At 56.3% G+C, this 57671-nt stretch carries 55 protein-coding genes and 1 rRNA gene (1 of these 56 running past the window's edge); 33 read left to right on the top strand and 23 right to left on the bottom strand.

Annotation, left to right across the window (positions count from 1 at the left end; all coding sequences use genetic code 11):
* A protein-coding gene (gene fliD / locus QLG07_RS08910) for a flagellar filament capping protein FliD (RefSeq protein ID WP_282469045.1) crosses the window boundary here: on the bottom strand, positions 1–1457 show its 5' portion. The gene continues 13 nt to the left of window position 1, outside the view; only the first 1457 of its 1470 coding nucleotides appear in the window; the start codon lies at positions 1455–1457; the stop codon falls past the left edge of the window.
* Between the two features lie 340 nt (positions 1458–1797).
* Here fliD and QLG07_RS08905 point away from each other — a divergent pair, with 340 nt between their 5' ends.
* From QLG07_RS08905 to QLG07_RS08890, 4 genes are all read left to right on the top strand, one after another.
* A complete protein-coding gene (locus tag QLG07_RS08905; RefSeq protein ID WP_282469044.1) occupies positions 1798–3282 on the top strand; it encodes a flagellin in 1485 nt (494 codons plus the stop codon).
* Positions 3283–3741: 459 nt separating this feature from the next.
* Entirely contained in the window at positions 3742–4572 is an 831-nt protein-coding gene (locus QLG07_RS08900) for a winged helix-turn-helix domain-containing protein (RefSeq protein ID WP_282469043.1), read from the top strand.
* Positions 4544–5062, top strand: coding sequence for a hypothetical protein (locus QLG07_RS08895; RefSeq protein ID WP_282469042.1), 519 nt, complete (start codon positions 4544–4546; stop codon positions 5060–5062). Before QLG07_RS08900 ends, QLG07_RS08895 begins: the two co-directional genes overlap by 29 nt.
* 110 nt (positions 5063–5172) lie before the next feature.
* Positions 5173–5757 carry an acyltransferase gene (locus QLG07_RS08890; RefSeq protein WP_282469041.1) on the top strand — a complete coding sequence of 195 codons (585 nt, stop codon included), beginning with the start codon at positions 5173–5175 and terminating at the stop codon, positions 5755–5757.
* Between the two features lie 16 nt (positions 5758–5773).
* Here QLG07_RS08890 and QLG07_RS08885 read toward each other — a convergent pair whose 3' ends face one another.
* The 15 genes from QLG07_RS08885 to fliF all read right to left on the bottom strand — a co-directional run bounded on the left by QLG07_RS08885 (position 5774) and on the right by fliF (position 20960).
* The gene (locus tag QLG07_RS08885) at positions 5774–6907 is read right to left on the bottom strand and encodes a DegT/DnrJ/EryC1/StrS family aminotransferase (protein ID WP_282469040.1); all 1134 of its coding nucleotides are present in this window, start codon (positions 6905–6907) and stop codon (positions 5774–5776) included.
* Positions 6894–10280 (bottom strand): bifunctional class I SAM-dependent methyltransferase/glycosyltransferase, encoded by a 3387-nt coding sequence (locus QLG07_RS08880; RefSeq protein ID WP_282469039.1) that lies wholly within the window; start codon positions 10278–10280, stop codon positions 6894–6896. Before QLG07_RS08880 ends, QLG07_RS08885 begins: the two co-directional genes overlap by 14 nt.
* Positions 10281–10428: 148 nt before the next feature.
* A complete protein-coding gene (fliR, locus tag QLG07_RS08875; protein ID WP_099753777.1) occupies positions 10429–11208 on the bottom strand; it encodes a flagellar biosynthetic protein FliR in 780 nt (259 codons plus the stop codon).
* Positions 11208–11477, bottom strand: a complete 270-nt coding sequence (gene fliQ, locus QLG07_RS08870; RefSeq protein WP_099753776.1) for a flagellar biosynthesis protein FliQ — start codon at positions 11475–11477, stop codon at positions 11208–11210. The genes fliR and fliQ overlap by 1 nt, the downstream gene beginning before the upstream one ends.
* 10 nt (positions 11478–11487) lie before the next feature.
* The gene (gene fliP / locus QLG07_RS08865) at positions 11488–12234 is read right to left on the bottom strand and encodes a flagellar type III secretion system pore protein FliP (protein ID WP_282469038.1); all 747 of its coding nucleotides are present in this window, start codon (positions 12232–12234) and stop codon (positions 11488–11490) included.
* The gene (gene fliO / locus QLG07_RS08860; protein WP_282469037.1) at positions 12231–12623 is read right to left on the bottom strand and encodes a flagellar biosynthetic protein FliO; all 393 of its coding nucleotides are present in this window, start codon (positions 12621–12623) and stop codon (positions 12231–12233) included. Before fliO ends, fliP begins: the two co-directional genes overlap by 4 nt.
* Positions 12623–12997, bottom strand: a complete 375-nt coding sequence (gene fliN / locus QLG07_RS08855; RefSeq protein ID WP_187499134.1) for a flagellar motor switch protein FliN — start codon at positions 12995–12997, stop codon at positions 12623–12625. Before fliN ends, fliO begins: the two co-directional genes overlap by 1 nt.
* 7 nt (positions 12998–13004) lie before the next feature.
* Entirely contained in the window at positions 13005–13997 is a 993-nt protein-coding gene (gene fliM, locus QLG07_RS08850; protein WP_180276730.1) for a flagellar motor switch protein FliM, read from the bottom strand.
* Between the two features lie 5 nt (positions 13998–14002).
* A complete protein-coding gene (fliL, locus tag QLG07_RS08845; RefSeq protein WP_282469036.1) occupies positions 14003–14503 on the bottom strand; it encodes a flagellar basal body-associated protein FliL in 501 nt (166 codons plus the stop codon).
* Positions 14504–14630: 127 nt separating this feature from the next.
* The gene (locus QLG07_RS08840; RefSeq protein WP_282469035.1) at positions 14631–15758 is read right to left on the bottom strand and encodes a flagellar hook-length control protein FliK; all 1128 of its coding nucleotides are present in this window, start codon (positions 15756–15758) and stop codon (positions 14631–14633) included.
* Positions 15755–16186 carry a flagellar export protein FliJ gene (gene fliJ / locus QLG07_RS08835; protein WP_282469137.1) on the bottom strand — a complete coding sequence of 144 codons (432 nt, stop codon included), beginning with the start codon at positions 16184–16186 and terminating at the stop codon, positions 15755–15757. The genes QLG07_RS08840 and fliJ overlap by 4 nt, the downstream gene beginning before the upstream one ends.
* 14 nt (positions 16187–16200) lie before the next feature.
* Positions 16201–17580, bottom strand: coding sequence for a flagellar protein export ATPase FliI (fliI, locus tag QLG07_RS08830; RefSeq protein ID WP_187498475.1), 1380 nt, complete (start codon positions 17578–17580; stop codon positions 16201–16203).
* Entirely contained in the window at positions 17577–18287 is a 711-nt protein-coding gene (locus tag QLG07_RS08825) for a flagellar assembly protein FliH (RefSeq protein ID WP_282469034.1), read from the bottom strand. Before QLG07_RS08825 ends, fliI begins: the two co-directional genes overlap by 4 nt.
* Positions 18274–19260: a flagellar motor switch protein FliG gene (gene fliG / locus QLG07_RS08820; protein ID WP_282469033.1), complete on the bottom strand. Its 987-nt coding sequence runs from the start codon at positions 19258–19260 to the stop codon at positions 18274–18276. Before fliG ends, QLG07_RS08825 begins: the two co-directional genes overlap by 14 nt.
* The gene (fliF, locus tag QLG07_RS08815; RefSeq protein ID WP_282469032.1) at positions 19257–20960 is read right to left on the bottom strand and encodes a flagellar basal-body MS-ring/collar protein FliF; all 1704 of its coding nucleotides are present in this window, start codon (positions 20958–20960) and stop codon (positions 19257–19259) included. The genes fliG and fliF overlap by 4 nt, the downstream gene beginning before the upstream one ends.
* 269 nt (positions 20961–21229) lie before the next feature.
* Between fliF and fliE the strand changes: the two genes are divergently transcribed.
* From fliE to QLG07_RS08775, 8 genes are read left to right on the top strand one after another with little or no spacing between them, the layout of a single operon-like run.
* Positions 21230–21562, top strand: a complete 333-nt coding sequence (gene fliE, locus QLG07_RS08810) for a flagellar hook-basal body complex protein FliE (RefSeq protein ID WP_191150412.1) — start codon at positions 21230–21232, stop codon at positions 21560–21562.
* 19 nt (positions 21563–21581) lie between these two features.
* Entirely contained in the window at positions 21582–22436 is an 855-nt protein-coding gene (locus tag QLG07_RS08805; protein ID WP_282469031.1) for a CheR family methyltransferase, read from the top strand.
* Positions 22433–23488 (top strand): chemotaxis response regulator protein-glutamate methylesterase, encoded by a 1056-nt coding sequence (locus QLG07_RS08800; protein ID WP_282469030.1) that lies wholly within the window; start codon positions 22433–22435, stop codon positions 23486–23488. Before QLG07_RS08805 ends, QLG07_RS08800 begins: the two co-directional genes overlap by 4 nt.
* Positions 23489–23535: 47 nt before the next feature.
* Positions 23536–23922 (top strand): chemotaxis response regulator CheY, encoded by a 387-nt coding sequence (cheY, locus tag QLG07_RS08795; RefSeq protein WP_099753763.1) that lies wholly within the window; start codon positions 23536–23538, stop codon positions 23920–23922.
* A 5-nt stretch (positions 23923–23927) separates the two neighbouring features.
* Positions 23928–24566, top strand: a complete 639-nt coding sequence (cheZ, locus tag QLG07_RS08790) for a protein phosphatase CheZ (protein WP_282469029.1) — start codon at positions 23928–23930, stop codon at positions 24564–24566.
* Positions 24567–24584: 18 nt separating this feature from the next.
* A complete protein-coding gene (flhB, locus tag QLG07_RS08785) occupies positions 24585–25730 on the top strand; it encodes a flagellar biosynthesis protein FlhB (protein WP_282469028.1) in 1146 nt (381 codons plus the stop codon).
* Positions 25730–27832 (top strand): flagellar biosynthesis protein FlhA, encoded by a 2103-nt coding sequence (gene flhA, locus QLG07_RS08780; protein ID WP_099753761.1) that lies wholly within the window; start codon positions 25730–25732, stop codon positions 27830–27832. Before flhB ends, flhA begins: the two co-directional genes overlap by 1 nt.
* On the top strand, positions 27832–28248 hold the full coding sequence (locus QLG07_RS08775) for a flagellar protein FlhE (RefSeq protein WP_282469027.1): 417 nt from the start codon (positions 27832–27834) through the stop codon (positions 28246–28248). Before flhA ends, QLG07_RS08775 begins: the two co-directional genes overlap by 1 nt.
* A gap of 41 nt (positions 28249–28289) precedes the next feature.
* Here the strand turns inward: QLG07_RS08775 and QLG07_RS08770 are convergent, their stop codons facing one another.
* Entirely contained in the window at positions 28290–28811 is a 522-nt protein-coding gene (locus QLG07_RS08770; protein WP_282469026.1) for an N-acetyltransferase, read from the bottom strand.
* Positions 28799–29086, bottom strand: coding sequence for a DUF1778 domain-containing protein (locus QLG07_RS08765; RefSeq protein ID WP_282469136.1), 288 nt, complete (start codon positions 29084–29086; stop codon positions 28799–28801). Before QLG07_RS08765 ends, QLG07_RS08770 begins: the two co-directional genes overlap by 13 nt.
* A 502-nt stretch (positions 29087–29588) precedes the next feature.
* Between QLG07_RS08765 and QLG07_RS08760 the strand changes: the two genes are divergently transcribed.
* From QLG07_RS08760 to speG, 5 genes are all read left to right on the top strand, one after another.
* Complete coding sequence (locus QLG07_RS08760) at positions 29589–30614, top strand: hypothetical protein (protein WP_282469025.1); 1026 nt, start codon at positions 29589–29591, stop codon at positions 30612–30614.
* A 2-nt stretch (positions 30615–30616) separates the two neighbouring features.
* Positions 30617–31753, top strand: coding sequence for a BamA/TamA family outer membrane protein (locus tag QLG07_RS08755; RefSeq protein WP_282469024.1), 1137 nt, complete (start codon positions 30617–30619; stop codon positions 31751–31753).
* Entirely contained in the window at positions 31750–32904 is a 1155-nt protein-coding gene (locus QLG07_RS08750; protein ID WP_282469023.1) for a DUF4056 domain-containing protein, read from the top strand. The genes QLG07_RS08755 and QLG07_RS08750 overlap by 4 nt, the downstream gene beginning before the upstream one ends.
* A 413-nt stretch (positions 32905–33317) precedes the next feature.
* A complete protein-coding gene (locus QLG07_RS08745) occupies positions 33318–34178 on the top strand; it encodes a nucleoside-specific channel-forming protein Tsx (RefSeq protein ID WP_187497425.1) in 861 nt (286 codons plus the stop codon).
* Positions 34179–34505: 327 nt separating this feature from the next.
* Positions 34506–35072: a spermidine N1-acetyltransferase gene (gene speG, locus QLG07_RS08740; protein WP_048915044.1), complete on the top strand. Its 567-nt coding sequence runs from the start codon at positions 34506–34508 to the stop codon at positions 35070–35072.
* A gap of 41 nt (positions 35073–35113) precedes the next feature.
* On the opposite strand, the gene QLG07_RS08735 is transcribed toward speG, so the two are convergent.
* Together QLG07_RS08735 and QLG07_RS08730 are read right to left on the bottom strand one after the other, a co-directional pair.
* On the bottom strand, positions 35114–35533 hold the full coding sequence (locus QLG07_RS08735) for a hypothetical protein (protein WP_048915043.1): 420 nt from the start codon (positions 35531–35533) through the stop codon (positions 35114–35116).
* Between the two features lie 107 nt (positions 35534–35640).
* The gene (locus QLG07_RS08730) at positions 35641–35976 is read right to left on the bottom strand and encodes a DUF2002 family protein (protein WP_048915042.1); all 336 of its coding nucleotides are present in this window, start codon (positions 35974–35976) and stop codon (positions 35641–35643) included.
* A 150-nt stretch (positions 35977–36126) separates the two neighbouring features.
* Between QLG07_RS08730 and QLG07_RS08725 the strand changes: the two genes are divergently transcribed.
* The 11 genes from QLG07_RS08725 (at position 36127) to emrB (ending at position 48745) form a co-directional block, all read left to right on the top strand.
* A complete protein-coding gene (locus QLG07_RS08725; RefSeq protein WP_282469022.1) occupies positions 36127–36450 on the top strand; it encodes a DUF883 family protein in 324 nt (107 codons plus the stop codon).
* A gap of 290 nt (positions 36451–36740) precedes the next feature.
* Positions 36741–36983 carry a glutaredoxin-like protein NrdH gene (nrdH, locus tag QLG07_RS08720; RefSeq protein ID WP_282469021.1) on the top strand — a complete coding sequence of 81 codons (243 nt, stop codon included), beginning with the start codon at positions 36741–36743 and terminating at the stop codon, positions 36981–36983.
* A 4-nt stretch (positions 36984–36987) separates the two neighbouring features.
* On the top strand, positions 36988–37398 hold the full coding sequence (gene nrdI, locus QLG07_RS08715) for a class Ib ribonucleoside-diphosphate reductase assembly flavoprotein NrdI (protein ID WP_133622919.1): 411 nt from the start codon (positions 36988–36990) through the stop codon (positions 37396–37398).
* On the top strand, positions 37395–39521 hold the full coding sequence (nrdE, locus tag QLG07_RS08710; RefSeq protein WP_282469135.1) for a class 1b ribonucleoside-diphosphate reductase subunit alpha: 2127 nt from the start codon (positions 37395–37397) through the stop codon (positions 39519–39521). Before nrdI ends, nrdE begins: the two co-directional genes overlap by 4 nt.
* A gap of 103 nt (positions 39522–39624) precedes the next feature.
* Positions 39625–40584: a class 1b ribonucleoside-diphosphate reductase subunit beta gene (gene nrdF, locus QLG07_RS08705; RefSeq protein ID WP_048915037.1), complete on the top strand. Its 960-nt coding sequence runs from the start codon at positions 39625–39627 to the stop codon at positions 40582–40584.
* Between the two features lie 395 nt (positions 40585–40979).
* A complete protein-coding gene (proV, locus tag QLG07_RS08700) occupies positions 40980–42176 on the top strand; it encodes a glycine betaine/L-proline ABC transporter ATP-binding protein ProV (protein WP_048915036.1) in 1197 nt (398 codons plus the stop codon).
* Complete coding sequence (gene proW, locus QLG07_RS08695; protein ID WP_282469020.1) at positions 42173–43369, top strand: glycine betaine/L-proline ABC transporter permease ProW; 1197 nt, start codon at positions 42173–42175, stop codon at positions 43367–43369. The genes proV and proW overlap by 4 nt, the downstream gene beginning before the upstream one ends.
* 68 nt (positions 43370–43437) lie before the next feature.
* Complete coding sequence (proX, locus tag QLG07_RS08690; RefSeq protein ID WP_282469019.1) at positions 43438–44433, top strand: glycine betaine/L-proline ABC transporter substrate-binding protein ProX; 996 nt, start codon at positions 43438–43440, stop codon at positions 44431–44433.
* 894 nt (positions 44434–45327) lie between these two features.
* Positions 45328–45858 carry a transcriptional repressor MprA gene (gene mprA, locus QLG07_RS08685; RefSeq protein WP_048915033.1) on the top strand — a complete coding sequence of 177 codons (531 nt, stop codon included), beginning with the start codon at positions 45328–45330 and terminating at the stop codon, positions 45856–45858.
* Between the two features lie 161 nt (positions 45859–46019).
* Positions 46020–47192: a multidrug efflux MFS transporter periplasmic adaptor subunit EmrA gene (gene emrA / locus QLG07_RS08680; RefSeq protein WP_048915032.1), complete on the top strand. Its 1173-nt coding sequence runs from the start codon at positions 46020–46022 to the stop codon at positions 47190–47192.
* A gap of 17 nt (positions 47193–47209) precedes the next feature.
* Positions 47210–48745, top strand: coding sequence for a multidrug efflux MFS transporter permease subunit EmrB (gene emrB, locus QLG07_RS08675; protein WP_048915031.1), 1536 nt, complete (start codon positions 47210–47212; stop codon positions 48743–48745).
* A 59-nt stretch (positions 48746–48804) separates the two neighbouring features.
* Here the strand turns inward: emrB and QLG07_RS08670 are convergent, their stop codons facing one another.
* The gene (locus tag QLG07_RS08670; protein ID WP_099753747.1) at positions 48805–49842 is read right to left on the bottom strand and encodes a tRNA/rRNA methyltransferase; all 1038 of its coding nucleotides are present in this window, start codon (positions 49840–49842) and stop codon (positions 48805–48807) included.
* A 247-nt stretch (positions 49843–50089) separates the two neighbouring features.
* On the opposite strand from QLG07_RS08670, the gene trxC reads away from it, so the two are divergent.
* The 5 genes from trxC to QLG07_RS08640 all read left to right on the top strand — a co-directional run bounded on the left by trxC (position 50090) and on the right by QLG07_RS08640 (position 55861).
* Complete coding sequence (gene trxC, locus QLG07_RS08665) at positions 50090–50509, top strand: thioredoxin TrxC (protein WP_048915029.1); 420 nt, start codon at positions 50090–50092, stop codon at positions 50507–50509.
* 63 nt (positions 50510–50572) lie between these two features.
* Positions 50573–51286 (top strand): tRNA-uridine aminocarboxypropyltransferase, encoded by a 714-nt coding sequence (locus QLG07_RS08660; RefSeq protein ID WP_282469018.1) that lies wholly within the window; start codon positions 50573–50575, stop codon positions 51284–51286.
* Between the two features lie 70 nt (positions 51287–51356).
* Positions 51357–54026, top strand: a complete 2670-nt coding sequence (locus tag QLG07_RS08655) for a bifunctional acetate--CoA ligase family protein/GNAT family N-acetyltransferase (protein WP_282469017.1) — start codon at positions 51357–51359, stop codon at positions 54024–54026.
* Between the two features lie 96 nt (positions 54027–54122).
* A complete protein-coding gene (gene pssA, locus QLG07_RS08645; protein WP_282469016.1) occupies positions 54123–55481 on the top strand; it encodes a CDP-diacylglycerol--serine O-phosphatidyltransferase in 1359 nt (452 codons plus the stop codon).
* Positions 55482–55540: 59 nt separating this feature from the next.
* Entirely contained in the window at positions 55541–55861 is a 321-nt protein-coding gene (locus tag QLG07_RS08640) for a YfiM family lipoprotein (RefSeq protein WP_048915025.1), read from the top strand.
* Here QLG07_RS08640 and QLG07_RS08635 read toward each other — a convergent pair whose 3' ends face one another.
* Both QLG07_RS08635 and rrf read right to left on the bottom strand, forming a co-directional pair.
* Positions 55862–57163 carry an MFS transporter gene (locus QLG07_RS08635; protein WP_062818112.1) on the bottom strand — a complete coding sequence of 434 codons (1302 nt, stop codon included), beginning with the start codon at positions 57161–57163 and terminating at the stop codon, positions 55862–55864.
* A gap of 244 nt (positions 57164–57407) precedes the next feature.
* A 5S ribosomal RNA gene (gene rrf / locus QLG07_RS08630) occupies positions 57408–57523 on the bottom strand.
* Positions 57524–57671: the final 148 nt, after the last annotated feature.

Here is a 57671-nt window from a genome sequence, read left to right as displayed (position 1 = left end):
AGCATCGATGCCAGCTGATTGCTCATGTTGTTCATCTTGCTCATCGCCAGATCGAGGCGTTCGAAGTCTTTGCGGTTACGCTCCACCACGGCATCAATCATCTTTTCCATCTGCTTAATGCGGTCGCTGACCTGGGAGGTCTGATCCTGCAGTCCCTTGGTGATCTGCTCGATCACGCCTTTCACTTTTGGAATAGCGTCTGAATCACCAATATAGTTTTTGATAATGCTCTGCATCTTGTCGGCGATGCCTTCGTTGCTGCCTTTGCCGAGGAACAGAGCTTCAATTTCTGCCGGGTTCTCCTTGACCGCCGTCTCCAGCTTTTTACTGTCAATGGTCAGCTTGCCGGTGGCGGCATCTTCGGTTTTCACCTCAATCCCCAGCTTGGCCAGCGAGGCAAAGACATCGCTCAGCTCACTGTTGCTGCCCACCGCCACTTCACGCATATCTGCCGTCAGACGGCGCAGCGTGCTGTTGCCCATCAGCGCGCCGTTGCCTGGATTCGGCTCCCCCTCTTTATCGTCGATAGGGGCCTTCCACACGCTGGCGCTGCTGGACTCAGACAGGAAGGCGTTATACAGCTTCACAAACTCTTCAACAGCACCTTTGAATTTGGAGGTATCGCTGGTAACGGAGAGGTTTTCATAAATGAATTCGCCGCTGTCTTTATCTTTTTCAGAGATCTGCTGCAGCTCCAGCGTGATACCGTCTATGGCATCGGTGATGGTGTTGCTGCTGCGGTTGAGCTTGACGCCATCAATCACCACAATGGCATTCTGCGCTTCAACCGTGGTCGCCATTTTCCCTGCCGGTGGCCTGGCGGCTGCCGGGTCAAAGTTCAGCACATCGCCCAGCCGGGAGTCCCCTTCAACTTCGACTTTGATCTGGCCCTCTTCCCCGGTTTTCTTCGAGGTCATCACCAGGGTGAATTTGCCATCCTCGGTCGGGCGCACTGAGGCGGTGACATCGCCTTTCTCCTGATTAATCTTTTTGGCGATCTGATCCAGTGAGGTCTGATCCTCTTCCAGTTCGATCTCCATCGGCTTCCCATCACCGACGCTGATCTTCAGCGTGCGCTTATCCACACTTTGATCGCCAAGATTGTCGGTGCGGCTACTCTGTGCCCCGGTGCCAATTTTGTGCGCGCGCGCCAGCTGCTCCACATAGACTTCATAACTGTCGGGCTGCGCGCCGGAAGTGGCGCTCGCTTTAAACGCTTTATTCGTGCCGACGGTAACGCCGTGGAAGCCATCGTCACCGATCTTTTTCAGATTGTCGTTGAGCGCCGACAGCGAGCTGGAGATTTTTCCCCAGGATGACACCTGATTATTGAATCCGGTTTTCTTTTTGGTATACGGATCCAGCTTTGACTGCTCGGCTTTTTTAATCTGAGAAAGCATATTGTCAAAATCGATGGTACCGCCAGAACCCAGCCCTGGAATTGCAAACCCGGCCATTTTACTCTCCTGCTCGTAGGGTTAATGTGTTATCACATAAATAGCCATCGGATATTTTTCACTTTAGTTTAATTTTTTACAGTTCTGGCGACAACTGCCCACCCTTAATCGAACACGGGTGCCATCTGTTCTCCGCTTTGAATTTCGCATAAAGGAAAGCCCGCCTCCCTAAACGGATAATTAGCGTCATAGTTGACTGCAATTTGATGATTTAAATTATTACGCGAAATAAATTTCAGTCATTTTTAATTCCCACCGATAGCTTAGTTATGCGCAACAACGAACGACGCATAAGTTAATAGCTTTTAATACAATCCAACCTATTCAAGAGGATTTAAATATGGCCCAGGTCATTAACACTAACTCACTGAGCCTGATGGCTCAGACTAACCTGAACAAATCACAGGCTTCTCTGGGTACCGCTATCCAGCGTCTCTCTTCTGGCCTGCGTATTAACAGCGCCAAAGACGATGCAGCGGGTCAGGCGATCACCAACCGCTTCACTGCCAACATCGAAGGCATGACTCAGGCGGCCCGTAATGCCAACGACGGTATCTCCCTGGCGCAGACCACTGAGGGTGCGCTGAACGAGATCAATGACAACCTGCTGAACATCCGTCGCCTGTCCGAGCAGGCGCTGAACGGCACCAACTCAGAATCGGATAAAAAATCTATCCAGGAAGAGGTCACCGCGCGTCTGGCTGAAATCGGCCGTATCGCCAAAGACACTGAATTCAACGGCGTAAACGTGCTGGATGGCTCAACTTCTTCACTGCAGATTCAGATCGGCGCGAAAGACGGTCAGACTATCGGTATCGACCTGCCGGCAATGGACCTGGAAAAACTGGGTCTGGATGACTACAGCGTAATGAATGCCCTGAACGGCAAATACGACAAGCCAACGCTGGAAGCATCGGGTGCCAGCGTTGCCTCTGATGCTACCATTGGCGCAGGTACTGCTGACGAAATTACGCTGGATGCTGCGGCGATGGGCCTCATCTCCACCGCCGTCGGTGCAGGTGCAGTGGCGGACCTTGAGCTGTACAGCACCACCGATAAAGATGGCAAAACTCAGTACATTGCCTATGACAAAGTGAATGATAAAGCCACCGAAATTAATATGGTCAGCGATGGTGCCGGTGCCGGTGCTGGCGTACTTGACTCTGTCACCGCAGGCAAAGTCCTGAGCGCAGTGGATAGCGATATCCTGCGTAGCGGGCCAAGCACACTTAAGGGTGAACTGCAGACCTACGGTGAAGGCAAAGAGATTACTCTGCCCAGCGGCAACAAGCATACGCTGCAAGCTGCGGACCTGGAAGCTATCGCCACTGAACTGGGCGGTGATGCCTCTTCTGTCGCCAACATGGAAGTGATCGGTCTGGCAGATAAGAACGGCGACGTTTCTTACTACGCGGTACACACCGATGCCACCACGGGTAAGCAGACCGGTATCGCTATGGACCTGGATGATGCAGGTGGTACTTTCACCGCAGCTAAAACTGACGATCTGAGCATCAAAGATCTGCAGAAAATGGAAGAGCTGAACTCTGGCAACGGCATTCTGAAAACGATGGATGCTGCGCTGGCGCAGGTTGACAGCTTCCGTTCTGGGTTGGGTGCGGTGCAGAACCGTTTTAACTCCATCATCAGCAACCTGAACACCACCGTGAACAACATGACTGAAGCGAAATCACGCATCCTTGATGCAGACTTCTCTTCTGAAGTGTCGGCGATGAGCCGTGCCAACATCCTGCAGTCAGCCGGTATCACCGTGCTGTCCCAGGCCAACCAGGTGCCACAGAACGTGCTGCAGCTGCTGCGTTAATTCGCGTAAGTTTCCAGCCCATCCTGTCAATTCTGGGCTGCAGCCCTCCCCTTTGGGGAGGGCTTTTTTATACGTGCGCCAAGTACCATTAATTAACTGAATACTTCACCACTCCCACGCCCTGCTTTCTGCCTATTAATCACGATTAACAAAGTTAAATCTCTTTCGCTCATAGCAGAATATTCAATGTCCATTTGCTAATTAACAAGCATTTACAAGATTAATAACCCTGGCAACCATCGCGACTTTTGGCCATATGTGGTGCATAATACGCTGTGAAATTAATAAATTAACAGAAAGAAGCAGCCCTTCCATCACTATTAAAACATTAACAATGCTAAATACAGCAACCGTTTCAGGCCTGGCGCTCCTTTCCCTTACTAGGAAAAATCCTAATACATTCAATTAAATCAATAGCTCACTAAATATAATAACTCTTAAAGAAGATTCGTCACTCTTATGCATAACACTATCGCCATTGGCACCTCGCTAAAACTCGACCGGCGTACCCGCACGCTGTCGAATATTAAAAACGGAAGCAGCGTCACGCTGCCGGCTTCTGCCTGCCGCTGCCTGAAAGCGCTGGTGGAGGAGAAAGAGAACGTCCTGTCCTATGAACAGCTGATGGATATCGGCTGGCGCAATTCCGGGGTAGAAGTCACCGAAAACAGCGTCCGTGTGATGATCACCAAAATCCGCCGCGCGCTGGTGACGCTGAAGGTTGACGAGTGGATCCAGCTGGTTGCCGTTACCCGCAGCGGCTATCGCCTGATCGTCAATAAAGAGGTGGCCGTGATTACCGCTGCGCGCCACGCTGAGGCCAGCATTCCTCAGGTAGAGCCCCCCATCCCGCCAGCAGCGGCCTCACCGCCGCTGCCGCCGCTGCCCGCGACCCTATCAGGCGAAAAAACCGCCGTGTGGCCACGCCGTCTTTTGGCCTGTGCCGTCGGGGCGTTACTGGGCTGGCTGGCGGTGTTGATCATCAGCGGGTATTTTAAATTTACGCCGCAGCGCACCGACTTTATACGCTGGCAAGGGGAGGCAATACCGCCCGAGACCGAAGTGTGGGTTCCGCAGGGGGAGCTGTCCGCCGCACAGCAAAAAACGGTAGTCCAGACGCTTCAACTCTATGCACTTTATGCCAGCAGTTATGAAACTAATGCCGAAAAAGCGCGCTTCCTCTACATCACTATTGGCCATTCCCCCCGTCATATGGGGCTGATTGCTTGTGCTATCCCGCTGCGAACCTCGGAGAATAATTGTGAGTCGTATTATTTTACCAAACGTTAAGTCCTCCACCCTGCTGTGGTCTGGCGGGAGCTTCCTGCTGGTACTGCTATTCTTCTGGGTGAAAGAGGTGATGTTTTATCCATTGAAAAATACCTGCGTGGCGCCGGTATCCTACTACTCCATTGATGATAATAACCACTGGACCGTAGCCCGTGGCGTTTATCACTCCTATCGTGAAGGGCTGTTAGAGGTGCGTACCGTGTATAACGGCACCATCCAGCACTACACCAGCGGAATGCCATCGATGCGGGCGGTAACGGTGCTGCGCGAAGTGATCATTGAGGGACATCTGAGACAGAATCGTCTGCACAGCACGGTGCTGGAACAGAGCCGCAAGCTGGGCGATCAAAGCAGCGATCAGCAGGTCTTACAGTACGTTTTCCCGCATATCAAGCCCGGTGAAAAAAGCACCACCTGGATCTATCTGTTAAACGGTTTTGCCATTGCGACAGGCAGTGAAACCACACCGCGTACGGTCTGTGTTAACTGACGATCGGGGGTATCACCACTAATTGGCTCAATTCCTGCCCGCTTAACGCGCTAAAGATCGGGGGACATATCGCTTAAAATACCTGCCAATCAGACTCTGAGAGAACAGCGATGGAAAGGTTGAATCCGGGTTATTACAGCGGTAAGCAGTTAAGGGAGATCGGCTTCAAGTCGGCAGGGGAAAATGTGCGGGTGGCGAAAAACTGCACCATTGTCGGGTTAGGTAATATTAGTCTGGGTGACCATGTCAGAATTGATGGTTTTACCACTATCATTGCGCCTGAAGAGGGGTATTTAACGCTGGGTAGTTACATTCATATCGGCAGTCACTGCACCCTGCTTGCCAGTGCGGGGATCGTAATGCGCGATTTCTCCTGTCTGTCGCACGGCGTCAGGCTGTATACCAAAAGCGACGACTATAGCGGGCAGTTTATGACCAATCCAATGGTCCCCTCGCACCTCACCAATGTGACGTCGGCCCCGATCGAGATTGGCCGTCACGCCATTGTTGGCTCACAGGCCAGCATTATGCCTGGCTGCTCTCTTGCCGATGGCACCGCGATTGGCGCCAACTCCCTCGTCACCAAAGATTGTGAGGAGTGGACAATCTATGCCGGTTCACCCGCCCGAAAAATCAACCAGCGCAAGCGTAACCCGCTGGCGCTGGAAAAATTCATTACCGCGCCAGCCCCATAGTTCTGGCGCGCTACGACTATGCCGCAGTGTCTTTTGGCGCATAGCGTCTGATAATCCCGAGAATAACCTCAATGACATCCCGCTCCAGTCCCGGATAGAGCGGCAGGCAGATCACTCGATCGGCAGCCAGATGCGCATTCGGCAGATTGTCAGGATTGGCCCCGGCCGAGTGACGGTAGATATGGAAGCTGCTGATCAGCGGATAGAAGTAGCGGCGTGAGATAATATTTTGTGCGACGAGCGCCTGGTAAAGGGCGTTACGGCTTAACCCATATTCCGCTTCGACCACCAGGGGGAAATACGCATAGTTCCAGGCCACGTTTTGCGGCACCTGGGGAACGTGAATGCCCTTCACCCCGGCCAGCCCCTGACGGTATAGGGCATCCACCGCCGCGCGCTGGCCGATCGCATGTTCGATATGCTCCAGCTGCAGCAAGCCATAAGCCGCCTGCAACTCGTTCATTTTGCCATTGATTCCCGCCGCCACCACAGTGGTCTCATCAGCAATACCAAAGTTTTTTAGCAGGTCGATACGCCGCTTCATGCTGGCGCTGTGGCTGATAATTGCCCCCCCTTCAATGGTATTGAAAACCTTGGTAGCGTGGAAACTCAGCACCGACAGATCGCCCTCCAGCAGCACGCTGCGCGAGTTGTGCTGCACGCCGAAGGCATGGGCGGCATCGTAAATGACTTTCAGGCCATACAGGTCAGCGATCTGCTGAATGCGCGCGCTGTTGCAGGGGATCCCGTAGCAGTGCACCGGCATGATTGCGGTCGTGTTGGCGGTGATCGCCTGCTCAATTTTATCCGCATCCATATTAAATCCGCCCGCTTCGGTATCGACAAATACCGGCGTCAGGCCATTCCACAGCAGCGAATGGGCGGTAGCAACAAATGAGTAGGGCGTGGTGATCACTTCGCCGGACACCCTCAGCGCCTGTAATGCGGTCAGTAAGGCAATGGTACCGTTGGAAAACAGGCTCAGATGCTCCACCCCAAGGTGAGAGGCCAATGCGTTTTCCAACTGCTGATGGTAAGGGCCATTGTTAGTTAAAATCTGGTTGCTCCAGATCTGCTCAAGATAAGGCATAAACTCGGCCAGTGGCGGCATGAGCGGGCGGGTAACAAAGGTTTTTTTATTTGATGACATCGTGTTGCTCATCCCAGCGGTGTTGATCTTCGATAAACAGCGCAGACGGTGCCTCGCCCGCCTGATGACGCTGCCAGACGGTTTCGATCATCTGTTCAAAGTAAACCGCATTATGGCTATGGCTGGCTTCGCGCTGTTTGATACGTGCGCGCAGCGACTGACGAATGGCGCTGAGACAGTCATAGCGCCGATCGAGCTCAATCACCTTTTCTGCATACTCATCCAGGCTGGCGGTGACAAACTCGCCGAGGTTGAAGGTTTTCATCGTTGCCGCCGTAGTACGGGAAACGGCAGATCCTTCCGTCGTCGTCACCAGAGGCACGCCCATCCAGCTGGCATGCTGTGCGGTCGTTCCGGCAGAATAAGGGTGTGAATCCAGCAGAATATCGACCTCATTGTGCATAGCCAGATAGTCAGCAAAGCTCTGCTTCATACGAAAATCCAGCTGCTCAGGATTGACGCCACGCCGGGTCATTTCTACTCGATAGCTGTCGATCATCCGTTCATCGTCCATATAGGCGAACAGCAGTCGGGCATGTGGCAACGTACGCAGGATTTTGGCCCAGCAGTCGAGGATTGCTGGCGTCAGTTTTTGCGGCCGGTTGAAATTACCTAACGTCAGATAGCCATTTTTCAACGCCGGCAGTTTACCCACTTCCGGCGCCACTGAGCTGTATTCAAATATTTTTGCTGAAGGCAGGGAGACTAATTTTTCCGTGAAGATCGCATCCAGCTCACCGGGTGCCATTAAATGATCGTGGGCAATGTAATAATCCATCTGCTGCAGCCCGGTGGTGCCGACGAATCCAATCCATGACATCTGTAGCGCAGCGGGTTTCAGTGCAAAGGTCAGCAGGCGGTTACCTTCGGTAAAGCCAGAGAGATCGATTAGCACGTCGATATTATCGCTGGCAATTTGCTGCGCCAGTTCCAGCGCGCTCAGGGCCGCAACGCTGCGAAACACTGTCGCAGTGTCGCGATATTGCTGGGTGATCCGATCCTCTCTGCCCGTTGCATAAGCATACAGTTCATAGCGGTCGCGATTGATGCTGTGCCACACCGGGTAAATGAAATGATGAACCGGGTGCCCTCTTAAATCCCCTGAAACGAAGCCAATGCGGATTTTGCCCCTGCCGTCCGAAGGAGTCTGTGCGCTTCGCGCCAGCGTAGTGCTTTGCGCCCACTGGCTGGCCAGCACGCCAAAATCGACGTGGGCATGGAATTTTTCTTCCGCACTGAGAACGGCATCATGGGACAAAAGAAACAGGTAAAGCGCATGGCTATTTAGCCGATTAATAGCGCCCATCGGTAATGCCAGCGCTTGCGTGCACAGCGCTTTTGCCTCTTCCATCCGCCCGGTGTGGCTATACAGGGTGGCCAGACGTAACAGGCAGATGCTGTTTTTCGCATCATGCTTTAAGGAAGCCTGCAGGCACTGCTCCTCGCGTATTTTATCGTCGATTGCGTGGTAGCAGCTGGATAAATCCAGCCAGCGCTCGCCGTTTTTGTCATCCTGCTTTAACAGCTGCTGAAACAGTAATCGTGGGGTAGATGATTTTGCCTCAAGGCTGGTAAGCACCCGCGCCAGCGAATTCAGCACGGAGTGCAGATCGCCGCCCTGTCCAAGCCTTCTCGCCAGCAGCGTCAGCGCCGTTTCGTTATCTCCCGCCTTATTGCAGGCCGCGGCCGCCAGCATCAGTAAGGTACTGTCCGTGGGGTGCTCTATCAATAGCCCGGCAATATCCTCGCGGGCTTGCTGAATATGCCCTGCATTGAGCAACTGCTGGGCTTTAGACGCTTTTTTGGGGTTGACGCTGACACGCGGTTTTATTGCTCGCAGGCTACGTTCCATACTGGCTGATAACAAGCCGCCCTGCTTTTCTGCACTGGTAGCCAGCAGAAATGCGCGCATGGCGCCCTCAATCAAGGCGCGATCGCCACAGGCAATGATGCGCTGCCAGAAGTGCGCCCAGCTGGTAGCGCTGCCAATAAGCAGGCCTTTGCCCGCCAGTTCAATGGCGTATCTTGCATCGCTCAAATTATCCGGGTGCGGCCATCGCTGCCACGCCGCAAACTCTTCACGCTTAAACGCCAGCCGCTCGCCCCACCCGTTGGTACGGGCGCAGTAAGCGCCGTCGGCCACTTCCGTGGTGCTGAAATCACAGATCAGCTTCAGCTCACCCTCGGCACGGTTATAGGGTGACGGCGCGGCGCTGAGATACAGCGATGGCGGCTTATTGAGGAACAGCTCTTCCAGCGCGGCCATCATCCTTTCGCGATGGTCGACCGGGTTTTCTGGTTCCAGCGTCAGCTGGATGAGTTGTTCTGTGCTGAGACTGCGCGGCCAGGCGGCGCTCAGCCAGTCGAACAGGCGGCGAATATCAGGGCTGCGGGTATTGACCTTTTCACCGTAGCGGGTGATACGCTGGTTTTCATCTTCGGTCAGCGCACAGCTCGCCGCCCAATGCATCGTCTTTAACTGGTTGAGTTCCGGACGGTGGCTGAAAGGGTGGCCGGATTTCGCGCTAATCAGCAGGCTAAAGCGCTCGCTGCGCTGCACGGCAAAATCGAGGTACTGCTGCGCCTGAAGAGCATGACTGCCTGAAGCAACGGTCTGGTGCAGCAGGGCTAGCGGCGCGCCGTAATGCTCAGCCAGCTCAGACTGCGGCACGACATCTCCCAGCAGCTGCAGCCGCTCGGCCTTCACCCGCTGCGCGAAATCGCTCAGCAGACAGGCGTCCTGATTATCTTCAAGATACTGTCCAAGCAGCTCGGCATCAGTCAGCTTCTGTGCCGACGCTGCCGCCGCTTTCACTTCCCCTCTGCTGTCGGTCATCTCCATAAATGTCAGCATCGCTCTGGCGCTGGTCAGCCACGCCTGTTCGCTCTGCGCTGCAGCACAGTGGAAGGCAATCGACTGCTGTAATATCTTCTGGCTTCTGGCCCCCGGCAGGGTATTCCAGCGCACCGCGATAATCCCATTATCGTTGAGCTGCCGCTGGCACCATTGCATCAGTGCACTGCGCGCGCTGTTATCCAGCAGCGTGTACATCGCCGGGATAATAATATAATCGAAGCGGCCCGCATCTATGGACAGCAGATCCTGTAAGCCCATGCAGTAAAGGTGGAGATTATTCATCTCAGACTGGCGGGCATTATTCTGCGCTGCCTCGATACGCTGCGCATCAATATCCACACCCACACAAGTTGATTGTGGATAAATCGTGGCGTGACGAATTAAATTAGCGCCATTCCCGCAGCCAATTTCCAGAATAGCGGCGCCAGAAATATCGCTACAGCTGTAATTATAAAGCCAGGCCGCAGCCGAAATTGCCGTAGGAGAGTGATGCCATGAGGTATATAAACTTGCCACAAATAATTCCTGAGTGAGGGTGAATCCTGCCTGCGCTGTGCGCCATAAAATAAGAATATGACCAGGGTAAAATTCTATCATTCAGCGGGAAAAGTCGAGCTGCGGATAAACGGGCATAAGTGGTGACAATTAAACTTTTTAGCGGATATTAAGCCAGGGCGTGAATGAGGGCGGCCATATGATCAAATACCGTTGCCATCAGCCTTTCGATAAACGGTGCGAGGGTTTGGGAAATCAGCGACAGCGCCATCATGCCGACGGTCAGCGTCAGCGGGAAGCCGATAACAAATATCGACAGCTGCGGCGTCATGCGGTTAAGCAGGCCGAGGATAAAGTTAATGCACAGCAGCAGCGCGATAATCGGCAGCCCGAGCATCAGCCCTTGCTGAAAAACCATGCCGGCCTGATTGACCAGCAGGTAAAACCCGCCCAACTGCAGCGGAGCATCATCCACCGGCAGCTGCTGGAAGCTTGCAGCGACCATCGCAATCAGCCACAGATGACCGTTGAACACCAGGAACAGCAGAGTGACCAGCAGATTGAGGAAGCGTGAGATCACCGGAATATTCCCGGCATTAGGGTCAAAGAAGGTGGCGAACGACAGGCCCATCTGCATGCCAATCATCTCCCCGGCCATTTTCACCGCGACAAACAGCAGCTGGATCGACAGCCCTAACGCCGCGCCGATCAGCACCTGTTTTGCCACCGCCCAGACGCCCTGCAGCGAGTACAGCGCAATCTGGCTGTCCGGCAGCTGGCCGCCAATCAGCGCGGCAATCAGGATCGATAACCCAACGCGCACGCGCACGCTGACGCCCTTCTCACTAAAGACTGGCGCCACGGTTAACAGCGCGGCAATACGCACCATAATCAGGAAATAGTGGCTGAGCAGCTCATAGATCTGCGGCAGGGGAACTGAAAAGGCCATCAGCCGATAACTGACGGAATGTTGATAATCAGCGCGCGGGTGTATTCGATAAAGTTACGCATCATCCACGGGCCGAGGATCACCGCAATGCCGACAATCACCAGGATTTTGGGAATAAAGGTCATGGTCATTTCGTTAATCTGCGTGGCGGCCTGCAAAATACTGATAATCAGGCCGGTGGCCAGCGCGGCCAGCAGCAGCGGCCCGGCGACCATCAGGCCGAGTTTAATCGCCTGGATGCCGAGGTTCATAACGCTTTCAGGAGTCATGGCGGGTTACCTAACTGTAGAAGCTCTGCGCCAGCGAGCCCATTAACAGGGTCCAGCCGTCAACCAGCACAAATAGCATCAGCTTAAACGGCAGCGCAATGGTGGCGGGCGGCACCATCATCATCCCCAGCGCCATCAGAATACTGGCAATCACCAGGTCGATAATCAGGAACGGGATAAAGATGGTGAAGCCGATCTGGAACGCGGTTTTCAGCTCGCTGGTGATAAATGACGGCACCAGAATGCCCAGCGGCACCTCTTCCGGCGTGTTGAACTCCCCGGCTTTGGCGATCTGCGCGAACATTGCCAGGTCGTTTTCCCGCGTCTGGTCCAGCATAAAGGCCTTCAGCGGCTTGATGCCCTTCTCCAGCGCCACTTCCATGGTGATCTTATCGTCCTGCAGCGGCTGCCAGGCTTCATCGTAGATCTGGTTAAACACCGGCGACATCACGTAAAAGGTCAGGAACAGCGCCAGCCCGACCAGTACCTGGTTTGGCGGTGCCGTCGGCGTGCCGAGCGCGTTACGCATCAGCCCGAGTACGATGACAATACGGGTAAAGCCGGTCATCATCAGCAGCAGCGCAGGCAGGAAAGTCAGCGAGCTGAGCAGCACCAGCGTCTGTACCGGCAGCGTCCAGCCGCCATCACTTTGCGGGTTCGCCAGGGTGATATCGCTGTTGGCCGCCAGCGCGCTCGCGGCAGGCAGCAGCAGTGCGCCCAGGCCGCAGAGCAGCCGCAGCAGGCAGGCGCGCGTCATGATGCCGCACCCCCGCGATGTTTCTGGCTGAACTTATGCAGCAGCTGGCCGAAACTTACCGCGCCTGCTGGCGCAACCTCTGGCTGCGCGCTGGACGGTTTCGCCAGCGTGGCCAGGCAGGCGATCTGCGTCGCCGTCACGCCCAGCACCAGACGCTGATCCTCAACGTCAATCAGCACGATGCGCTCGCGGGCGCCCAGCGATTTACTGGCGACCACCGCAATCAGGCTGCCGTCATTAAAGCGACGGGCGATACCGCTGCGGCGCGCCATCCAGGCCAGCAGCACCATCACCAGGATAATCAGCGCCAGCGCACCGGAGACGGTCAGCAGCACGGAATCGTTGCCGCCTGCTGAGGCCGTGTTGATCATTGAAGAAGAGGTTTTCATTAGCGGCTCAGGCGGTGCATACGCTCGGACGGGGTAATGATATCGGTAATGCGGATGCCAAATTTATCGGACACCACCACCACTTCGCCCTGCGCAATCAGGTAGCCGTTAATCAGGATATCCAGCGGTTCACCCGCCAGGCCGTCAAGCGACACCACCGACCCCTGGCTCAAGCGCAGCAGCTCTTTAATGGTCATTTTGGTGCGACCCAGCTCTACCGTCATTTTGACCGGGATATCGAGGATTAAATTAAGTTCATCCGAAAATTGTGGCGCTGATATTGGCTGGGTCATTCCCGCTGAACTCTGCTCGCTCATCGCCTCCCCCCAAAGGTCATCCGTCTCAGAACCCGACGAGAGTTTATTGTCGCTCATGGGGAAATTACTCCTTATCAAACGTGTGTAATGCGGATTGAATCATCTGCTCTATGCGAAGAGCATACTGATTATTCACGGAGCCATATTTCGCGGTAAATACCGGCACGCCGCCGACACGGGCGGCAATAAGCTCCTGCTTATCTAATGGGATCACATCGTCAATTTTGAGATTCATCACGTTCGAAAGACGGGTATCCACATCGGCAAACTGCGCCACCAGCTCCAGCTCGGTCTCCCGCATCTGGCTGACCAGCAGGCCGCGCCAGCGGGTATCTTCGTGACCGGGATTCTCCATCGGTGGGTTGCTCAGTACTTCACGCAGCGGTTCAATGGTGCTGAACGGAATACAGATATTGAACTCGCCCTTGTGCGATCCAATCTCCACCGAGAACGGCGTCGTCACCACCACATCATTGGGTGACGAAGTGATATTGGTAAATTTCACCTGCACTTCAGAACGGATATATTCCGTTTTGATCTTGTAGATAGTGCTCCACGCAAACTCATAAGCTTCCTGCGCCATGGTCAGCATGCGGTGGATCACCCGCTGTTCGGTCGGGGTAAACTCGCGCCCGTCGGCCTTGGTCTGAAAGCGGCCATCGCCGCCGAACAGGTTATCCACTGCCATAAATACCAGCCCCGGCGAGAACGCCATCAGCGAAGTACCGCGCAGCGGGTTCAAATGCAGCAGGTTCAGGTTGGTTGGCACCGGCAGGTTGCGGGCAAACTCGTGATACGGCTGGATCTTAATACTTCCGGCGGTAATATCCGGGCTGCGGCGCAGCAGGTTAAATAACCCCATACGAAACTGGCGCGCAAAGCGTTCGTTAATAATCTCCAGCGAATGCAGACGCTCGCGGATCACCCGCCGCTGGGTGTGCGGGTCGTAGGGTTTCGCCTCATGATCGGCGGCGCTATTCAGCGGTTCAACGCTGCTGTCGCTGTCGGCATTGAGCAGATGATCGATTTCCGCCTGGGATAAAAAGTTATCAGACATGGTTATTACCGCAGAATAAATTCGTTAAACAGGACATCAGTGACTTTGACCGCCTGTTTAGATGCCAGTGGCTTACTCACTTCATCTTTAATTTTGTCCATCAACTGCTGCTTACCTTCACTGGTGGACAGCTCTTCATAACTTAACTTCGACAGCAGGATGAGCAGGCGACTGCGATATTCCGGCAGAAATTTTCCCAGGGTCAGCATCGACTCTTTATCCGCCATGCGCAGCGACAGGCCAATAAACAGCACGCGATCGCTCTCTTTTTCTGTGGGCTTGAGGCTGACGGTAAAAGTGCTTAAAGACTGATAGATTGGCTCCACTTCCTGCGGTTTTTTTACTTCCACGGTTTTATCCGCACCGGCAGAATGACTCTTTAACTTTTTTATTTCCCAAAACATATAACCCGCAAAACCACAGGCCGCAATCGTCACTATAAACATCAAAGCCATAAGAAATGGGCGCTTCGAGCTGCCACCCTTTTTTTTATTTTTATTACTCATTTAATAAACTCTGTAATGAAAGCGCTGTTCCGGTTTCTGTCAGACCAGATAAGGCGCGTATTGTAGTCCACTTATTCACCAGGATAATTACCTGATGAAGTTCCATTAGTGCGGGTATTTCACTGCATCATGCAAAGGTATTAATCCCGGCAGCGGAGCTCAGGTTATGCAGCGCGATCGGCGGAGTCATCTCCTCTTCCCGCAGAGGTTCAGCGGCCCCCTGCCGCGCGTGGCCATGGCCGGATGAACCGTTGCCCTGGGCCTGAGCGCCTGCGAAATGCGGATTATCCGCGCTGACGCTGGTCTGCCCCAGCTGGACGCCGGTTTCTGCCAGCGCGCTGCGCAGCTGCGGCATTGCGGCTTCCAGCGCCTGACGCACCTGCGGATGTTCGCTGACGATATGCAGCTGCGCCTGGTTCTGCTGCATGCGCAGGGTGATTTGCAGCGCGCCCAGCTCTTCCGGGTGCAGCTTGATCTGCGCGCTATCCACGCCGTCACGGCTGAAGATCGCCAGCTGCTGACCGAGTGACTGCTGCCATGCCGGGGTGCCAACCGGGTGCGGGTTAACGACGACTGGCGGCGCTGCCGGAGCGGGCAAGGTTATGGCGGTCAGTACCGGACGCGGCGCCGCCATCAGCGGCGCATCGCTGGTGCTACGGCTATCCAGCGGCAGCAAAGCCTCGCCCTCAGGGCTGACCACCAGCGGTTTAGTGGTGTTGACGGCCAGCGCGCCGAGCTGCGGCAGGGTAGCTGGCAGCGTTTCCGCTACGGCGTTCGCCGCCTGATTGAGCGGCAACGGCTGGCGCGGCACCGGGGAGCGCGATGGCCGCACGTCCGCCGTTACCTCGCGCAGCAATGGGGCATCCTGCGCATCTGCCCCGGCGTTTTGCGCCACCAGCTGCTGTAGCTGCCAGCCATCGGGCAGGGCTGGCTGAGCGGGCAGCACCGCGTCGGGCGTCAGCAGCACAATCTCTGGCAGGGCGGAGTTGTCATCCGCGCCAATCACTGGCGGCAGAGTACTCTGGTCATCCGCAGCAACCCCTTCCGCCAGCGGCGCGCCCGGAATCTCTTCCCCGGGCTGCCCTGGCAGCAGCGATTCCACATCCACCAGCGCTTCCGGCAGCAGCGGCGCGTCGTCCGTCAATCCTGCCAGCAGTTGAGCAAAGTGCCCTGCTTCCCCTGCAGCCAGCGTCTCATCAGGCCCTGCCAGCCTGCGGGCCGCACTGCCCAGCAGCACATTGATATCAATATTCATAGCCTGTCTCTTTTTTGCCCGGCTCGCTGCGCGAACTCGTCCATCATTTTTTGTTCATGGCGGTTTTCCGCCAGGGTGCGGGCGTTTTCACGCCGCGTCAGCAGGGTCTCAAACGCGTTGAGCCGCTGCTTGTCCTGCATCCAGCTCTGCTTCGCCTGGGTGACGTTCAGCTCACACTGGCTGACGTGCTGGTCATGCTGCTTCACGACCTGATTCAGCGCTAAAATAAACGCCTGATGATTCACCAGGTCGGCCACGCTCATGCCGCGGCTCTGCATGCCGCTGCGCAGCGACTGCTGGTATTCACGTTCATAGCCCTCCAGCTGCTTGCCCTGGGTCAGCGCCTGCTGCCAGTTTTGCTGCGCGCTGCCTAACGCCTGCGTGGCCTGCGTTAACTTCTCTGCGGCCATCTCACGCAGCATGACCATCGTATTTTGGCTTTTCATCGGCTTATGCCCTGTGCGGTAACGTCAGGAAACAGCTGCGCCAGCGCGCTGACGGCCCGGTCGTAATCGCAGCTTTCGTGGATCGCCTGGTGCAGATACGCTTCCATCGCCGGATAGTGCTGGATAGCCTGGTCGAGCAGCGCATCGCTGCCCGCCACGTAAGCGCCAACGCTGACCAGGTCACGGTTGCGCTGGTAACAGGAGAGCTGCTGCTTAAAGGTCTGCACTTGGCGGTACTGCGGGTGCGGGATTAGCTCGGTCATTGCGCGGCTGATCGACGCTTCAATATCGATTGCCGGGTAGTGCCCGGACTCCGCCAGACGGCGCGACAGAACAATGTGGCCGTCGAGAATGGCGCGTGCCGAGTCGGCAATCGGGTCCTGCTGATCGTCGCCTTCGGTCAGGACGGTGTAGAACGCGGTGATGGAACCGCCGCCGGGCATACCGTTACCGGCCCTTTCCACCAGCGCGGGCAGGCGGGCAAACACGGATGGCGGATAGCCTTTGGTCGCCGGGGGTTCGCCGATCGCCAGCGCCACCTCACGCTGCGCCATGGCGAAGCGCGTCAGGGAATCCATAATCAGCAGCACGTTAAGGCCGCGATCGCGAAAATCTTCGGCAATGCGCGTGGCGTACACCGCGCCCTGCATGCGCAGGATCGGTGACACATCCGCCGGGGCGGCAATCACCACCGCACGCTGGATCCCCTCTTCACCGAGGATATTTTCAATAAAGTCTTTCACCTCGCGTCCGCGTTCACCGATCAGGCCGACGACGATGACGTCGGCATCGGTAAAGCGCGCCATCATGCCGAGCAGCACGCTTTTCCCGACGCCGGATCCGGCAAACAGCCCCATGCGCTGGCCGCGCCCGACGGTCAGCAGGCCGTTAATGGCGCGCACGCCGACATCGAGCACTTTTTTGATCGGGTCACGATGCAGCGGATTCAGCGGCTGGGTAAACAGGCTGGCGCAGTCGGTTTTCAGCGGCGCCGGGCGCCCGTCCAGCGGGCGGCCCTGGGCGTCCAGCACCCTGCCGAGCAGCTGTGGCCCGACCGGCAGCTGTTTGCCGACCTCTTCGGACTCCGGCGCGTAAACGCGGGCGCCGGGCAGAATGCCATCGACGTGCTCCAGCGGCATCAGATACAGCACCTGATCTTTGAAGCCGACCACTTCGCTTTCCACCGGCACTACGCCGTGACGCGTCTGGCGTTCAAGGATGCACAGCGCGCCAATCGGCAGCTTCAGCCCGACCGCTTCCATCACCAATCCGGTGGCGCGCGTCAGCCTGCCGTACTGGCGAAACGGCGCGATATCGCCGATGCGCGTCTCTACGCGATCGATGGACTCCAGCCAGCGTTGCAGATGCGCTGTCATGCGGATAGCTCCTCGTGCGCCAGCTGGCACAGCTTCTGCCAGCGGGTTTCTAAGGTGGCATCCAGCTCCACTTCGTCGGTCAGAATGCGACAGCCGCCGGGTAACAGCTGGCTGTCGGTATGCAGCTCCCAGCTCATCGCTGCCAGCGTCTCGCCGAGGGCGGCGTCAATCAGCGGACGATCGTCCGGGTGGATCATCAGCCGTATCTTGCCGTTCAGCAGCGGATCCTGGCGCATCAGCTGTTTAATCTGCTGCTGTAGCTGGGTATTGCTGCTGCCCTGCTCGCTGCCGTGCAGGCTCTGTACCGCCTGCAACGCCAGCTGCACCAGCCGGCTGGGGATCAGGCTGTCGAGGCTGTCCAGCGACAGCTTAAAGGAGGCGATCCACGCTTCGACGTCCTTCATCGCCGCCCGTTGGGCGCTCTGAGCCTCGCTGATGCCCTGCGCTATGCCAGCTTCGTGCCCGCTGTGGAATCCGGCTTCATAGCCCTGCTTTTTGCCCTCTTCCTGGCCCTGGGCCAGCCCCTGGTTGTACCCCTGCTGTTCCGCCTGCTTGCGCAATCGTGCCAGTTCGGCCTTGAACTGGGCATCGCTGGCCGGGCTATTCGTCACCGGCAGCGGCTCCTCGTGCACGCTTTCTGTAGCCAGTAAATTATCCGGCTTCCAGCTGCGCCACTGCAGTTTATTCTGCTCATCAGACGTAGGCATCGTCGCTGCTCCCAATCAGAATTTCGCCCGTTTCGGCCAGGCGACGTACCACCAGCAGGACGGATTTCTGTTCTGCCTCAACCTGCGACAGGCGCACCGGACCACGGGATGCGAGATCCTCGGCCATCAAATCCGCCTGGCGACGTGACATATTGCGGAAGAACTTTTCGCGCAGCGCCTCGTTGGCCCCTTTCAGCGCGATCAGCAGGGTTTCGCTTTCGATCTCCTGTAGAATGCGCTGGATGCTGCGGTCTTCGACATCCACCAGATTTTCGAACAGGAACATTTCGTCGATGATTTTCTGCGCCAGCTCGCCGTCGAACTCGCGCACGGCATCGATAGCCGCCTCTTCCTGCTGGGATTTCATCAGGTTGAGGATCTCCGCCGCCGGGCGTACGCCGCCCATCTTGCTGCGCTTGAGGTTCTGACCGTGCAGCAGGTTATTGAGCACTTCGGTCAGCTCCTGCAGGGCGGCAGGCTGCACGCCGCCAAAGGTGGCGATACGCAGCATAATGTCGTTACGCTCTTTATCATCAAACTGCCCGAGGATATCTGCCGCCTGGTTACGCTTCAGATGCACGAGGATGGTGGCAATAATCTGCGGATGTTCGTCGCGGATCAGGTCGTATACCGTCTGCGGCTCCATAAAGTTCAGGGTTTCAATGCCGTTGTTGCCCTGATGGGTATCCAGCAGATCTTCCAGCAGCGACGAGGCACGCTCTTCGCCCAATGCTTTCACCAGCACGCTGCGCAGGTAGTCGTTGGTATTCAGGCTCAGCGCCGCGTATTCGCTGGAATCTTTGGCAAACTCTTCCAGCACCGCTGACATCTGATCATGGGTAAACCCGGCCATGTTGACCATCGAGCTACTGATCTGTTTGACCTCGTGGGCATTGAGATGCTTAAAGACTTCGGCCGCCAGCTCATCGCCGAGCGTCAGCATCACGATGGCGCTTTTGTCACAGGCATTCATGGTTTTTGCTGCTCCTTATTTATCCACTGGCGCATGACCAGGGCGATCACTCGCGGCTCCTGTTGCGCCAGTTCGCGCAGCTGCTGACTGTTCATCTCGCTGTCCACGCGGCGCTGCGCTTTGGCATGAGCCTGCATCTCTGCCACTTTCTTCTTCTCATCCAGTTCAAACTGGCGTACCTGCTGCTCCATCTCCATACGACGGATCGCGGTTTCCTGATGGCGCGTCCAGGTTGGCTGCACCAGCCTGCGCCACAGCACCCAGGCAATAATGGCAATCACCAGATAGCGGGCGATGGACATCATCAGCGCCAGGAAGCTCTGCTGCTGCCACAGCGGGGGCACCACTTCAGCCTCTACGCCGTTAAACGCTGAGTTGACGATATTGATGCTGTCACCGCGTGCAGCGCTGTAGCCGATGGCTTCTTTCACCAGGGTGTTGATACGCTCCAGCTCGGCGGCGGCCAGCGGGCCTGGCTTGCCCTCTTTGCCGGCAGGCAGGTAGTTAATCACCACCGCTACCGACAGGCGTTGGATCTGCCCGACGCTGGTTTTGGTGTGGATCAGGGTGCGATCAACCTCAAAGTTGGTGGTTTCATCGTTGCGGTTGTTATAAGGCTGGGCGCTCTCGTTGCTGCCCGCGCCTGCCGTTTGCGTGCTGGTGCTGTTGTTCTGACCCTTGGCCGCCGGAGTGGCTGGCGTCAGCGGTTTCGTCAGGGGAGCCGTTGCCGGGGTTGGCGGCGTATTGCTTAACGCGCCCGGAACGCCGCCGGTGGTGCGTCCGTTGCCCTGCGCTGACTGGCTGGACTGGCGGCTGCGGATCGCCATTTTGTCGCTGTCTGCATTGGGCTGATACTGCTCATCGGTGCGCTCCTGCTGGGTAAAGTCCATCTGCGCGGTGACCTGGGTGCGCACATTGCTGTCGCCCACCAGCGGGGCCAGCAGGCGCTGGATGCGCTGCTGATAATCCGTTTCGATCTCATTGGTGTATTTCAGCTGTGAGGTCTGCATGCCGCGCACGCCGCTCTGCGTCAGCAGGTTGCCGCGCTGATCGACGATAGTGACATTATCCGCCGGTAACCCGGTGACCGCACTGGAGACCAGATGCGTAATCGCCGTGACCTGGCCGTCATCCAGCGTGCGGCCCTGCGCCAGGGTGACGCTGACCGAAGCGGTAGGCAGCTTCTGGTCACGCACGAACATCGACGGTTTTGGCACCGCCAGGTGCACGCGGGCTGTGAGGATTGGCCCAAGATTTTCGATGGTGCGTGACAGCTCGCCCTCCAGCGCACGCTGGAAGTTAATCTGCTCGCTGAACTGGCTGATGCCGAACTTCTCCTGGTCAAGCAGTTCAAAGCCAACGGAACCGCCCTTTGGCAGCCCCTGCTGAGCCATCTTCATGCGCGCTTCATGCACCATGCCTTCCGGTACCATAATGGCGCCGCCTGGCGTATCGATGCGGTAAGGGATATTCATCTGCGACAGCTGAGTGACAATGGCACCGCCATCCTCATCGCTGATGTTGCTAAACAGCACGCGATACCCCGGCTCCTTCGCCCAGATTAGCAGTGCAATGATCGCGGAAAGTGCCGCAGCAGCGGCGATAACCAGCAGCAGTTTAGGGTTGGCGCGAAATGAGCTCATTGCCGCCTTTATACTGTCTGCCGGGTTGCTCTTTAAATCATTTGTTGTGGCACTCATGCCGTAATCCTGTAAGAAATAATCACGCAGCCAAAACCTGCGAACAAGCCTGCCGGTAATGCAAGACAGCAGCCGATGAACGTATATTTTGAGAAATTTTGAGGGGCGTATTATCGTCCTAAAGGCGTTTTTTTTAAGCATAAATAAGCTCGAAGTTCTGTCAGCTTATCGGGTTTTTCGCCCATTTCTCCCCCGTGTTAATATGCATCCGTCTAAAAGCTGCGCAATTTTTATTGCACCAGAATTCATTAATTAGCCGGAATAAAATAATGTCAGCATCAATTCACAGTGTGATTGGACAAATGCATGCCCAGGCCCAGAAAATTTCGGGATCCGCTGATTTCCTCTCTGCCGGAAAGTTAACAGATAACGTGGGCGGCGCGACATTCTCGGACGCTCTGTTTAACAGCATCAATGAAATCAATAAGACACAGCAGGTAGCCAGGAAAAATACCCAGGATTTTATGTCCGGGAAAAGCGATGTCGGCCTGAATGATGTGATGCTCTCAATGCAGAAATCATCGGTGGCATTCAGCTTTGGCGTGCAGATGCGCAATAAAATGCTCAGCGCCTATCAGGAAGTTATGAGCATGCCGGTTTAAGGCATTGACGAACATCATCATGAATGAAAATTTGCGCGTACCGCTTCGCACTCCCCAACTCTCAGACGCGCTGAGCGACCGGGAATTACAGCGTATCAGCCAGCTGATATATCAGCGTGCCGGTATTGTTCTCACCGAACAAAAGCGAGACATGATATTTAACCGCCTGTCACGCCGCCTGCGTGAATTAAAGTTAGCGCGCTTCAGTGAATATATTCAGATCCTGGAATCCAGCCCGGACAGCCCGGAGTGGCAGGTATTTATTAATTCTCTGACCACCAACCTGACCGCGTTTTTCCGCGAGGCGTACCACTTTCCAGCGCTGGCAGAACATGCCCGCCAGCATGCCAGTGGCTATCGCGTCTGGTGTACCGCGGCCTCGACCGGTGAAGAGCCGTGCTCAATTGCCATGACGCTGGATGAGGTTCTCGGCCCGGCCATCGGCGGGCCGCGCATCTGGGCGACGGATATCGATACCGACGTGCTGGCGCGCGCCAGCGCCGGGGTTTACCGCCTGGCAGACGTGCAGAGCCTCAGCCCTGCGCAAAAGCGCCAGTTCTTTTTACGCGGCACCGGGGATAACAGCGAGCAGGTGCGCGTGAAGCAGGAGCTGCTGGCAGCTATCCACTATCAGCGCCTCAATTTGCTGGACGCGAACTGGAATGTGCCCGGCCCGTTCGACGCGATTTTTTGCCGCAACGTGATGATCTATTTCGACGCGCCGACCCAGCAGAAGCTGATCCAGCGCTTCGCCCAGCTGTTGAAGCCTGACGGTCTGCTGTTTGTCGGCCATTCGGAGCATTTTAACCATCGGCAAAGTCCGTTCCGCCTGCGTGGGCAGTCGGTCTATGCACTATCGGAGACAGGACGTTGAGCAAGATACGAGTGCTGTGCGTCGATGACTCAGCCCTGATGCGCAATATGATCACGGCGGTCGTTAACCAGCAGCACGATATGGAGATGGTGGCGACGGCAGCTGACCCCATCACGGCGCGCGAGCTGATCAAGAAATTTAACCCCGACGTGCTGACGCTGGATATCGATATGCCGCGTATGAACGGGCTGGAGTTTCTCTCACGCCTGATGCGCCTGCGCCCGATGCCGGTGGTGATGGTCTCGTCACTGACGGCGAAAGGATCCGAAGCCACCCTGACCTCGCTGGAGCTGGGGGCGGTGGATTTCATCGCTAAGCCGGACGTCAGGCACAACAGCGAAATCGACCACTGGGCGTTGCAGGTGGCCGATAAGATTCGCGTGGCGGCGCGCGTCGAATTCCCTCAGCGGGTGCAGGCGGCCAGCGAACGCCACAGCATCAGCGCGCCGCGCCTCGGAATGGAAAAAATTATCGCTATCGGTTCGTCGACCGGGGGCACCGAGGCGCTGCGCCGGGTACTGACCCCAATGCCAGCCCACTGCCCCGCCGTGCTGATCGCTCAGCATATGCCTGCGGGCTTCACCCTGTCGTTTGCCCAGCGCATGAACTCGCTGTGTGCGATGACGGTAAAAGAGGCCGAGGAAGGCGAACCGGTGCTGAACGGCACCGCCTACATTGCCCCTGGCGATCGTCATATGGAGATAGTGCGCCAGGGCAAGGGTTATCAGATCCGCCTGAACAGTAATCCGACGGTCAACCGCCATCGCCCTTCGGTCGACGTGCTGCTGTATTCGGTGGCAGAACATGCCGGGCAGCACGCCGCCGGGGCGATCCTGACCGGGATGGGCAGCGACGGCGCGCGCGGGCTGCTGGCGATGCGCCAGGCCGGAGCCTGGACGCTGGCGCAAAGCGAGCAGACCTGCGTGGTATTCGGTATGCCGCGCGAAGCCATTGCGCTACAGGCCGCGGTCGAAGTGACGGACCTACAGCATATCAGCCAGCGTCTGATCGACAGCTTCACGCCGGCGGATCGCAGTAAAACAGCTAAATAACAGCGGGATACCTCCACCGTTTGCAGGAGGATTTTCAGGATAACACCATGTTGGATAAGAGCTTACGTTTTCTGGTTGTTGATGACTTTGCCACGATGCGCCGCATCGTTCGCAATCTGCTACAGGACCTGGGTTACAAGAATATTGAAGAAGCGGAAGACGGCCAGGATGCGCTGAACAAGCTGCGCGCGGCCGAATTTGATTTTGTGGTCAGCGACTGGAACATGCCGCATATCGATGGTCTGGAACTGCTGAAGACCATTCGCGCGGATGCGGCAATGGCCAAACTCCCGGTACTGATGGTTACGGCAGAAGCCAAGCGCGAAAACATTATTGCCGCTGCTCAGGCCGGCGCCAATGGCTATATCGTTAAGCCTTTCACCGCCGCCACGCTGGAAGAGAAGCTGGGCAAAATTTTCGAAAAACTCGGTTAATGACAATGACAGAGAATAATTCACCCGGCAGCGATAATTTTAAAGACATCTTTTTACGTATTGGCCAGCTGACGCGCGTGCTGCGCAACAGCATGGCTAACCTTGGCCTCGAACAGGCCTTACAGGAAGTCGCCGAGGCCTTCCCGAATACCCGCGATCGCCTTGACTACGTCGCGGAGAAGACCTCCCAGGCTGCCGACCGGGCGCTGACCTGTGTGGAAGTCGCCCGCCCGCTGCAGGAGTCACTGGGTAACGAGGCAACGGCGCTGAACGCCCGCTGGGATGCCTGGTTTGTCGAGCCGCAGCCGCTGGAAGAAGCGCGCGAGCTGGTCAACGCCACGCGTGCCTATCTCCGTCAGGTTCCGGACGTCACCCGCAGCACCAACCACCAGCTGACCGAAATCATGATGGCGCAGGACTTTCAGGATCTGACCGGCCAGGTGCTGCACGGCCTGGTCAATGTGATAGAAGTGGTGGAGAAAGAGCTGATCAGCGTCCTGCTGGAAAATATGCAGGAGATTGAGCCGCTTAATGCAGATGAAAACGCCCATCTGAAAAATGGCCCGCAGATTAACACCACCGCCGAAGGCATTGTTGCCTCGCAGGAACAGGTGGACGATCTGCTGGAATCACTGGGCTTTTGAGTTAACTGAATCGCCGCTATGTCACAAGAAAGTGATAACGAAAAAACCGAAGACCCCACGCCGACAAAACTGGCGAAGTCGCGTGAAGAGGGGCAGATCCCACGTTCAAAAGAGCTGACCACGCTGCTGATGCTGCTGGTGGGATGGGGGCTGATGGTCGGTGGCGGTGAGAGCCTGGCGCGCAGTCTGATGCATCTGCTGCACAACGGACTGACTTTCGATCGGCTGCTGACGGCCGACCCGGCGCATATGCTGCGACGCGCTGCCAGCCTGCTCGGTCAGGCATCTCTCGCCACGCTGCCGGTTGTCTGTGGCCTGTTTATTACCGCAATTGCGGCACAGCCGATTGTTGGCGGGCTGAACCTGAGCGCGAAGTCGATCAAGCTGAACCTGAAAAAGCTCAATCCGCTCAGCGGCATCAAGCGCATGTTATCGGCGCAGATGGCCTCCGAGATGCTGAAGGCGATTTTAAAAGTGCTGCTGGCCTCGCTCGGCGGCGGGCTTTACCTGCTGCTGAATAAAGAGAAATTTATCCGGCTGATCTTCGAACCGCTCGGCATGGCGCTCAGCGATATCGCCAGCCTGCTGATCGGCTGCATGCTGGCAGTGATCCTGTCGCTGATCCCGATGGTGGCCTTTGACGTGATTTACCAGATCTACAGCAACTGGAAGAAGCTGCGCATGAGCCATCAGGAGATCAAAGATGAGTTCAAGAAGCAGGAAGGCGACCCGCTGATTAAAAACCGCGTGCGCCAGATGCAGCGCGCCATGTCGCAGCAGCGCATGATGAGCGACGTTCCCGATGCGGACGTGGTGGTCAATAACCCGACGCACTACTCTGTCGCCCTGAAATATCAGGACGGCAGCCTCGGCGCACCAAAAGTGGTGGCCAAAGGCAGCGGCCTGATTGCCCTGCGCATCCGCGAACTGGCGGAAAGCCACAGAGTTCCGATGCTGGAAGCGCCCCCGCTGGCGCGTGCGCTGTATCGCCACTGCGAAATTGGCGCACCCATTCCGGCTGATTTATACAACGCGGTAGCAGAAGTCCTGGCGTGGGTTTACGGCCTGCGCCGCTGGCGTAAAGGCTTTGGACAGCGCCCTGTCACCCCTGAAAACCTTCCCGTGCCCGACGCGCTGGATTTTGCCCAAGAGAGTAAAGAGTGATGGCTAATCTCGCCACCCAGTTACGATTACCGAAGTTTAAAGAGACCCAGTGGCAGGTGCTGGCCGGCCCGGTGCTGATCATGACCATCCTGGCGATGATGATCCTGCCGCTGCCGACTTTCGTGCTGGATCTGTTCTTCACCTTCAACATCGTGCTGTCGATCATGATCCTGCTGGTGGCGATGTTCACCCAGAAGACGCTGGAATTCTCGGCATTCCCGACGGTGCTGCTGTTCTCCACGCTGCTGCGCCTGGCGCTGAATGTCGCCTCCACGCGGGTGATCCTGATGGAAGGCCACACCGGCACCGGAGCCGCAGGCGCGGTAGTTGAAGCCTTTGGTAACTTCCTGGTGGGCGGTAATTTCGCCATCGGCATCATTGTGTTCATCATTTTGATCATCATTAACTTTATGGTGATCACCAAGGGTGCCGGGCGTATCGCCGAAGTGGGCGCTCGCTTTACCCTCGACGGGATGCCGGGCAAGCAGATGGCGATTGATGCCGACCTCAACGCCGGGCTGATTGGCGAAGACGAAGCCAAGCGCCGCCGCCAGGAAGTGACGCAGGAAGCCGATTTCTACGGGTCGATGGACGGGGCCAGCAAGTTTGTGCGCGGCGATGCCATCGCCGGGCTGATGATCATGGTGATCAACGTGCTGGGCGGGCTGATGATCGGCATCATGCAGCACGATATGTCCGCCGGGATGGCGGCTGAAACCTACACCTTGCTGACCATCGGCGATGGCCTGGTGGCGCAGATCCCGGGGCTGGTGATCTCCACCGCCGCCGGTGTGGTGGTGACCCGCGTGGTCAACGAGCAGGACGTTGGCGAGCAGATGGTCAGCCAGCTGTTTACCTCTCCGCGCGTCATCGTGCTCTCTGCCGCGGTGATCGGCCTGCTGGGGCTGATCCCGGGCATGCCGAACCTGGTATTCCTGCTGTTTACCGCCGCGCTGCTGGGCATTGCCTGGTGGCTGCGCGGTCGTGAGAGCCAGCAGAGCGCCCGCGCCGGCGTGGCCGGGGGCAGCGCCGAAGAGAAAGCGCTGGCCGAGGCCGAAGCGGCGCAGGTCAATGAAGCCACCTGGTCCGATGTACAGATGGAAGACGTGCTCGGGCTGGAAGTGGGCTACCGCCTGATCCCGATGGTGGATCAGCAACAAAATGGTCAGCTGCTGACGCGGGTGCGCGGCATCCGTAAGAAGTTTGCCCAGCAGATGGGCTTTCTGCCGCCGGCGGTGCATATCCGCGACAACCTCGACCTCTCGCCGACCTCGTACAGCATTCTGCTGAAGGGCGTGGAGATTGGCCGCGGTGAAACCATGCCGGAGCGCTTTATGGCGATCAATCCGGGCTGTGCCGAAGGCGACGTTCCCGGCATTGCCTGCGTTGAGCCGACCTTTGGTCTGCCTGCGCTGTGGATTGAAGAGGTCCAGCGCGAGCTGGCACAGACCCTTGGCTATACGGTGGTTGACCCGAGCTCGGTGATTGCCACCCACCTGAATCATCTGATCAGCATCCATACCGACGAGCTGTTTGGCCGCCAGGAGGCGCAGCAGCTGCTCGATCAGCTGACCAAACAGTCGCCGAAGCTGGTGGAGGATCTTATCCCCGGCGTGATCACGCTGACCACGCTGCATAAGGTTTTGCAGAACCTGCTGGCGGAGCGTATTTCGATCCGCGATATGCGCACCATCATTGATACCCTGGCGGAATTTGCCACCAGCCACAGCGATGCCGATGAGCTGACCGCCCGCGTGCGCGCCCGCCTGGCTCGCGCCATCACTCACCAATGGTTCCCGGCGGACCAGGATATTCAGGTTATTGGCCTCGACCTGTCGCTGGAGCAGCTGCTGATGCAGGCCACGCAGAGCGGCAGCGCCATTGAACCCGGCATTGCTGAGAACCTGATGAAGCAGACCGAGCTGGCGTTGCAGCACCAGGAAGGTATTGGCGCGCCGCCGGTGATGCTGGTCAACCCGATGCTGCGCCTGATGCTTTCACGCTATCTGCGCCGTATCTTCCCGCAGCTGGTGGTGCTGTCGAGCCAGGAGATCAGCAGCCAGCGCAACGTGCGCATGACCTATATGATTGGTGGCCGCTGATGAAGGCCTGGCTTTGGCTGCTGCTGGCAGCACCGCTGGCCGCAGAGGCCGCGGGCGGTTCCTGGGGCAGTCAGAGCCGCGGCGGGACGATCTCAATGGGTAAACAGCAGGTGAAAAGCGAACCGATCACTCCTTCCGGTTCCCTCCCCGCCGGCGCGGTGGGAGTGCGAGTGGCATGGCGCATTACCCCCAGCCACACGCCGCCGCCGGATCTGAAAATCACGCTGTGTAGCGCGCAACGCTGCATGGCGCTGCCTGCACTTTCCGGTGAGCTGGCAATGCCGGCTTCCTTCCCGGTAAGCGGACCGTTTTATTTTACCTACTACGCCCAGTCGCATGGCCCGCTGTTTCCAGTGCTGACCATTCTGCGCAATCAGCTGACGGTGAATTACCGGGTTGCCGCCGGGAACAGATAATTTTGCCAAAATATGTTGGGATGCATCAGGGAGAGATAAAATCAGAGCAGCGGCTCAATGCTCCTGACCGGGAAGAAAAATTTAATTTTATCGTCGCTGGTTTTAAGCTGGATAAAGCCCATTTTGCGCCAGACTCCTGCGGCTTCTTCATCTTTTGCCTCTATCATTACGGACCAGATCCCGACAGAGTCAGAGGCATACCAGGCTACGCGCAGTGCGTCGATCGCTAACTGCGTGCCAAAACCCCGTCCTGCCAGACGCTGATCAATGGCCAGTCGGCCCAGCGTGATACATGAGGTTTCATGGTATGGGATCTGATTCTGATATTGACGCGTCATGCCAGATTTTTCATAACTGCCGCCTGACAGAGTATAAAACCCCACCACCTCAGGGACGGGTTCATCAGTCACCAGCAGATAGGCTTTCAGTACGTTGCCTGCATGTTGCTTAGCCAGGTGCTTTTTCAGAAATTCATCCAGCTCCGGGCGGCCACAGCTGAAGTTTTCGACGTTGATAATGACATCAGCCGAATACTTCATGATTTTAAGTTTTACCGATTCCATTCCCAGGTCGATCCCTCATGACTGAGCGCAGCCGCCCGATGCAGTCGTTCATTCGGTGCGGGTGGATTTTCCAGCGCTTCCATCACCGCATTCCATGACTGTTCGGTCAGTTTAATACGGTTGTGCTCGTTGATTACCGTTTCCGCACGCTGCATGGCAGAGTCCGCTATAAATTGGGAGACACTGACACGACTGAGCTGCGCGGCAGTTCCTATTACGCTTTTAACATCAGGGCTGATACGCAGCTCCAGACGTTCAGTTTTTGCCACGGCCACCATGGGCTTCTCCAGTTTGTACGGTGATCTTACGTACAAGAAAGAGTGCATTATATAATCAGGCAGTTCCAATAATCTTTTTCTTCCGGTAGTAAGTTATCGCTGCTGCCACAGCAAGCGTCTTCGGTGTCAGAAAGATTGTGGCCCTCCCGCTGTGATGACGCGGTATTTAGCCGACGTGAGTTTATCCTGACAAGCGCAGCCTGATGCCGCAAACACATTTCCTCACCCGTTTTAAATTCTGGAAGCGGGCGCATAAAAAATATCGCTGCATTACAGCACTTGTCGAATCAATGGAATCATGCGCTTAACTCATTTAATGATTTACCTCCTCTTTCAAAATCATTAAGAATAAGATTACCCCTTAGAGACTATAATTTTCTTAAAAAAAGGGAAAAGCGAAATGCTCATAACAAGCGCATTTTATGGCGTAATTATTCTTATAAAACTCATATAGACTTCTGCGCACAACTTACCCTAACGCTATACATGGATTGTAATAATGAACCAGAACTCACGCAAAAAGGCCAATATGCTTATCGGGATTTTTTTAAGCTCTGCTCCCGTATCAATGGTGTTCGCCGCTATTCCCAATGCTGAGAAACACCCGCTCGCACTTGATTATCGTCACGCGCCTGATCCCTCTGCACTGAGTCAGGAACCGAAGCCAGCCAGAGCGCCCGATCTGTTTGGTGAAACCACCGGGCCACTGCCCTTCTTTGGTGAGGAAATTCGTCAGCGCGGTTATGATCTGCCCGACCCTTACGGCATTGGTTATAACTATATGGATATGCACCAAAATATTAAGGTAAACAGCATTAACTTTAGCGGACTATCATTATTTGGCACGCCGCTACCGAGCGATAATTTTAAGATCAACGTTGGACATACCCGTGAAAAATCTCAGACGCACACCGCGCGCCTGGATACCTGGCTATTCCCGTTTATGAACATATACGGCATCGTAGGGCATACCAAAGGCTCTTCCGTTTCCCGGATTGATACGGTGGCAGCGGCCAATCAGGTTCTGTATAAAGACCTCGATTTTAAGCTTAAATTTAAAGGCACCACCTATGGCGCAGGCACCACCCTGGCCTATGGCTATCATGACTGGTTTGGTACGCTCGATTTTAACTATACCCGCACCGATTTCGATATTCTGGATGGTAACACCCATGCCTTCACCTTCACGCCGCGCGTAGGCTATCGCTTTACCGTACCGGGTTCCGACAGGTTCAATATTCCGCAGTCTCATGCCAGCCTGTGGGTTGGCACCATGTATCAGGATGTCTCACAGGACTTTCGTGGCAATATCAGCAACCTGCATATGCCTGCTGAGTTAGCCGGACTGGTTAAATTGGTTAACCAGGACGATAAGGGCCGCTTCCGGGTGAAGCAGCACTTGCAATCACCGTGGAATATACTGGTCGGTGGGCAATATGAAATAACCCGTAACTTTAATATTACCGCTGAAGCCGGGTTCGAGAAGCGTAACAGCGTGATGCTGGGCGGCGAGTTCCGCTTTTAAGTATGCGGATAAACTCTTCGCTGTTATTTGGCCTGCTCTCTATTTCCCCGATCGCGCAGGCCAATTTTTTGCCCAGCAGGGTGACCGTCGATCATTACCTGGCAAAACTGGGGTCAGACCAGCAGGTGAATACTGCGCAAGGCATTGACTGGGGCATCGTCCCCGGTCCGTTTTATACCCCGGAACTGGGCATCGGTATTGGCGTTGCGGCTGTCGGGCTGTACCGGCCCGATCGGCAGCAGAAAAACACACCGCTCTCGTCGCTGGCTCTGACAGGCTTTGCCAGTTCGACCGGGGCTTTCGGCTTCGGGTACGAGAATGACACCTTTTTTCACCATGACCAGTGGCGGTTTTATATCGATGGTGACCTCAGCCATCGCCCGCTCTACTACTGGGGGCGGGGCTATCGCGAAGGACGCCATCGCCACGACAGGCAAAAATATGACTCCAGCCGTTTTAACGCCACGCCACAGCTGCTTTATCGGCTGCGCGCCAACACCTATGCCGGGCTTGGCTGGGCGGTTTCATGGGAGCGTGCTTCCGCGTTGCAGGATAAGCCATCGGGCGGCTTTTCGCGCAATCCCGTCGCGCTGAATCAGCTAAACTCCGGCTTCAGCCTGCTGTTCAGCTATGACACGCGCGATTTTATCGCTAACCCGTCGCAGGGACAGGTGTTGAACATCCATTACACCGATTACCTCCCTTCGCTGGGCAGCGATAACCGCCTTAAGGTCTGGGATCTGCAGTATGACCGTTACCACCCGCTTAATGACTCCACGCTGCTGGCCTGGGAGCTGTATAGCCGCCTCGCGACCGGGCAGGTGCCGTGGACCATGCTGGGTTCGCTGGGCGACAGTCGCCACCTGCGCGGCTATTATCAGGGGCGCTTTCGCGCGCGAAATATTGTGACTACCCAGCTCGAACTGCGGAAAAAACTGAGCTGGCGCCACGGCGTGGTGGGCTGGGTCGGCGCGGGCAGCATGTCTCAGCGCCCGAGTGAAGTGCTGGATGGCCACTGGCTCCCTTCGGTTGGGGTTGGCTACCGCTTCGAGTTTAAAAAACGGATGAATGTGCGGCTTGATTACGGTGTCGGTCAGCGCAGCTCCGGTTTCTATTTCCAGGTTGGTGAAGCATTTTGATCGCCCGTCTCTTACTCTCATTCAACCTGCTGCTGGCAGGCTGCCAGGCCCGGCATCTGGAGAACATGCCGTTTAATGTGGCGAGTCTGCAAGGCCCGGCCGCAGTCGCCAGCGTGGTCTGGCCGGTGATAGCCAAGCTGCCCGCCCCGCAGGGCCTGCGCCCCTGCTGCGCCTTCGGTTATAACGTGCGGGCAAAAGTGCTGGGTATTCCCGTTCCCGGATTCAAAATCGGCAACGTCATCGCCCCGGACGATAGCGGTCAGCATCACTATAATGACCACTTACTGAGTATCCTCAGCACGCTGAGCGGTCTGAATCGCGAACATGACGGCATCATCTATACGCTGCGCGGCGGTTTTATCGATCTCGCCCACGTGCGCGATACCGCCGATAATACCCTGTGGCTATTCAGCCAGATCTGGCCAGGATTAGGCCAGGCGGGCACTATCCGACTGGATGATGAGCTGGGGCAGCGCGTTATCCGCCTGTGGCCGTTTACCCCGCCCGCGACTGCGCTTGCGCGCTACCATCTGGCCGTGATGATGGCCGCTCAGCTGGCTTATCAGCTGGCGGTATGGCATGAGGTGGCGCAATGGTACGGTTTTGAGTCGGTACCTGGCTACTCTGAAGCCGTGTCGGCATTCTCACCGGAAGACCTCTATTCCAATCTGCTTGGCGCGCGCCTTGCCAGCGACCTGTTGAACCATGGCGGCGCCAGCACGCTCAGGCAGTATCAGCGTACAATGGCGCAGGCAATCCCGCAGGCGCTGGCGCAGCTTGAGGCAGTCAGCCCGCAGCAGACCCGTTTTCACTTCGATATGCTCGACGGCAAGTGGTGGAATAGCCGCTGCCGCCTGCCGGATAAATTCCTGGTACGCCGGCGCAACTATCTTACTGGCGCCCTACGCTACCCTACCCGCCCGGCCGAGCGCGTGCCGATGCTGTGGCTGACGCTACCCGACAGCTTTCATGGCCAACCGCTCAGCGCTTTCGCCCGGCTGGAGATTTGGCCCGGTAACAATATGAAACAGCTGCCCGCGCCCAAAAGCCCCAGGATTTTCTATCGCTTTGCCGATTTTGCCACGCTGGCGCAGCAGGCAAAAGAGGTCGACCGCCGCCGGCTGCTGCGTATCGGCCAGCGCTGTAAATGAGTATTTTATCGCCATTATCGCGTTGTTTTTCATAAGATAAAGTTATGTCTGAGCGTTTATTTTTTGCCCTCGCCGTTAACCCCTGGATCGCTGCTTGCTGCTTTCCGCTGCCGATCTCATCAGGCAACCGATTACGCTGGCGAGAAAGCAGGCAAAAGCCCTTTTGCCAGAAAGTTCCCCTCCACACGCAAATAAACGTGATATACGTCACACTTTAACTGAATTGAAATGAAACAGAATTTGACAAGTGTGAGCGATCTCTATTTCCTTATAGCCTGTTCGCGGCACACTGCCGCTGCATTCAAGGCGGGTGTTTTCGTCGCATCAATAATCACCCATCGTCGCCCGTAGAAACCGTAACCCGACCGTCGAGCTGGCTGCCGCGCAGGGTCACAGAGCATGTGGTAATAATAATGAAATATAAAATTATGATGGCTGGTGCGCTGGCCGCGCTCTCTTATACCAACGTTTCTTTTGCCCAAGATAGCAACCCGGAATATGTTTCTGACTGGTGGCACCAGAGCGTAAACGTGGTAGGCAGCTATCACACCCGCTTCGGGCCGCAGCTGAACAATGACCTGTATCTGGAATATGAAGCCTTCGCCCATAAAGACTGGTTCGATTTCTACGGTTATATCGACGTGCCTAAATTCTTCGGCGTGGGTAACGGCAATGACGTTGGCGCATGGGACGATGGCTCACCGTTCTTTATGGAGATCGAACCGCGCTTCTCCATCGACAAACTGACCGGCACCAGCCTGGCATTTGGTCCGTTTAAAGAGTGGTACTTCGCGAACAACTATATCTACGATATGGGTGACAATAAGGCCAATCGCCAGAATACCTGGTATATGGGCCTGGGCACCGATATCGACACGCATTCTGATGTCGGCCTGTCGCTGAACGTGTATGCGAAATATCAGTGGGAAAACTACGGTGCTGCCAACGAAGATAGCTGGGACGGTTACCGCTTCAAGGTGAAATACTTTGTGCCGCTGACCCAGGTGTGGGGCGGCAACCTGAGCTACATCGGCTTTACCAACTTTGACTGGGGTTCTGACCTCGGTGATACCGCAGGCCGCAGCAGCAACTCAATTGCTTCCAGCCATATTCTCTCGCTGGGCTATGACCACTGGCACTACTCGTTCGTGGCGCGTTACTTCCACAACGGCGGCCAGTGGGAAGATGGCACCGAGCTGAACTTCGGCAAGGGCAACTTTAACGTGAAGTCGAACGGCTTCGGTTATTACGTGGTGGTGGGTTACAACTTCTGATAACCCGCTGCGGGCCGATCGAAACAAAAGATCGGCCCCTACGTATTGCCTGGATCGCGGGCCGATCGAAACAAAAGATCGGCCCCTACGTACTGCCTGGGTCGCGGGCCGATCGAAAAAGAGGATCGGCCCCTACGTACTGCCCGGGTCACGGGCCGATCGAAACAAAAGATCGGCCCCTACGTATTGCCCGGGTCGCGGGCCGATCGAAAAAGAGGATCGGCCCCTACAAACGATGATTCAACGCGCCTGAAGGCGCGTTTTTTTTGTGCCCGCTAAAACGCTATACTCGGGCCGGCAATATTGCCTCTGCAAAAAGGAATTTTTATGTCTGCGAAGTCCGTCGACCACAGCGTTAAGCTGCGCCCGCTGGAGCGTGAAGATCTGCGTTTTGTCCATCAGTTAGACAACAACGCCAGCGTGATGCGCTACTGGTTTGAGGAGCCTTATGAGGCCTTTGTTGAGCTGTCTGACCTGTACGACAAGCATATTCATGACCAGAGCGAACGGCGTTTTGTGGTGGAACATGACGGCAGCAATGCCGGGCTGGTAGAACTGGTGGAGATCAACCATATCCACCGTCGCGCCGAGTTTCAGATCATTATTGCCCCGAGTCATCAGGGTAAAGGATTGGCAACAAAGGCGGCCAGACTGGCGATGGATTACGGTTTTTCGGTGCTGAACCTCTATAAACTTTACCTGATCGTCGATAAAGAGAACGCCAAGGCCATTCATATTTATCGCAAGCTGGGCTTTGAGATTGAAGGGGAGCTGATCCACGAATTCTTTATCAACGGCGAGTACCGCAATACCATTCGCATGTGTATTTTCCAGCATCAGTATCTGGAACGCTTCCGGCCACCGCACGCCATGGTCAATCCAACGGCGCAGTAAACCATCAGGCCGGATCGCTCCGGCCTGAATCGTTTATCCGCTTAGCCGCGCGCGCCCACCGGGTTCATGATGGTTTGCAGGATTTCCGGCTCAATTTTATACATTCCCCCGTAGAACGGGTCCACCACCAGCCAGCCGGGGAAGCCAAGCAGGGGAATATTGCCCAGCAGATACCACAGATTCGGGCTCTCTTTCAGCGGCAGGGTTTGCGGCACGTAGCCAGGCCGTTCCAGCATCACCCGGTATTTTTTCTTGCCGAAGTAGCTGCCGTTCGACTTAAGAAGGCTGACAGTTTTTGGCGTATAGCCTTCAGCCACCGCGATGCCCGTTTCATCCTGCACCACAAACTTCACCCCCGGGGGCTGAGTTTGCAGGGTCACATCCTGACGCTCACTGCCGACAATCGTCGCGCATCCACTTAACATCCACGCTGCTGCCAGCGCTGCTATCAGCCGTTTCATGGTTAACCTGCTTTTATCCCAACATGACAGTAGTCTAAGCGTTGCGTGGACAAACAAGCGGGCTAATAGCGTATGAATTGGGCGCTTATTCCAGCCTTGGCCACCAGTCAGCCAAACATCTTTTCCAGATAGCGCTCAAGTGCCATGCGTGAGCTGAAGCCGTGGGGGATGCCGTAATGGTCGTTCGATTCCCCGGCCAGATACATCGGGAAACGCACATAGTGGTCGCAGGTTTTCACGTCTGATGATGCCAGCGCCAGCGACTGGCTGCGCTCCTTTAACGTCGGGTGGATCACCAGTGCCGTCCGCCCGAGGCGCGCCTCGCGATTGACGTAGACATAGTCTTCACCACGACGATAACCGTAGGTTTTTGTGGTAACCGCGTCCATTTCAAATCCCGCTTTTTCCAGTACGCGAGCAACCTCATCAGGTCGTAGATACATGCTTATTCCTCTCAGTCTGCCAAACCCCGCAACCTTACAACGGCTGCGCAGTCAGGGCTTTCGGATTAGTCCATAAACGCCGCCCGGCGGTTGGCGTTATGTGAAGCTGTTCTATACTGATAGTAGGTTTTTACAGTAAGGGAGCAAAAAATGTTCAACCGGACATCGAAAAATAACGATATCGACCTGAATCAGGATGTTTCCCAGCTGGCGGACAGCCTTGACGATCTGCTGAAGTCTTACGGCAGCAAAACCAAAGATGAAGTGGACGGCGCGCGCTCACGCGCAGAAGCGCTGTTGAAAGAGACGCGGGCGAAGCTGCACGGTAATAACCGCGTAACCCAGGCGGCGAAAGACGGTGCAGGACACGTTGATAACTACGTGCGCGACAAACCCTGGCACGGGGTTGGCATTGGTGCCGCGCTGGGTATTTTTGTCGGTGCACTGATCGCGACGACCACATCCTCACGCTGATTATTGACAAAATTTAACTGATTGATCATCGGCCCGTGGCGAAAGCTGCGGGCTTTTTTATTGCCTGAAAATTTTTTATCTGACGCAAACCTTGCGGCACAAGGGCTGGATGCGAGGTGGATTACCAAATGCAAAAATACTATATGTTGTGTGGTTGCATTTCAGCATCGCTATATCTAGTATTTACTCCATCAAGACCACGCAACAAGTTGTGGTCGCGGCGGCGCCAGTAGTGTTACCAGAAAGCGCCTGTTAAGCCAGTCAAACAGCCATCAAGGTAAATACGAATCATGCGCATTATTATTTACACTAAAGATAATTGTGTCCAGTGCAATGCAACAAAAAACGCGATGGACAAGAAAGGGATTAATTATCAGCTGATTAATCTGGACCACGAGCCGACCCACGTGGACGCGCTGAAATCGCTGGGCTACCGTCAGGTGCCGGTGGTCATGGCGGAGCAGGACCACTGGAGCGGCTTCCGCCCGGACAAAATCCAGGCCCTGAGCCAGCTGGCACAGGCGCGGGGATAAGCTCATGACAACGCTGGTCTACTTCTCCAGCCTGTCAGAAAACACCCATCGTTTTATTACCCGTTTAGATCTGCCAGCCCGGCGCATCCCGCTGGATAACGCTCAGCGCCTGCAGGTCGATGAACCTTACATCCTGATAGTGCCGAGCTACGGCGGCGGCACCGCTCAGGGTGCGGTGCCTAAACAGGTAATTCAGTTTCTGAATGACACCCACAATCGTCAGCTGATCCGCGGCGTTATCGCCGCTGGCAACCGCAATTTTGGCGAGGCTTTTTGCCTGGCTGGCGACATTATTGCGCGTAAATGTCAGGTGCCTTACCTCTATCGCTTTGAGCTGATGGGCACCGCTGACGATATCGCTAACGTTTACCACGGAGTAACCCAATTTTGGCAGCGACAGACAGCACACTCATAGAGGCCCAGCCGGCCACTGCCGATTATCACGCGCTCAACGCGATGCTTAATCTGTACGATGCCGAAGGCCATATTCAGTTTGAAAAAGATCGCGAGGCTACGCGCCAGTATTTTATCCAGCACGTGATCCCTAACAGCGTGCGGTTCGATTCCATTGCTGAACGCCTGCAGTATCTGGTTTCCGAAGGCTATTACGAAGCCGACGTGCTGAATGCCTATCCGTTTGAGTTTGTCTGTTCGCTGTTTCAGCAGGCTTATGAGCGCCGTTTCCGCTTCCAGACCTTCCTCGGCGCGTGGAAGTTTTACACCAGCTATACGCTGAAGACCTTCGACGGCAAGCGCTACCTGGAAGGCTTCACCGATCGCGTCTGCATGGTGGCGCTGACGCTGGCGCAGGGCGACCAGGCGCTGGCGCACGCACTTACCGATGAGATCCTGTCCGGGCGTTTCCAGCCTGCAACGCCCACCTTCCTCAACTGCGGCAAGCAGCAGCGCGGTGAGCTGGTCTCCTGCTTCCTGCTGCGCATTGAAGACAATATGGAGTCGATTGGCCGCGCGGTGAACTCAGCCCTGCAGCTCTCCAAGCGCGGCGGCGGCGTGGCGTTCCTGCTCTCTAACCTGCGCGAATCCGGCGCGCCGATCAAGCGCATCGAGAACCAGTCGTCCGGCGTGATCCCGGTGATGAAGATGCTGGAGGATGCGTTCTCTTACGCCAACCAGCTCGGCGCACGTCAGGGTGCTGGCGCGGTGTATCTGAATGCGCACCACCCTGATATCCTGCGCTTCCTCGACACCAAGCGCGAAAATGCCGACGAGAAAATCCGCATTAAAACGCTGTCGCTCGGCGTGGTGATCCCGGATGTGACCTTCCAGCTGGCGAAAGATAACCAGCCCATGGCGCTGTTCTCACCGTATGACGTTGAGCGTATTTACGGCCTGCCGTTTGCCGATATCAGCATCAGCGAAAAGTATGAAGAGATGCTGGCCGACGAGCGCATTCGCCGCACCTTTATTAACCCGCGTGAATTTTTCCAGACGCTGGCCGAGATCCAGTTTGAGTCCGGCTATCCGTACATCATGTTTGAAGACACGGTGAACCGCGCTAACCCGATCCACGGGCGCATCAACATGAGCAACCTGTGTTCGGAAATTTTGCAGGTCAACACCCCCACCGAATACAATGATGACCTCAGCTATCGCCGCATCGGCAAGGATATCTCCTGTAATCTGGGTTCGCTGAATATTGCGCACACCATGGATTCGCCGGACTTTGCCCGCACGGTTGAGATTGCGGTACGCGGCCTGACGGCGGTTTCCGATCAGAGCCACATCCATTCAGTGCCATCGATTGAACAGGGGAATGCCCAGTCGCATGCCATTGGCCTCGGGCAGATGAACCTGCACGGTTACCTGGCACGCGAAGGTATCCACTACGGTTCCGAAGCCGGGCTGGATTTCACCAATATCTACTTCTACACCATCACTTATCACGCGCTGCGAACCTCAAACCTGCTGGCGCGCGAGCGGGAAAGCACTTTCAGCGGCTTCAGCGATTCGCGCTATGCCAGCGGTGAATACTTTAATCAGTATGTTGAGCAGAGCTGGCAGCCGCGCACCTCACAGGTTGCCGAACTGTTTGCCGCAGCCGGGATTGCCATCCCGACGCAGCAGCAGTGGCGCGAGCTGAAAGAGTCGGTGATGCAGTACGGCCTGTATAACCAGAATTTACAGGCGATCCCGCCGACCGGTTCAATCTCGTATATCAATCACGCCACGTCGAGTATTCACCCGATTGTGTCGCGCATTGAGATCCGCAAAGAGGGCAAGACCGGGCGGGTGTACTACCCTGCTCCGTTTATGAATAACCATAATCAGCAGTTTTACCGTGATGCCTATGACATCGGCCCGGAAGCGATTATCGACACCTACGCGGAGGCAACGCGCCACGTCGATCAGGGGCTGTCGCTGACGCTGTTCTTCCGCGATACCGCCACCACGCGCGATATCAATAAGGCGCAGATTTACGCCTGGAAGAAAGGGATAAAGACACTTTATTACATCCGCCTGCGCCAGATGGCCCTGCTGGGGACCGAAGTGGAAGGCTGCGTCTCCTGCTCACTGTAAATCAACGCTGCGGGCGGGGCATGCCCCGCCCCTACGAATAACGCACCGCATAGCGTAGGGTAAGGCATGCCTGCCCCACCAGGATCCGCCCAGGAACAACACCATGAAATTAAAAAAAGTTCACGCCATCAACTGGAACAACATCGAAGACGAGAAAGATCTGGAAGTGTGGAACCGCCTGACCAGCAACTTCTGGCTGCCGGAAAAGGTACCGCTGTCTAACGATATTCCGGCGTGGAACTCCCTGAATGCCGATGAGCAACAGCTGACCATCCGCGTGTTCACCGGCCTGACGCTGCTCGATACCATCCAGAACACCCTCGGCGCTCCGGCGCTGATGGCCGATGCGCTGACGCCGCATGAAGAGGCCGTGATGTCGAACATCAGCTTTATGGAAGCGGTGCATGCCCGCTCTTACAGCTCGATCTTCTCCACGCTGTGCCACACCAGCGATGTGGATGCCGCCTACGCCTGGAGCGAAGAGAATCCCCCGCTGCAGCGCAAGGCCGAGATCATTCTGCAGCACTACTACGAGAACGACCCGCTAAAGAAGAAGATCGCCAGCGTGTTCCTCGAATCGTTCCTGTTCTACTCCGGCTTCTACCTGCCGATGTACTGGTCGAGCCGCGGCAAGCTGACTAACACCGCCGATCTGATCCGTCTGATTATCAAAGATGAGGCGGTTCACGGTTACTACATCGGCTACAAGTATCAGAAAGCCCTGGAAAAAGAGACGCCGCAGCGTAAAGAGGAGCTGCAACAGTTCGCCGTTGAACTGCTGCTGGCGCTGTATGAAAATGAAATTGAATATACCGATGCGCTGTACGCAGGCGTCGGCTGGCAGGAAGAGGTGAAAAAGTTCCTGCATTACAATGCCAACAAGGCGCTGATGAACCTTGGCTACGAGGCGCTGTTCCCCTCTGAGATGACCGATGTTAACCCGGCTATCCTCTCGGCGCTGTCGCCAAACGCCGATGAAAACCACGACTTCTTCTCCGGCTCCGGCTCCTCCTATGTGATGGGTAAAGCGGTCGATACCGAAGATGAAGACTGGAACTTTTAATCTCTTCAGCAGTGGCTGCCGACGGCAGCCATTTTTCGCCGCGCCCCTGTTTTATTAGTCATTAAATTTCAGCCATTCACCTGCCGATTGTTGAGATAAATATGACAGTTTTCTGACGATTAATTTCCGCATATCTCTCCCCAATTACACACCAATTACGGCCCTACCAGGACCATTCTCAACAGAATATTCATTTTTTTCACCCTCGCTCAATCCGCTGCAATCCCTTACCCGCTCTGGCATTAGCCTGGACGGGCATCTCATCATGCATTTTTGATCTGGCCATTTAGGGTTGTCTCAGATTCTCAGTGTGCTACGGTATAGGCCGATAACATTTGACCACACAGAAGAGATAATATAATAAAACCCACCAATAACCGGAAATGAATTAATGCATGGCTATTAAATTAGAAGTTAAGAATTTATATAAAGTCTTTGGGGAAAATCCCGAGCGCGCATTTAAGCATATTGAAAAAGGAATCAGTAAAGAGGCACTGCTGGAGAAAACCGGCCTGTCTCTTGGCGTGAAAGACGCCAGTCTGGCCATTGAAGAAGGCGAGATCTTTGTCATAATGGGGTTATCCGGCTCAGGGAAATCCACCATGGTTCGCCTTCTCAATCGTCTGATAGAACCCACCCGCGGCCAGGTTATTATTGATGGCGAAGATATTGCCAAAATATCCGACAGCGCATTACGCGAAGTCCGCAGAAATAAAATCAGCATGGTATTTCAGTCATTCGCACTGATGCCACATATGAACGTGTTAAATAATACCGCTTTCGGCATGGAATTAGCTGGTGTCCCGTTACAGGAGCGCCAGGATAAAGCCATGGAAGCGCTGCGCCAGGTAGGGCTGGATAATTATGCTCATGCCTGGCCCGATGAACTCTCCGGCGGGATGCGTCAGCGCGTCGGATTAGCGCGTGCGCTGGCAATTAACCCAGACATATTATTGATGGATGAGGCTTTCTCCGCGCTCGATCCCCTGATTCGTACCGAAATGCAGGATGAGCTGGTGAAATTACAGTCGCGCCATCAGCGCACTATCGTATTTATCTCTCATGATCTTGACGAAGCGATGCGTATTGGCGACCGCATTGCCATTATGCAGGGCGGCGAAGTGGTGCAGGTCGGCACCCCGGATGAGATCCTGAACAATCCGGCTAATGATTACGTGCGCACCTTCTTCCGCGGCGTCGATATCAGCCAGGTGTTTAGCGCAAAAGATATCGCCCGCCGCAGTGCCGCCGCGCTGATCCGTAAAGCGCCCGGCTTCGGCCCGCGCTCGGCAATCAAGCTGCTGCAGGATAATGACCGCGAGTACGGCTACGTGCTGGAAAAACAGCGCTTTGTCGGCACCGTATCGATTGACTCGCTGAAGGCCGCCCTGGCCGCCGGTGAAGGGCTGGATCAGGCTATGCTGGCAAGCCCGACGCCGATGGCGGCCGAGACTTCGCTGAGCGATCTACTCTCCCACGTGGCGCAGGCCCCCTGCGCGGTGCCGATTACCGGCGACGAGGGTCAGTACATCGGCATTATTTCCAAAGGCATGTTATTGCAGGCATTAGATCGTGACGGGGGTCAGGCATGAGCGAGCAAACCAGTAATCCGTGGGACACCAGCGCCCAGACCACCCGCGCACCTGCTGACGGTAGCACGGCCACCCGCGCACCTGCTGACGGTAGCACGGCCACCAGCAGCAGCGATCCGTGGGGTTCTCCCTCGGATGCCGCCACCAGCCAGCCCGCACCCGATGCGGCAGCAGGCGGCAGCACCGATGCGTGGGGCGCCCCCTCCGGCGGCGGACACGAGGCGGCAGCCAGCGGCAGCGACTGGCTGAACAGCGCTCCGGCCCCGCAGGCCGAACACTTCAATATTCTTGACCCGTTCCATCACACGCTGATCCCACTCGACGGCTGGGTAACCACGGCGATTGACTGGATCGTTTCCCACTTCCGCCCGCTGTTTCAGGGGATCCGCCTGCCGGTGGACTATATCCTCAGCGCCTTTCAGCACATGCTGCTGGGCATGCCGGCCCCGGTGGCGATTATGGTCTTCTCGCTTATTGCCTGGCAGCTCTCCAGCCTCGGCATGGGCATCGCCACCCTAGTGTCGCTGATTGCAATTGGCGCGATTGGTGCCTGGTCGCAGGCGATGGTGACGCTGGCGCTGGTGCTGACCGCCCTGCTGTTCTGCATTATTATCGGGCTGCCGCTTGGCATCTGGCTGGCGCGCAGCCAACGTGCGGCAAAGATTATTCGCCCACTGCTCGATGCGATGCAGACCACTCCGGCGTTTGTTTACCTGGTGCCTATCGTGATGCTGTTCGGCATCGGTAACGTACCCGGCGTGGTGGTGACCATTATCTTCGCCCTGCCGCCGATTGTGCGCCTGACCATTCTGGGGATTAAGCAGGTACCCGCCGATCTGGTGGAAGCCGCAGAATCCTTCGGAGCCAGCCCGCGCCAGATGCTGTTTAAAGTACAGCTGCCGCTGGCGATGCCGACCATTATGGCCGGGGTTAACCAGACCCTGATGCTGGCGCTGTCGATGGTGGTTATCGCCTCGATGATCGCCGTGGGCGGCCTCGGCCAGATGGTGCTGCGCGGGATTGGCCGCCTCGATATGGGGCTGGCGACCGTCGGTGGCGTCGGCATCGTGATTCTGGCGATTATCCTCGACCGCCTGACCCAGTCACTTGGCCGTGACAGCCGCAGCCGCGGTAACCGCCGCTGGTACGCCAGCGGTCCTCTGGGGCTGATTACCCGCCCGTTCATCAAATAACGCTTCCGGCGGCGCCCGTTGCGCGCCGCCTGCCTCCTCCGCAAGACCCATGATAAGAAGGAATAACTATGCGCAAGATGACCTTGCTGGCCGCCGCATTCACCACTCTGGCTACCGTTCAGGTTTCTGCCGCCGATTTACCGGGTAAAGGCATTACCGTTAAGCCGGCTCAGAGCACCATCACCGAAGAGACATTCCAGACGCTGCTGGTGAGCCGCGCGCTGGAGAAGCTCGGCTACACCGTCGATGACCCGAGTGAAGTTGACTATAACGTGGCTTACACCTCGATCGCCGCAGGTGATACGACGTTTATCGCCACCAACTGGCAGCCGCTGCATGATGATATGTATAAGGCCGCCGGCGGCGATGCCAAATTCTATCGCCAGGGCACCTATGTGCAGGGCGCGGCGCAGGGGTATTTGATCGACAAAAAAACCGCTGACAAGTACCACATTACGCGTATCGACCAGCTAAAAGATGCGAAAATCGCCAAACTGTTTGATACCAACGAAGACGGCAAAGCCGATCTGACCGGCTGTACGCCTGGCTGGGGCTGTGAAGCGGTGATTAATCACCAGATAAAAGCCTACGACCTGAGCAACAATGTGGAGCACAACCAGGGAAACTATTCGGCGATGATTGCCGATACCATCACCCGCTTTAAAGAGGGCAAGCCGGTGCTGTATTACACCTGGACGCCGTACTGGGTGAGCGATGTACTGGTTCCGGGCCGTGATGTGGTGTGGCTGCAGGTGCCATTCTCCTCCATGCCGGGCGAGCAGAAAGATGTGGATACGAAGCTGCCAAACGGTGCGAACTATGGCTTCCCGGTGAACACCATGCATATCGTGGCGAACAAAGCCTGGACGGAGAAGAATCCAGCCGCGGCGAAGCTGTTTGCCGAGATGAAGCTGCCGATTGCCGATATCAATGCGCAGAACTCGCGTATGCACCAGGGCCAGTCTTCTGAAGCGGATATTAATGCTCACGTTGACGGCTGGATCAAAGCGCACCAGGCCCAGTTCGATGGCTGGGTGAAAGACGCGCTGGCTGCGGGTAAATAAATCAGCCTTGATTACCGGTTAACGCGGGGCGACCAGAAAAACGGTCGCCCCCTACATTGAGTCCATGTGGCCAGGATGATTTTCGCCGGCTCGACGGTCCTGCCGTCGAACTGGTTTGTCCTGTCAATTATCCTGTGAGTGAAATAGTTTTTTAGGTTACTATTAGCCTATGAGTGATTTCTTAAGCCCACACCGATTGTCATGAACACCTCCCGCTCTGGCCTTACTCTCGTCCAGGTTGCGCCGATCTCTGTCGCTAGCACTCTGCCCCTCGCCTGTCACCATGATGCCCAATCCACTGCTGGCCCTAATTATCGGGATTCTGCTACTCGACCTGCCGCTGCAGGCCGGGCACATTACTCATCTGAGTGCGATCGTTCAGCCGGGTATAAGGTTTATACAATCGGTGTTTTGTTAACCTTACTTAACATTTTTAACGGGTGGTACGGCTTGATTTCCAGGGCACTGGCCAATGATTTTTTGCGGCAAAAATGAAGTTTTTTCAGACACCACGGCCTGTTAACGCATTTCGCACTCTGGTAAGGTTATGCGCAATTTATTCAGGCTGGTTATTTTTTCACGTGAAATTATTCAGTTATTGCGTAAAAAGCGCTCGGGTAATTCACCAATTTTGTTACCGGGTTACTGTCCTATTTTAATACTGCTCCATCACCAACTTGTGCCAGCCCAATCGGTTTTTGGCCTGCTGTGTACCCGATTGTATGCACAGCATTGCTCTTTCGCGCACTAAGCGCCCTGGGTTATGGAAAGACCTGGAAACTACTGATGATGACAGCAGCGTAGTGAACACCATCACAGGCTGGCGAAATGTCGCGTTACTTTATTAGTCATCATCGTTACTATACCAGTTGCAACTAGTGAGGTTCCTTCAGAATGGAAAGTTCGTTTACCCCTATTGAACAGATGCTAAATTTTCGCGCTAACCGTCAGAAAGATTTCCCCCTTCAGGAGATTATGCTGACGCGTCTCTGCATGCATATGCAGAGTAAATTGCTGGAAAATCGCAATAAAATGCTCAAAGCTCAGGGGATTAACGAGACGCTGTTTATGGCATTGATTACGCTGGATGCACAGGAAGACCACAGCATTCAACCGTCAGAGCTGAGCTCCGCTCTCGGATCTTCCCGCACCAACGCCACCCGTATTGCTGATGAACTGGAAAAACGTGGCTGGATTGAACGCCGTGAAAGCGATAACGATCGCCGCTGCCTGCACCTGCATTTGACGCCTAAAGGAAACGAGTTCCTGCGCCAGCTGCTGCCACCGCAGCATCAGTGCCTGCAGTTACTGTGGTCATCGCTCAGCGGTTCCGAAAAAACACAGCTGGAAGCGATTACTCGTAAGCTGTTGAACCGACTGGATCAGATGGACGAAGAAGAAGTGGTCGCCTCACTCTCTCGTTAATAGTTCCCGTAATAGCATATTGTGCGACACACCATTTACTGGAAACCGCTACTTTAAGCCCCCTCATGCCAGCGCTAATCACGCTGGCATTTTAGACTTGGGCGTTCGTCACCAGTGATGATGGAGACGAGCCCGTATGGCAAGAAAACCTGGAGAAAACCATGAGTGCAAGCGCGGTGGAACAAAACCCGCAGCAGCCCAAAGATAAAAAGAAGACGCGTAAACGCGCGCTGATTATCCTGGCTGTGCTGTTCGTCATTATCGGGGTGGCTTATCTGACTTACTGGTTCCTGGTGCTGCGGCACTATCAGGAAACTGACGATGCCTATGTTGCTGGAAACCAGGCGCAGGTGATGGCGCAGGTTTCAGGTAGCGTCAATAAAGTGTGGTTTGACGACACTGATTTTGTCAAAAAAGGCGATGTGCTGGTGACGCTTGACCGCACGGATGCTGAGCAGGCGTTTGAAAAAGCGCAAACCGCTCTCGCCACCAGCGTGCGCCAGACGCATCAGCTGATTATCAACGGCAGGCAGTATCAGGCCACTATCGATTTGCAAAGAACGGCGCTCGACCAGGCGCAGGCGGATTTACGCCGCCGTGAACCGCTGGGTGCCGCAAACCTGATCGGTAAAGAAGATCTGCAGCACGCGCGTGATGCCGTCGCCACCGCCAGGGCACAGCTGGATGTGGCAGTGCAGCAATACAATGCCAATCAGGCGGCGGTGCTCAACACCTCGCTGGAAAATCAGCCGGCGGTAAAACAGAGCGCGGCGGAGCTGCGTGATGCCTGGCTGGCTCTGCAGCGCACGAACGTGGTCAGCCCGATTGACGGCTATGTCTCACGCCGCAGCGTTCAGGTCGGTTCGCAGATCTCCACCACCACCCCGCTGCTGGCGATCGTGCCGGCAAATAATCTGTGGGTGGACGCTAACTTTAAAGAGACCCAGCTGGCAGGCGTGCGCATCGGCCAGCCAGCGACCGTGGTAGCCGATATTTACGGTGATGACGTGATTTACCACGGCAAAGTGGTTGGCCTGGATATGGGTACCGGCAGCGCGTTCTCCCTGCTTCCGGCTCAGAACGCCACCGGTAACTGGATCAAAGTGGTGCAGCGCCTGCCGGTGCGTATCGAGCTCGACCCGGCGGAGGTCGCGAAGCATCCGCTGCGCATCGGCCTGTCAACGCTGGTGAAAATCGATACGGCTAACGCTGAAGGCGCGGTGCTGGCGACCAGCGTGCGCAGCAAACCGGCCTATGAAAGTAGCGCTCTGGCGCTGGACCTGGCGCCGGCGAATGCCCTGATCGCTGATATCATCCGTGCCAATGCCGGCTAAGCCAGCGGGAGGCTGTTATGGCGCGTAAACCGCTTGAAGGCACGCAGCTGGTCCTGATGACCATTGCGCTGTCGCTGGCAACATTTATGCAGGTGCTGGACTCCACGATTGCTAACGTGGCGATCCCCACTATTGCCGGAAACCTGGGGGCATCGAACTCTCAGGGAACCTGGGTGATCACCTCGTTTGGCGTGGCTAACGCCATTTCGATCCCGATCACCGGCTGGCTGGCCAAGCGTTTTGGTGAGGTGAAACTGTTCCTGTGGTCGACGGTGGCGTTTGCCATCGCGTCATGGGCCTGCGGCATGTCCGAAAGCCTGACCATGCTGATCTTCTTCCGCGTGATTCAGGGGGTGGTCGCCGGGCCGCTGATCCCGCTGTCGCAGAGCCTGCTGCTGAGCAACTACCCTCCGGCGAAGCGCAGTATGGCGCTTTCACTGTGGGCAATGACGGTGATCGTCGCGCCGATCTGCGGCCCGATCCTCGGCGGCTGGATCAGCGATAACTACCACTGGGGCTGGATCTTCTTTATCAACGTGCCGATTGGTGTGGTGGTCGTGATCCTTGCGCTGCAAACGCTGCGCAACCGTGAAACGGAAACGGTCATCCGCCCGATTGATACCGTTGGCCTGGTGCTGCTGGTGGTGGGTATCGGCTGTCTGCAGGTGATGCTGGACCGCGGTAAAGAGCTGGACTGGTTCAGCTCCACTGAAATCATTATTTTAACGGTCGTTGCCGTCGTAGCCCTGGCGGTGCTACTGGTGTGGGAGTTGACCGACGACCACCCGATAGTGGATTTGTCGCTGTTTAAGTCGCGCAACTTCACCATTGGCTGTCTGTCGATCAGTCTCGCCTATATGCTCTACTTCGGCTCGATTGTTCTGCTGCCGCAGCTGTTGCAGGAGGTGTACGGTTACACCGCCACCTGGGCCGGGTTGGCATCTGCGCCGGTTGGGATTATCCCGGTGATCCTGTCGCCGATTATCGGCCGTTTTGCGCATAAGCTGGATATGCGACGGCTGGTCACCTTCAGCTTCATTATGTATGCAGTGTGCTTCTACTGGCGTGCGTATACCTTTGAACCGGGCATGGACTTTGGCGCATCGGCGTGGCCCCAATTTATCCAGGGCTTTGCCGTGGCCTGCTTCTTTATGCCATTGACCACCATTACGCTGTCAGGCTTACCGCCGGAGAGGCTGGCAGCGGCATCGAGCCTGTCGAACTTCACCCGTACGCTGGCAGGTTCGATTGGCACCTCGATCACCACCACCATGTGGAGCGATCGTGAGTCATTGCACCATGCTCAATTGACGGAATCGGTCACTCCGTACAGTACTAACAGCCAGGAGATGTACGCGAAGCTGCAACAGCTGGGGATGACCCACGACCAGGCTTCTGCGTATATCGCGCAGCAGATCACCAATCAGGGGCTGATTATCTCCGCCAATGAGATTTTCTGGGCTTCTGCCGGGGTGTTTATCCTGCTGCTGGTGCTGATATGGTTTGCCCGTCCACCGTTCGGTGCAGGCGGCGGGGGCGGCGGCGCGCACTAAATTGCCGGCATAAAAAAGGGGGCGACCACGTAAATGGCCGCCCCCTTTTTATCACTGCATCAGGCGTTCTGACGCCACCATTCAGCCAGCAGGACGCCGGTTGCAACGGAGACGTTCAGGCTTTCTACCTTACCGGTACCGCCGATGGAGACGCTGAGGTCGCCCTGATCGAACGTGCTGTCAGACAGACCATCGCGCTCCTGACCCAGCACCAGCACCATTTTGGCCGGCAGCTCTGCACGGGACAGCGGCACGCCTTTATGACTGGACGTGGTCACAATGGTATAACCGGCTTTACGGAACGCACTCAGACCGGCAGCAAAGCTTTCGCCGCTAATGGCCTGAACGTGCTCTGCGCCACCTTCTGCGGTACGCACCGCAGCGCCTGACTCCAGCATCGAAGCATCATCCACCAGCAAACCTTTAACGCCAAAATGCGCACAGCTGCGCATGATGCCACCCAGGTTGTGCGGGTTGCCGATATCTTCCAGCGCCAGCACGCAGTCTTTCTCACCTGCGGTTGACAGCCATTCGCTGACCGGCATGCCGGAGCGCTTTTTGATCAGGAAGCAGACGCCACCATGGTGCTCGGTGCCGGAGGCTTTCTGCAGTTCGGCTTCATCCACGGTGTGGTAAGCCTTGCGGTTAGCCGCCATATACTTCAGTGCTTCACGGAAACGCGGCGTTACGCTCTGGATAAACCAGGCGCGCACGATGCACTCCGGACGGCTCTGGAACAGCGCCTGGCAGGCATTTTCGCCATACACGCGCGTCTCTTCCATACGCTGACGACGGATCTGCTCCGGGTCGATATAGCTTTTACCGCTGATACCGCCGTGATCCGGCTTATCGTCTGCTACTGCATTTGGCGCACGGGAAACGGTACGCCACGGAGAGTCAGAGTGCCCTTCGTCGCGATCGCGCCCGCCACGTGGCTTGCTGTCTGCATTTCGTGCCGGACGGCGCGCGCCATCCTGCTGTGGACGAGGAGCGCCTTTACCGGTACGGGGGTTCCCGCCCTTAGTGCTCTTCTCATCATCGCCGCGGACATACATCACTTTGACCTTGCCGCTCTTACCTTTAAATTCGTCGTTCATTTTTCCTCCACCTGGGCTGAGCGCGAAGCGCGCAGATTACCTGATGTGGCGGCGCTTAGCTATTAACTTCCAACAAAAGCCGCTGACCCGGGAGTGGGCCGTTCAGGCGCGCAGCCAGTTTGCCAGACATTACCTATTATACCCATTGAACAAATCGCGTTGTTCCACATTAACGGGGCCAGCATAATGCTGGCTGATTTACTGAAAATGCAGTAAGTAATCACTTACTACCAGACTGAGGTGAATAATGAATACCGTTTGTGCATCCTGCCAGGCCACCAATCGCGTCCCCGTCGAGCGCGTGTCCGACGGCGCGAAATGCGGCCGCTGCGGCAATGACTTATTCGACGGCCACGTGGTGAATGCCACGGCAGCGACCCTGGATAAATATCTTCAGGACGACCTGCCGGTGGTTATCGACTTTTGGGCGCCGTGGTGCGGGCCGTGCGTCAACTTTGCTCCGGTGTATGAATCCGTGGCTCAGGAGCGCAGCGGGCAGATCCGCTTCCTGAAGGTGAATACCGAAGCTGAGCCAGAGCTGAGCGCGCGCTTCCGCATTCGCAGCATCCCCACCATTATGGTGTTCAAGCAGGGCCAGATGGCCGACATGCTGAACGGGGCAATGCCGAAAGCGCCGTTCGAAGAGTGGTTGAACGAAAACCTGTAAGCATCTGGCCGGGCATGCCCGGCCACAATCCGTTAGAATAGCGTTTTTCGCTGATGATCCAAGATGACCGATAACGCTGTTCTGCGCCTGCGCGCTGCCCGTCTCGCCCGTGCCACCCGCCCTTTCCTTGCTCGTGGTAACCGCACCCGCCGCTGCCAGCGCTGCCTGCTGCCAGAAAAGAACTGCCTGTGCGCGACGCTCAGCCCACAGCAGGCGCGCAGCCGGTTCTGCCTGGTGATGTTTGACAGCGAGCCGATGAAACCCAGCAATACCGGTCGCCTGATTGCCGATATCCTGCCGGACACGCTGGCGTTTGGCTGGTCGCGCACCGAGCCGGACCCGGCACTGCTTGCCGCAGTGCGCGATCCGCAGTATCAGCCGATGGTGGTGTTTCCCGCCTCCTACGCTGATGAGGGCCGCACGGTGCTGAACAGCCCGCCGCTGAGCGGTAAGCCTCCGCTATTTATTGTGCTCGACGGCACCTGGACCGAGGCGCGGAAAATGTTCCGTAAAAGTTCGTGGCTGGATGCGCTGCCGGTGATGTCGCTTAACCTGACGCGCCCGTCCAACTATCAGCTGCGCGTGGCGCATGCGGCTGGCCAGCACTGTACCGCTGAAGTGGCGGCCGAGCTGCTGCTACAGGCCGGTGATACCTCCGCTGGCGAAGCGCTGTTTCAGCATTTCGACCTGTTCCGTCAGCGCTATCTGGCGGGCAAGCCGCATCATCCACAGCAGGCGGCTGAAAATGATGACGAAATACCGGCAGCGATCAATTAACTGACACGCCAGGCAACAACTTCGCCCGGCAACAGGTAGAATTAACCCATCGTTGTCAGAGGGAACGAAGATGAGCCAGCGCGGACTTGAAGCCCTGTTACGACCGAAATCCATTGCGGTGATCGGTGCCTCGACCCGGCCAGAACGCGCCGGTTATCTGATGATGCGTAATCTGCTGGCCGGCGGCTTTAGCGGCCCGGTGCTGCCGGTGACGCCAAAATACCAGGCCGTATGCGGCGTGCTGGCCTGGCCCGATATTGCCAGCCTGCCGCTGTCGCCCGATCTCGCCATTATCTGCACCCATGCAAAACGCAATCTTGAGCTGCTTAGCGCGCTGGGTGAACGCGGCTGTAAAGCCTGCATTATTCTCTCCGCCCCGGAAGAGCAGCTGGCCGAGCTGAAAGCCTGCGCCAGCCGCTGGCAGATCCGCCTGCTTGGTCCGAACAGCCTCGGCCTGCTGGCGCCCTGGCAGGGGCTGAATGCCAGCTTCTCGCCGGTGCCGATTACGCCGGGCAAGCTGGCGTTTATTTCGCAGTCGGCGGCGGTCTCCAACACCATTCTCGACTGGGCACAGCAGCGCCAGCTGGGCTTCTCGTGGTTTATCGCGCTTGGCGACAGCCTGGATATTGATGCCGATGACCTGCTGGACTTCCTGGCACGCGACGGCAAAACCAGCGCGATCCTGCTTTATCTCGAACATCTCAGCGACGCGCGCCGCTTTGTCTCCGCCGCCCGCAGCGCCGCCCGCAATAAACCGATTTTGGTGATCAAAAGTGGCCGCAGCCCACGGGCTCAGCAGCTGCTGCGCACGCACGGCGGAATGGATGCCGCATGGGATGCCGCCATTCAGCGCGCCGGATTACTGCGCGTGCAGGACACTCACGAACTGTTTTCGGCAGTGGAGACGCTCAGCCATATGCGCCCGCTGCGCGGCGAACGCCTGATGATTATCAGCAACGGCGCGGCACCGGCGGCGCTGGCGCTGGATGCGCTGGATGCGCGCAACGGCAAGCTCGCCACGCTAAGTGAGCCTTTACTTACCCAGCTGAGCGCGCAGCTACCGGAAGGTATCACGCCCGGTAACCCGCTCGATCTGAAAGATGATGCAACTCCGGAACGCTATCTGCAGGCGCTCTCTCTGCTGCTCGACAGCCATGACCTCGACGCCCTGCTGATTATCCATGCGCCCAGCGCGGTAGCCCCCCCCACGCTGACCGCGCAAAAAGTGATTGAGCTGGTGAAGCAGCATCCACGCGGCAAGCAGCTTACCCTGCTGACCAACTGGTGCGGCGAGTTCTCGTCCCTGGAGGCACGCCGCCTGTTTAGTGACGGCGGCATTCCCACTTACCGCACCCCGGAAGGCACCGTCACCGCGTTTATGCATATGGTGGAGTATCGCCGTAACCAGAAACAGCTGCGTGAAACGCCGGCGCTACCCGCTAACCTCACCGCCAATACCGCCGATGCGCACCGTCTGATCCAGCAAGCGCTGAGTGAAAGCGCCAGCACGCTGGATACCCATGAAGTGCAGCCGATATTGCAGGCTTACGGGCTGACAACGCTGCCAACCTGGATTGCGGGCGACAGCGCTGAAGCGGTGCGTATCGCCGGACAGATTGGTTACCCGGTGGCGCTGAAGCTGCGCTCGCCGGATATTCCGCACAAGTCGGAAGTTCAGGGGGTGATGCTCTATCTGCGTAGCCCGGAAGAGGTGGAACAGGCGGCGAATGCGATTGTTGATCGCGTGCAGCTGACCTGGCCACAGGCGCGGGTGCATGGCCTGCTAGTGCAGAGTATGGCGAACCGTGCCGGGGCACAGGAGCTGCGCATTGTGGTGGAGCAGGATCCGCTGTTCGGGCCGGTGATTATGCTGGGTGAAGGCGGCGTAAGCTGGCAGGCCGACCGTCAGGCGGTGGTGGCCCTGCCGCCGCTCAACATGACGCTGGCGCGTTATCTGGTCATTCAGGCAATTAAGAGTGGGAAGATTCGCGGCCGTAGCGCTCTGCATCCGCTGGATGTCGCGGGACTGAGCCAGGTGCTGGTGCAGGTATCAAACCTGATTGTCGACTGTCCGGAGATTGTGCGGCTGGATATTCATCCGCTGCTGGCGAGCGGCAGTGAGTTTACCCTGCTGGACGTGACGCTCCAGCTGGCGGAATTTCACGGCGATGCCGAAGCCCGGCTGGCGATCCGCCCCTATCCACACTCGCTGGAGGAGGCGGTCGAGCTGAAGAATGGTCAGCATTGCCTGTTCCGGCCGATCCTCCCTGAGGATGAGCCGCTGCTACAGCAGTTTATCGCCCGGGTGACAAAAGAGGACCTCTACTATCGTTACTTCAGTGAGATCAATGAGTTCACCCATGACGACTTGGCGAATATGACTCAGATCGACTACGATCGGGAAATGGCGATCGTCGCGGTTCGCCAGCATAACGGCAGCGATGAGATTATTGGTGTGACCCGCGCGATTTCGGATGCCGATAATATTGATGCCGAGTTTTCCGTGCTGGTGCGCTCTGACCTGAAGGGATTAGGGCTGGGCCGAAGATTGCTGGAGAAGATGATTATCTATACGCGCCAGCATGGGTTACAGCAGCTCAACGGAATTACTATGCCGGGCAACAAAGGCATGGTGACGTTAGCGCGCAAGCTGGGATTTGCGGTCGAAGTGCAGCTGGAGGAGGGTATCGTCGGGCTTTCGCTACCGCTGCAATCCGCAGAGATATTTCTTGAAAAGTAAATCTCACCCTATCCGCACCAACTAATGGTATTATTCGCGGTTAGAGTGATGATTTTATGGCAAAAGGCCATTCCATGAACAGAGAAGAAACGCACTGTGATGTTGTCTAAATTCAACCGAAACAAACACCAACAGCACCTTGCGCAACTGCCAAAAATTTCTCAGTCAGTTGCTGATTTCACCACGCTGTACTCCCCGGCGGAATTTCGCGAGACGCTGCTGGAAAAAATTGCGTCTGCGTCCCGGCGCATCTGCATCGTGGCTCTCTATCTGGAAAATGATGAGGGTGGCCGCGCCATCCTTTCTGCACTGTATGCGGCGAAAAAACAGCGCCCGGAGCTGGACATCCGCATACTGGTTGACTGGCATCGCGCCCAGCGCGGCCGCATCGGTGCAGCCGCCTGCGCCACTAACGCTGACTGGTACTGTGAGATGGCCGCGGAAAATCCCGGCTTTGCCATTCCGGTTTATGGCATCCCTGTCAATACCCGTGAAGCCCTTGGGGTGCTGCATCTCAAAGGGTCAATTATCGATGATACGCTGTTTTACACCGGCGCCAGCTTTAACGACGTCTACCTGCATCAGAAAGATAAATACCGTTACGATCGCTATCAGCTGATCGGCAACCGCGTGCTGGCCGATACCATGTTTAACTGGATCGATACCAACCTGATTCAGGCCGAAGCCGTGCATCGCCTCGACCAGGTTGAACGCCCAAAAAGCCCGGAGATTAAGAATGAAACGCGCCAGTTCCGTCAGGATCTGCGCGGTTTTGATTATCAGTTTAACGGCGATGCGAACAACGAAGAGCTGGCGGTCACCCCGCTGGTCGGGTTGGGTAAGCGCAGCCTGTTGAACAAAACCATTTTCCATTTGATGCCCTGCGCCGAACAGAAGCTGACTATCTGTACGCCGTACTTCAATCTGCCGGCTATTCTGGTGCGCAATATTATCTGGCTGCTGCGCCGGGGCAGAGAGGTGGAGATTATTGTTGGTGATAAGACCGCCAACGACTTCTATATTCCGCAAGATCAGCCGTTCAAAATTATCGGTGCGCTGCCTTATCTGTACGAGATTAATCTGCGACGCTTCCTCAGCCGTTTGCAGTATTACATCAACAGCGGGCAGCTGACGGTGCGCCTGTGGAAAGATGGTGAAAACAGCTATCACCTGAAGGGGCTGTGGGTAGATGACGAGTGGATGATGGTGACCGGTAATAACCTCAATCCGCGCGCCTGGCGCCTCGATCTCGAAAATGCAGTGCTGATCCACGATCCGCTCCAGCAGCTGACTGAACAGCGCGACCGCGAGCTGAGCCTGATCCGCGAGCACACCACGATCGTGCAGCATTTCCACGATCTGGAGAGCATCGCCGATTATCCGGTTAAAGTTCGCAAGCTCATCCGTCGCCTGCGCCGTATTCGTATCGACCGGTTAATTAGCCGCATCCTGTAAGCGACTATAATGCTCAAATCCAGCCCTGTTTTTACAGGGCTTTTTTATGGGAGTTGACGATGCGTTTTTTCCTGCTGGCGCTACTGTTAATGTGCAGCGGCTGTACTCATATGGCCCAGGATCGGTGGACCGGGCGCGATAAAGCGCAGCACTTTTTCTCATCGGCCTTTCTTTCCGCCGCGGGGAGTGCTTACGGCGAACGTCAAAACTGGAGTCCGGGCCACAGCGGCAGCTTCGGCGTGCTGTTTTCCGTCAGTCTGGGGGCGGCAAAAGAGTTTTATGACAGCCGGGAAGGCGGGAGCGGCTGGAGCTGGAAGGATTTTAGCTGGGATATAGCCGGTGCTGCCACCGGCTATGCATTATGGAATCTCGGCCAGTAACTACAGTTTCAGCCCTTTGCCTCTGCGGTGCAGCATGAGCGAAACAAGGAAGGCAACGGCACCCATGGCGGAAACATACCAGAAGAAGCTGGTTTCGCTGCCTGCCGCTTTCAGCGACAGCGCCACGTACTCCGCCGAGCCACCAAATAGCGCATTCGCCACGGCATAAGACAGGCCAACCCCCAGGGCGCGCACCTCGGGCGGGAACATTTCCGCCTTGAGGATCCCGCTGATTGAGGTGTAGAAGCTGGTGATCAGCAGGGCCAGCATGACTAATGCGAAGGCCAGAACCGGGCTGCTGACGGTTTGCAGCACGCTAAGGATCGGCACGGTACATACCGCAGCAAAGCCCCCGAAGATCAGCATCGAGTTGCGGCGCCCGATCTTATCCGACAGTGCGCCAATTAACGGCTGCAGCAGCATAAAGACAAACAGGGCTATCGTCATCAGCCCGCTGGCGGTCTTATGGTCCATTCCCGACGTATTCACCAGGTATTTCTGCATATAAGTGGTAAACGTGTAGAAGCTGAGTGACCCCCCGGCCGTAAAGCCCAACACCATGATAAAGGCGCGGCGGTGCTTCCACAGCCCCTTCAGCGATCCGGCATCTTTATGCCCGCGGGTTTTATCATCTGAAGTTTCATTCAGTGAACGTCGCAGGTAGAGCGCCACTATGGCCAGCGCTGCGCCAATAGCGAACGGAATGCGCCATCCCCAACTGCGCAGATCTTCATCCGACAGCACCTGCTGCAGTACCACCACCGTCAGCAAAGCCAGCAGCTGCCCGCCAATCAGAGTGACATACTGGAAGGATGCGTAAAAACCTTTGCGCCCTTCTATTGCCACTTCACTCATGTAGGTTGCACTGGTGCCGTATTCGCCCCCGACGGATAGCCCCTGGAACAGGCGCGCCAGCAGCAGCAGCACCGGCGCCCAGACGCCAATGCTTTCATAGCCCGGCAAACAGGCGATAACCAGTGAACCGAAGCACATCATGCACACGGAGATCAGCATTGACGTTTTACGCCCATGCTTATCGCCAATGTAGCCAAACAGCCAGCCGCCGATTGGCCGCATCAGGAATCCGGCAGCAAAGACGCCTGCGGTTTGTAACAGCTGTGTGGTCGGATTGCCGCTCGGGAAGAAGATATGAGCGAAATAGAGTGAGCAGAATGAGTAGACGTAAAAGTCGAACCACTCAACGAGATTGCCGGATGAGGCCCCGACGATTGCCCAGATGCGCTGGCGGGCGCTCATTGGATTTTGCGCCTGTGAATGTGTTTCGGTGATGGACTCTGCCATGTAATAACCTCGTAAGTTCTTTCCCTGCTTTAATAGCACCTAAGTTTGTTAATGTAACAGTTAACTCAAATGTGCGTTTGTTAAGAATTTGTTTTATAAGGATTGATTGTGTTTTATGTGAGCCAGCATTGATTATTACATAGTGGCAGAGAATGGCGAACAACACCGAGGGAAGATAAAGGTAAGGGGATTCTGAAATGCAAAAAACCCCGGCCTTTCGGTCGGGGTTATTGCTTTATTTGATGCCTGGCAGTTCCCTACTCTCGCATGGGGAGGCCCCACACTACCATCGGCGCTACGGCGTTTCACTTCTGAGTTCGGCATGGGGTCAGGTGGGACCACCGCGCTAAAGCCGCCAGGCAAATTCTGTTTCATTCACACCCCCCTCGCGGGCGATGCAAACCAATCCGTTTCGAACAGGCTGAAAATCTCTTTTGCGTCTCTCATAACGCGCACCAGAACGCTTCTGGCGTTGTAAGGTTAAGCCTCACGGGTCATTAGTACCGGT

The organism is Erwinia sp. V90_4 (assembly GCF_029967685.1).
Classification (GTDB): domain Bacteria; phylum Pseudomonadota; class Gammaproteobacteria; order Enterobacterales; family Enterobacteriaceae; genus Erwinia; species Erwinia aphidicola.
Note: the sequence above shows the minus strand (reverse complement) of the source record. Positions and strands in the feature narration are given on the sequence as shown.

Bases quoted from the DNA above. Each gene is read 5' to 3' on its own strand.
- QLG07_RS08905 (WP_282469044.1), top strand. From the start codon at position 1,798: ATGGCCCAGGTCATTAACACTAACTCACTGAGCCTGATGGCTCAGACT.
- QLG07_RS08900 (WP_282469043.1), top strand. From the start codon at position 3,742: ATGCATAACACTATCGCCATTGGCACCTCGCTAAAACTCGACCGGCGT.
- QLG07_RS08890 (WP_282469041.1), top strand. From the start codon at position 5,173: ATGGAAAGGTTGAATCCGGGTTATTACAGCGGTAAGCAGTTAAGGGAG.
- QLG07_RS08885 (WP_282469040.1), bottom strand. From the start codon at position 6,907: ATGTCATCAAATAAAAAAACCTTTGTTACCCGCCCGCTCATGCCGCCA.
- fliR (WP_099753777.1), bottom strand. From the start codon at position 11,208: ATGGCCTTTTCAGTTCCCCTGCCGCAGATCTATGAGCTGCTCAGCCAC.
- fliQ (WP_099753776.1), bottom strand. From the start codon at position 11,477: ATGACTCCTGAAAGCGTTATGAACCTCGGCATCCAGGCGATTAAACTC.
- fliP (WP_282469038.1), bottom strand. From the start codon at position 12,234: ATGACGCGCGCCTGCCTGCTGCGGCTGCTCTGCGGCCTGGGCGCACTG.
- fliO (WP_282469037.1), bottom strand. From the start codon at position 12,623: ATGAAAACCTCTTCTTCAATGATCAACACGGCCTCAGCAGGCGGCAAC.
- fliN (WP_187499134.1), bottom strand. From the start codon at position 12,997: ATGAGCGACAATAAACTCTCGTCGGGTTCTGAGACGGATGACCTTTGG.
- fliM (WP_180276730.1), bottom strand. From the start codon at position 13,997: ATGTCTGATAACTTTTTATCCCAGGCGGAAATCGATCATCTGCTCAAT.
- fliL (WP_282469036.1), bottom strand. From the start codon at position 14,503: ATGAGTAATAAAAATAAAAAAAAGGGTGGCAGCTCGAAGCGCCCATTT.
- QLG07_RS08840 (WP_282469035.1), bottom strand. From the start codon at position 15,758: ATGAATATTGATATCAATGTGCTGCTGGGCAGTGCGGCCCGCAGGCTG.
- fliJ (WP_282469137.1), bottom strand. From the start codon at position 16,186: ATGGTCATGCTGCGTGAGATGGCCGCAGAGAAGTTAACGCAGGCCACG.
- fliI (WP_187498475.1), bottom strand. From the start codon at position 17,580: ATGACAGCGCATCTGCAACGCTGGCTGGAGTCCATCGATCGCGTAGAG.
- QLG07_RS08825 (WP_282469034.1), bottom strand. From the start codon at position 18,287: ATGCCTACGTCTGATGAGCAGAATAAACTGCAGTGGCGCAGCTGGAAG.
- fliG (WP_282469033.1), bottom strand. From the start codon at position 19,260: ATGAATGCCTGTGACAAAAGCGCCATCGTGATGCTGACGCTCGGCGAT.
- fliF (WP_282469032.1), bottom strand. From the start codon at position 20,960: ATGAGTGCCACAACAAATGATTTAAAGAGCAACCCGGCAGACAGTATA.
- fliE (WP_191150412.1), top strand. From the start codon at position 21,230: ATGTCAGCATCAATTCACAGTGTGATTGGACAAATGCATGCCCAGGCC.
- QLG07_RS08805 (WP_282469031.1), top strand. From the start codon at position 21,582: ATGAATGAAAATTTGCGCGTACCGCTTCGCACTCCCCAACTCTCAGAC.
- cheY (WP_099753763.1), top strand. From the start codon at position 23,536: ATGTTGGATAAGAGCTTACGTTTTCTGGTTGTTGATGACTTTGCCACG.
- cheZ (WP_282469029.1), top strand. From the start codon at position 23,928: ATGACAGAGAATAATTCACCCGGCAGCGATAATTTTAAAGACATCTTT.
- flhB (WP_282469028.1), top strand. From the start codon at position 24,585: ATGTCACAAGAAAGTGATAACGAAAAAACCGAAGACCCCACGCCGACA.
- flhA (WP_099753761.1), top strand. From the start codon at position 25,730: ATGGCTAATCTCGCCACCCAGTTACGATTACCGAAGTTTAAAGAGACC.
- QLG07_RS08775 (WP_282469027.1), top strand. From the start codon at position 27,832: ATGAAGGCCTGGCTTTGGCTGCTGCTGGCAGCACCGCTGGCCGCAGAG.
- QLG07_RS08770 (WP_282469026.1), bottom strand. From the start codon at position 28,811: ATGGAATCGGTAAAACTTAAAATCATGAAGTATTCGGCTGATGTCATT.
- QLG07_RS08760 (WP_282469025.1), top strand. From the start codon at position 29,589: ATGAACCAGAACTCACGCAAAAAGGCCAATATGCTTATCGGGATTTTT.
- QLG07_RS08755 (WP_282469024.1), top strand. From the start codon at position 30,617: ATGCGGATAAACTCTTCGCTGTTATTTGGCCTGCTCTCTATTTCCCCG.
- QLG07_RS08745 (WP_187497425.1), top strand. From the start codon at position 33,318: ATGAAATATAAAATTATGATGGCTGGTGCGCTGGCCGCGCTCTCTTAT.
- speG (WP_048915044.1), top strand. From the start codon at position 34,506: ATGTCTGCGAAGTCCGTCGACCACAGCGTTAAGCTGCGCCCGCTGGAG.
- QLG07_RS08735 (WP_048915043.1), bottom strand. From the start codon at position 35,533: ATGAAACGGCTGATAGCAGCGCTGGCAGCAGCGTGGATGTTAAGTGGA.
- QLG07_RS08730 (WP_048915042.1), bottom strand. From the start codon at position 35,976: ATGTATCTACGACCTGATGAGGTTGCTCGCGTACTGGAAAAAGCGGGA.
- QLG07_RS08725 (WP_282469022.1), top strand. From the start codon at position 36,127: ATGTTCAACCGGACATCGAAAAATAACGATATCGACCTGAATCAGGAT.
- nrdH (WP_282469021.1), top strand. From the start codon at position 36,741: ATGCGCATTATTATTTACACTAAAGATAATTGTGTCCAGTGCAATGCA.
- nrdI (WP_133622919.1), top strand. From the start codon at position 36,988: ATGACAACGCTGGTCTACTTCTCCAGCCTGTCAGAAAACACCCATCGT.
- nrdF (WP_048915037.1), top strand. From the start codon at position 39,625: ATGAAATTAAAAAAAGTTCACGCCATCAACTGGAACAACATCGAAGAC.
- proV (WP_048915036.1), top strand. From the start codon at position 40,980: ATGGCTATTAAATTAGAAGTTAAGAATTTATATAAAGTCTTTGGGGAA.
- proW (WP_282469020.1), top strand. From the start codon at position 42,173: ATGAGCGAGCAAACCAGTAATCCGTGGGACACCAGCGCCCAGACCACC.
- proX (WP_282469019.1), top strand. From the start codon at position 43,438: ATGCGCAAGATGACCTTGCTGGCCGCCGCATTCACCACTCTGGCTACC.
- mprA (WP_048915033.1), top strand. From the start codon at position 45,328: ATGGAAAGTTCGTTTACCCCTATTGAACAGATGCTAAATTTTCGCGCT.
- emrA (WP_048915032.1), top strand. From the start codon at position 46,020: ATGAGTGCAAGCGCGGTGGAACAAAACCCGCAGCAGCCCAAAGATAAA.
- emrB (WP_048915031.1), top strand. From the start codon at position 47,210: ATGGCGCGTAAACCGCTTGAAGGCACGCAGCTGGTCCTGATGACCATT.
- QLG07_RS08670 (WP_099753747.1), bottom strand. From the start codon at position 49,842: ATGAACGACGAATTTAAAGGTAAGAGCGGCAAGGTCAAAGTGATGTAT.
- trxC (WP_048915029.1), top strand. From the start codon at position 50,090: ATGAATACCGTTTGTGCATCCTGCCAGGCCACCAATCGCGTCCCCGTC.
- QLG07_RS08660 (WP_282469018.1), top strand. From the start codon at position 50,573: ATGACCGATAACGCTGTTCTGCGCCTGCGCGCTGCCCGTCTCGCCCGT.
- QLG07_RS08655 (WP_282469017.1), top strand. From the start codon at position 51,357: ATGAGCCAGCGCGGACTTGAAGCCCTGTTACGACCGAAATCCATTGCG.
- QLG07_RS08640 (WP_048915025.1), top strand. From the start codon at position 55,541: ATGCGTTTTTTCCTGCTGGCGCTACTGTTAATGTGCAGCGGCTGTACT.
- QLG07_RS08635 (WP_062818112.1), bottom strand. From the start codon at position 57,163: ATGGCAGAGTCCATCACCGAAACACATTCACAGGCGCAAAATCCAATG.